The sequence below is a fragment of the Corallococcus sp. CA054B genome (assembly GCF_003611625.1).
Taxonomy (GTDB): domain Bacteria; phylum Myxococcota; class Myxococcia; order Myxococcales; family Myxococcaceae; genus Corallococcus; species Corallococcus coralloides.
In genome coordinates this window covers 1-57,671 of sequence record NZ_RAVY01000012.1, presented here as the reverse complement: position 1 = coordinate 57,671, position 57,671 = coordinate 1, and the positions used below count along the sequence as shown (strand labels likewise).

The window sequence follows — 57,671 nt, the reverse complement described above, 5'->3', positions numbered from 1 at the left end:
CAGGTCTCCGTGACTGCCTCCAATGTCCACCACGCGGGCGAAGGGGGAGAAGTCGACGTGCCGGGCCACCTGGCTGGCGACCATCTCGGACCAGTCCCCCATGGACCGGGCGAAGTGCTCCGCCTCGTCGGGGTTCTTGGCGAAGTGCTCCCAGATGTCGACTCCGAGCGCGGCCTGGATGGGCGAGCTCCCGGTGCGAATCGCCTCGGGGAGGTGTCCCCAGGGGAGCCAATGCGACGGGCTGCTCTGGATGATGGCCAGCTCCTTCAAGGAGCCCGGGACGTTCGAGCACAGGCCCTCTCCCATGGGGGTCAGGGCGAAGGTCCGCTCGGCGAAGGCCACGAAGAGGCCCGTGGCGAGGCCGGCGCGCATCAGCCGAAACAAGGCTTCCGGGTGGACACCCAGCTCCGCCGCGAGCGAATCGCTGTCGCGGGCCCCTCCTGAGAGCAGGTCCGCGAGTCCCAGGCGGGCCACGGTGCCAATGACCTGGGTGCGCCAGTAGCTGGTGATGGCCAGGTGGAGCTGCTGCGTGGGGGACGGACTGTCGCCAAGTGTGTTTTCCATGGCGCGAGTCTAACGCCGTGATCCCCGGAGTAGACTCTTTCCGTGGAAGGTGGATGCCAGGAAAGGTCGTGCGGAATGGCGGCACAATACGATGACATCGCCGTGAAGCTGTCGGACTGGGATGTCCTGCCCGTGCGTTCGGAGTACCTCGAAGGCCACACCTTCTTCAACGCGCTTGGCTCCGTGAAGGGACAGTCCGTCCTGGACGTGGCCTGTGGTGACGGGCTCTACACGCGGCAGCTCCAGGCGCGGGGCGCTCACCGGGTGGCTGGCGTGGACATCTCAGAGGAGATGATCCGCGTCGCCCGGCAACACGAAGCGGCCCAGCCCCTGGGAATCGAGTACCACGTGTCGGACGTGGCGGACATGGCGCCGCTGGGTGTCTTCGATTGCGTGACGGCCGTCTATCTCCTGCACTACGCGAGCTCGCCCGAACACTTGCTGCGCATGTGCCGGAACATCCACGCCCACCTGAAGCCCGGGGGACGCTTCGTCACGTACACGTTCAACCCTGGGTTCAGTGCGAAGGGCCCCAACAGCACCCGGTATGGCATCACGATGTTGGACTTCCCGGAGTCGCCCAGGGAAGGGCAGGGCATCTCCGCGGAGCTGCACGCGAAGACGCCCTTCACCATCCACTTCTCCCACTGGAGCCGTGACACCTACGAGCGCGCCCTTCGTGAAGCGGGCTTCCACCGACTCACCTGGATGCGCCCGGAATGCGCCCCCGAGGGCATCGCCCGGTACGGCCAGGAGTTCTGGCAGGACTACCTCGACAACCCGCACGCGGTCGCGCTGCGCTGCGAGCGGTGAGCCCACCTAGACTTCTTCGAATTTCATTCCTGTGGCGCCAATGCGCTCAAGTGCGTCGCGGATTTCCTCCCGGACGATCAACGCGATGGGCCAGCCCCAGGTGCGGAACACCTTCGCGTCACCTACCTGCGAAGCGTCAATCCGCATTCCCCAAACGTCTCGGTACTCTCCAACCTTCTCAGGACGCCCGTCCTCCGGCGTCCACATCAGGATTTCCTCGGAGGCCTTGTCGTCAATGCAGCGAATCAGCTTGGTTGCCACGAGGATGCGGAACTGCTCAGGCTGACCCGCGACCTCTACGGGAAAGAGCTGCACGTCATCGGGAGCAAGGTCCGCGAAGACGGATGCCACCTTGGCGTGGACTACCGGCGTTGAGCGGGCCGCTAGCGAGAAGTCGAGCGCTGTTCCGGGGAGATACAGCGGGAGCTTCAAGCGGCCCGGAGCGTCAACAGGAGTCCCGTCAGTAAACACCCATGGCTCACTCAACGCTCTGCCTTCAACGTCAGTAGGGGCGCCGAGCAGCCACCGGCCTGGACTGGTCATGTCGTCGCTCAGGTCGAAGTAACGCTTGGGCATGCGGACCATTGTGTCGCCCCTATGCTCCCGTCACCAGTCTGTTGAGGAGGGTGTCGGGAGCGGCGATGTCCTGCGCCAACTTGTCGAGTTCCGCTGTCAGCACTTCGCGGCACTGCTCCATCGTGCGGCAGTTTCGCGTTGCTGCGTCCAGGCGCCGGAAAATGCGTTGATGGTACGCCAATGGGTGGGGCCCCTTATGACCTTTGACGCGGACGATGTTCGCTGGGTCGTCCAGCGACATGCCCGCCCGGTCGAAAATCTCCTGAAACCGGGGTGACCACGGGCCTTCATTGTTCGTGGCCTTCCACCACTTGTTCGTGGCGATGTGGTGGTCGTGGCCCTCCGCGTCCACCGGGGCGGCAGCCGTGCCACCCATGGCCCGTGCCGTCATGGCCACTGCATTGGGGGCGAGTGCCACGGTGACGGCCTCGCCCGTCACCGCCACCGCTCCGACTTCGCCCACGGCGGCAAGGCGGAGACCCGCGCGGCCCCCAGCCGCCGCTGCCGCCTGGGCTGAACCGGGCAGCGTCGGCACCTTCGAGGCGAAGCCCGCAGCCGTGTTGCCGACGGCCACCGTCGCAAGCAGCGCGAAGGCTCGCGCCGCGTTCCGACCCATCACCTTGCCGTAGCGCTCACCTGCATCGCGTAGCTCGTCAAACGTGGTGGCCCGGTCCGCCTCTTCCACCAGCAGTTTGAAGCCCGCTATCAGCGTCCAGAAGGTGTCCACCCCGAGGTAGGCAATGGCTGTCGCCGTCATCACCGCAGCCAGTCCCTTGCTCACGGGTTCGGGCACCGACCAGAGGACCAGATAGAGGGTCATGGTCCACAGCGCAGCAGAGAGCGCCGCGTGCGGGTCGGCCATGCCTTTGAAGGCATCCAGCATCTCTTCCAGGACAACACCTTGAGCCATGGCCATGGCCAGCGCATAGCGCCCGTCTCCAGTGACGGTAGGGCTCTCCGCCAGCAAGCGCAGACAGTCGCCCTTGCGCCCGGTGCGCTCGCACCAACGCAGATATGCCCGCGTCAGCTCCACCTCCGTTGGCGGCATGTCGGAGGCCAGTGCAGCCCCCTCCAGTGGCGTCATCTGCCGGGTGCGCGGATCGAAGAGGTACGTGCCGCCTCGGGCGTCCACGCCCATCAGGCGCCGCGCGGCCTGCTGCGGATTGGCCGGGAGCCTCACGCCCCGCGCAAGCCTCGCCACGGCCGCTTTGAATTCGCGCCGCTCCACCTCCACCGGTTCGGCTTCGCCGCTTTGAGGCGTGAAGGCGATTGGCGGCCCCTGGCCTGTTTCCAAGCGCACCACGCGCCCTGAGGCACAGCCTGTCAGCCAAACCCACAGGAGTAGCGCGACAGCGCGATGTGCCCTCATCAGGTCCCCCAGTGGGAAAGAGCTTCATCCTCCAGGGCGAGGCAGGGCCACGACCAGAACCCATCGGATCGGGCCGCCCCGAGCGGGTGCTGACTGCTGCTCACCGATGCGTTACTTCGCCTTGATGAAGAACCGATGCTCCGACCACCAGTCGAAGTGACCGCGGCTGCGTGAGAAGGAGATGCTGCGGTCGGCATCGAGGACCTTCTCCCAGATGTCGCCGCCATCCTTCTTCTTGAGCGTGCCCGTCGGCTTCCCCAGGAGCTTCGTCGCCGTGAAGTCGTTCACGCCCGAGGGCAGCTTGAACGCGAGCGGGCCGTCGTAGTTCTTGCCCAGGTGCACTTCGTGGATCACGCCGTCGCGCCCGACGCTGACGGTGATGCCGCGCTTCGTGTCCTTCAGCTTCCCCTGGGCCTTGGGCAGCTTCGTCGGCAGCTTCAGCTTCTTCAAATCCGCCGCCAGCTTCGCGTCGCTCACATGCCTGCCGAGCAGCGACACCAGCCCGCGCGGCAAGGGCGCGAGCTTCTTCACGCCCTCGCTCACGACGGGCGCGGGCGTGGCTTCGCGCTGATAGGTCCGCACGTTGAACTTCGCGGGCTTCGGCGCCTGGACCACCTCCTTCTCGAGCCACGCGCGCAGGGCCTCGCGCTCGTCGCCCTCATCGAGATCGTCCAGGCGTGTCTTCCCCTTGCCCAGCGCGAGCAGGAACGCTTCGAGGCTGGGCGCGACGAGCTTCAGCGCGTCCGACTCCGAATCGAACAGCACCACGGGCGCCGGCTTCACCGCCGAGACGAGCGCGAGCAGCGAACCGTCCGGCAGCGAGAGGAAGCACCACGCGTCGCGCAGCCCGCCCGGCATCTTCGGTGAAACCAGCTCGAAGGTTCCGAACGCGCCGTGCTCCTGCTTCGCGACCCACTTCGCGAAGCGCGCGAGCAACGGCGGAACGGCCTGTCCCTTGGGCGCCTTCAGCTTGACGAAATACCTGCTCATGGAATGCCCGCTGTCCTCAGCGGCCCTGGAACTTGGGCGGGCGGCGCTCGGCGAAGGCGGAGAAGGCCTCCGTCAAATCCAGCGACTGGAGGAACGCCGAGTTCCACACCGCCACGTAGCGCAGCCCGTCCGCGATGGACTTGTCCGCGCAGTACTCCATCACCTGCTTGGCGCCCTGGACCACGAGTGGCGGGTTGTCCGCGATGCGCCTCGCCGTCGCCCGCGCCTCCGCGAGCAGGGCCTCGGGGGAGGGGAAGACCTCGTTGACCAGCCCCATGCGCAGCGCACGCGCCGCGTCCACGTCGCCGCCGGTGTAGGCCAGCTCTCGCGTGTTCCCCTCGCCGATGATGCGCGGCAGCCGCTGGAGCGCGCCCAGGTCCGCGACGATGCCGACCTTCACCTCGCGCAGGGAGAACTTCGCCTCCTGCGAGCAGTACCGGAAGTCACACGCGGCGATGAGGTCCATGCCTCCGCCAATGCACCAGCCATGCACCGCGGCGATGACGGGCTTCTTGCACCGGGCCATCCCTTCCGTGGCCTGCTGCATCTCCCCAATCAGCTTGAGCAGCCGGCTGCGCTCCAGCGCCAGGTTGCTCTCGCCGGTGAGCAGCGGCCCCAGGGACTCCATCATCCCCATCAGGTCCAGGCCGTAGGTGAAGTTCTGGCCTTCACCTCGCACCAGCAGCACGCGCACGTCGTCGTCGGCGTCCAGCGCGCGGAGCGCTTCCGGCATCTCCCGCCAGAAGTCGGGGCCCATGGCGTTGCCCTTGCCCGGGCCCGTGAGCACCAGTTCGGCGATGCCGTCGGCCTTCTCGATGCGCAATGACTTGTACGTGACGTCCATCCGTTGCCTCCCAGGGAAGTGAGCGGATGGCACTTGAGCAGATGCCGCTCAGGTGGGCCAGAACCGGTGGCACTCCGCGCTCCATTCGGAATGGCGGGTGCGGCCGGACGTCCAGGTCTTGTAGCGGTAGTCGTGGCGGCTGCGCTTCTGGAAGTAGAACGACCAGCGCCCCGACTCCCGCACCCCGAACACGGTGCCGAACTGGATCAGCTCGTCCTGGTCCACCTTCCAGAACGACCGGAAGGCATGGGTGCCCACGTGGTACCAGGATGCGCCGCTCACGCCGCGCTCGTATTCGAGTTGGGCGGTGCCCGCCGTGCTCAGCATGCCGGGCATGTAGTCATGCATCGACGCGGAGGCCGACGACTGCTGGCTGCCGCCCATGACCTTCCGGGCGGCGTTGAAGCGGGCCTCCATGACCTGGACCTTCGCCTGGTACCTCGCCGCGTCGTTGGGCGCGTTCGCTCCCGCCGAGTTCGCGTTCAGGTGGTACACCGTCGGCGAGGCCGGGTCGCCGGTGACGAAGATGGAGCACCCCTGAAGCGCGGCGGTGACGAAGTAGTTCGCGTGCGAGCCCAGCCGCACGCAGTGGGTGCTGTCGAAGCCCCAGTGCAGGTAGTAGATGTCGAAGGACTGCGCCACCACGGGGCCACCCACCTCCAGGGACAGCAGGTTGTGGTCCCCGTTGAAGATGATGCCGGTGCCCGGTTCGGTGATGGGGTTCGTGTTCTCCGACAGGTCGACGGCCTCGTGCAGCGCCCCGCTGAGCACACAGCCCTGCGTGTCGTAGACCGTGGCCTCCAGTCCGTGCGGGTCCAGGTTGCGCTCGTGCATCAGGCGCTTCAACCCGACGAGCGACTTCTGCTGGGACGGAGGTGGTGCGACCCTGAGGGCCGGGAAGACGGCCTGCTTCGAGGCCTTCTTCACCAGGTCCTGCGGCTTGTAGAGGGGGACGAGCGCCAGGGGCCAATCTCCGGGTTGGGGGCCGCGGGAGCATATCGCCCGCGGGGCTGTTTCAGGGCACGTCCATGGCCGTCGGGTCCGCCTTCCAGCGCTGGAGCTGTTCCTTGGAGGGAAAGCCCGTCACGCGGTAGCGCTCCGGGTACACGCCCAGCTCGGGCATCAGCAGCGTTCCGGCGTCGCGCACCACGAGGTCCCAGCGGACCGCGGCCACCGGGGGCGCGTCCGGGCCCAGCGCCGCGTCCACGAAGAGGATGACGTCCGCTCGCGGGAGCAGCGACTCACCTTCATTGGACCAGACGGTCTGACCGAAGAAGCGTCCCCGGTCGTCCTTGGCTGGAACCAGGCTGGCGACGAAGACCTCGCCGTGCTCCTGTTGTTGCCGGAGCCGCTCGGTCTGGTCCTGGTAGCCGCGCACCCGGCTGGTGAACGCGAGCTTCTCCAGGATGCTCCGCGCCGGGCTCTTGGGTCCGGGGAGGAAGGGCTTCCATCCGTCGGCGGTGAGGCGCAGTGCGCTCCCGTCCACGGGGCGCGGTGCCTGGACGCCCTCCAGCGCGGCCTCCGCCAGCGTGAGCAGGCCCGTGGCGTCGTCGGCGCCGGTGATGAGCACCGTGTCCCGGTTGGGGACGACCACCACCGGATCGCCCTTCACCTCGCAGCCGCGCACCACGTCGTCCAGCAGCAGCCGTGAGGCACCGTAGCTGTCGTTCGTGAAGATGGCGCAGACGCCCAGGGTCAGGTGCCGGAGCGGCGCGGCCTCCATCCGCCGCAGGTTGGTCATCGCGTCGGCGCGGGCCTGCTCGTAGGAGATGCCCCAGCGCGCCAGCTCCTCCGTGGGCACGTAGCGCATGGCGTCCGGGGTGTCCTGGACGAGCGCCTCCGCCAGCACCTCGCCCACCGGCCGCCAGGACACCGGCGCGGACTCACCGGCCTGCTGGGAGAACGCCTCGAAGGTGTCGCGGGCACGCACCACGAGCCTCAGCAGGGGACGCGCCTGCTCGTAGGTGGACGGGGCCTCTGGGAGCACGCCCGCCCGCCCCAACCGTGCGAGCACCTCGCCGCGCCGCTCGGGCGGGGTGTCCTGGTACTCGCGGTAGAAGTTCGCGAGGTTGAGGGTCATCCCCAGACCGCCGTCCGGGGTGTAGCGCTGGATGAGGAACTGCTCCGGGTCGTACCTCAGCTCGCCCGTGGGGTCCGCGGCGCGGAGGGCCGCCAGGGCCTGCTGGGCGTATTCATCCCGGTCGCTCGCCTCCAGGGACAGCGTTTCATGAACGGCTGGCGTTCCATTGGCGAAGACCAGCGCGGCGACGAGCACCAGGGCCGACACACCGAAGCCGGCCACCTTCCACTGCGTGTTGCGTGACATGGGCCCGGCACACTAGCACCGGCCCTGAGGCGCCAGCTCAGAGCTCGTTGAAGACGAGCAGGCCCCGGGAGGTGTCCACGACGTACACGTGGCCGTCTCCGGGAACGCGGATGCCAATGGCGCCTTCAAGCAGGTCATCGCCCCGGTGGAGGTCGGACTCACGGAACGTGTTGAAGTAAGCGACTTCGCGCGGCTGAGGGGGAACGGAGACGTCCAGCACGCGCAGTCCTTCCTGGTAGTAAGCGATGTAGAGCCGCTTGCCCCTGAGGATCATGTTGTGGATGGAGGTCTGCGGCCGCAGCTTGTAGCGCCCCATGAGCTGGATGTTGGTGGGGTCCGTGACGTCCAGCACGCGCAGGTGGGCGCCCTGGTACTCGCCGCCCTCGAACGCGACGGTCTTCCCCGCGAAGGTGCCCACCGCGCTCGCGTGACTGGTCGCGTAGCTGTTGTCACTCTCGAACGTGTAGTGGCCCAGCTCCTGTGGGCTCAGCGGGTCCTTCACGTCGTAGACGACGTAGCCCGCGCTGAAGTGGTTGACGTAGAGCCGGTCCTGATAGGCGAAGGAGTCATGCGCCGAGGGAAACATGGACGTCGTGTCCGCGGCGGTGAAGCGGTTGAGCAGGACGGGCTCAAGCGGCGCGGAGATGTCGAAGACCAGCGTCTCTCCGGTGGGGGCGGGACCCGGTGACACGGCGTAGAGCCGGCTACCCTCCACGAACATCGTGTGGACATCGATGGGGCCACGGCCGGGCACGCTGCGAACGAAGGTCGGGGCTGCGGGGTCGGTGATGTCGAAGACGATGACGCCCGAACTCTTGCTGGCGACGTAGAGCGCGTCGTCCTTGGCCCAGGCCGCGTTCCAGTACGAGTCTCCCGGCAGGGTGATCCGCTTCGTGATGACGGGATGGCTCGGGTCACGGACGTCGACCACCGCGAGCCCTCCCGGGGCCTGCGTGAGCGGGTCGTCAATGGAGACGACGTAGGCGTGGCCCCGGTGGACATACACATCCACCGGGCGCACCGTCTGGACATGGGTCTCGGAGAGGAGCCGCAGCCCTCCCGAGGATTCGGACTCGCCCCGTGCCCAGGTCATCCGCGCGGCTTCGAAGGTGCCCGAGGTGGCGACCTTGCCATCGGTGCAGCGGGCGAAGCACCCCGTCACCAGCCCGGGCCCGGTGACGCCGCAGCCCGCGAAGACCAGGTTCCGGACGGTATTCCGGAAGGGGTACTGCGCGGAGAAGCGGAAGCCTCCCTGGAGCTGCTGCCGCGTGACTGGAGCGCTCCGCATCGTCGGGAGGGAGTTCATGGTCGCGGTGCCGCCATCCGCGGGGACCCGGATGCCAGCGAAGTCCGCGAGGCCCGAGGCGTGGCGCATGTCCACCTGGTAGATGCCATGCGGCTCCAGGGTGGCGAGCGAGGCGGTGTCACACTTCGACAGGTCGAAGAGGGAAGGGTCGTCGCAGTCGACGACGGTCCCCGGGGGCGGTGTGAAAGCGCAGGGGGCGTACTCGCCCCGGTCGACCCAGTCCGTCGGGTCGACCAGGGGCGTATAGGTCCCGTCCCAGGGTTCCACGGGAGGAGGGGGCCGCGGGGGCTCGGACGTGTCCGAGCAGGAGGACGACAGCAGGGCACAACCGAGGATGACTGCACGCAAGGCAGGGGACTCGAGGGCCATGCCCGGGAGTGTATAGCGTTGCGCAGGGTGAAAGGGATTCGCTCCCTGCTTTCGTGGCCCGAGCGTTCAGTGGGCACTCCGGCGTCAATCCGTCATCAGCACCATCAGCACCCGCGTCAGGGACTGTGCCTCGGCGTGGTTCGGGTTCAGCCGCAATGCCTCGTCAACCATTACCTGGGATTCTCCCAGCCGGCCCTCCTCCTTGAGGTGCGCGGCGTAGGCGTAGAAGGCGTCCGCCGAAGCGGGCTCCTTCGCGATGCGGTCCAGCAGGGGCTTCTCTTCTTCGTCGGGCGGCAGGAAGGCCGAATCGGGAGGGCAGGGGTCGCCGTACTGCCCCTTGATGGTCTTGGAGTACGCCCCCGGCGCGAAGGCCTTCACCGCCTTCATGAGCTTCTTGATGTCCGTGTCGCCGCCCTTGGGGCACAGGCCGAGGACGGCGATGTACAGCCCCTTGTTGAGGCCGGGATACTCATCCGACTTCGACACGCCCGGGAACCCGGTGGTCGACAGCCGGACCCAGAGCACCTGGGGCTTCAGCTTGTCGAGCGCGGCCTGGGCCTCGGCCTCGGTCTTCCCACCGCCGACAATGACGATGTCATAGGTCCGCGGCTTGGGCTCCTTGGCCAAAGCCGTGAAGGGAAGACAGACGCCGAGGAGGAACAGGAGTCGTGCGGTCATCCCACGACTCTAGTTCAAACGCTCAGGCCTTCACCGTCTCGAGGATGCTGGCCCCGCTCCGGGTGGGGATGATGCGCTCCACCTTCCACGCGGTCGCGGTGAACAGCGCCTGGAACTCGTCCCGGGTGCGCTCGCGCCCGTCGGCGAGCACCAGCATGTTGAGGTCCATCAGGTGGGTGGGGTCGGGATTCCGGTTGTCCGGAATCACCATCTCCAGCACGAAGAGCCGTGCCCCGGAAGGAGCCGCCTCATGGATCCTGCGCAGGATGTTGAGGGAGGCGTCATCCTCCCAATCATGGAGGATGTGTTTGAGCAGATAGGCATCGGCCGCGGGAATGCCGGGCTCGAAGAAGCTCCCGGCCACCACGTCCACCCGGCTGGCGAGTCCCCGGGACTCCAGCGCCGTCTTCGCGCCCTCGGTGACCCGAGGCAGGTCGAAGAGGATGCCCCGGCAGGAGGGATGGGCGCGCAGCACCTGCGAGAGCAGGTCGCCGTGGCTGCCGCCAATGTCCGCCACCCGGGCGAAGGGGGCGAAGTCGATGTGGTGCGTCAGCTCGCTGCCCACCAGGCCGGAGAGGTTGCCCATGGCCCGGGCGAAGTGCTCCCCTTCGTCGGGATGCCGGGCGAAGTACTCCCAGATGTCAGAGCCGAGGGCGGCCTGCACGGGCGCCCTGCCGGTGCGAACCGCCTCCGAAAGGAGCCCCCAGGGCAACCAGTGGGACTTGTCGCTCTGCATGATGGCCACCGCCCTCAGCGAGCCTGGGACGTCCGAGCGCAGCCCTTCGCCCATGGGAGTCAGGGCAAAGGTCCGCTCGGAGGGGGAGGCGAAGAGGCCGGCGGTGATGCCGCCGCGCATCAGCCGGAACAGGGCGCCTGGGTGGACGCCCAGCTCCGCCGCCAGCGAATCACTGTCGCGCGGGCCACCCACGAGCAGGTCCGCGATCCCCAGGCGGGCCACCGTGCCGATGACCTGGGTGATCCAATGGCCATTGATTGCCGCGAACAGCTGCTGCGTGGGAGACGGAGTCTCGCTGGGCATGGTTTTCATGCCGCGATCCTATCCCTCCCGTGGATTGACGTCTGCATTTGACCAGGAGTACGACCCGAGGATGACCTCACCGACCGTCCATCCTGCGCAGCTCATCGTCGACCTGGGTTTTGGTTTCATCGTCTCTGGCGCGCTGGCGACGGCCGCGGAGCTGGGCGTCGCGGACCACCTGGAGCAGGGGCCCAAGAGCGCGGCCCGGCTCGCGGAAGACGTGGGCGCGGATGCGGCGTCGCTGTACCGGGTGCTGCGGCTGCTCGCGAGCGCTGGGGTGTTCTCCGAGGATGGCGACGGAAACTTCGCCCTCACCCCCGCCTCCGAGCTGCTGCGCACCCAGGCCCCCGGCTCCCTGCGCAGCGCGGTGTTGATGCTCACGCAGGACATCTTCTGGGCACCGGCTGGCGCGCTTACGCAGACGGTGCGGACGGGGACGAACGCCTTCGAGCGCATCTTCGGCAAGCCCTTCTTCGACCACCTCGCGAGCAACGCCACGGCGGGCGCCACCTTCCACCGGGGCATGTCCAGCCTGTCGGACCTGGAGAACGGCCCCATTGCCCGCAGCTATGACTTCAGCGGCTGCCGGCAGGTCGTGGACGTGGGCGGAGGCCACGGCGGCTTCCTTATTGAAGTGCTCCGCTCCACACCGTCGGTCCGGGGCGTGCTCTTCGACCACCCGCACGTCCTGGACGAGGCCCGCATCGCCTTGGAGGGGCTCTCCGAGCGCTGCGAGCTGGTGGCAGGGGACTTCTTCCAGGCGGTGCCTTCCGGCGCGGACGCGTATGTCCTCAAGCGCATCCTCCACGACTGGAGTGATGCGGTGTGCGTGGACATCCTCCGCCACTGCCGCCGCGCGATGGCGGAGGGCGGCCGGGTGCTGGTCGTGGACACGGTCATTCCACCCGGGAGCGCGCCGCACGGGGGCAAGGTGCTCGACGTGATGATGCTGGCCTCGCTCCCGGGCCGGGAGCGCACCGAGGAGGACTTCCGCAAGCTCTTCGCCCAGGCGGGTCTGCGGCTGTCGCGCGTCATCCCCACTCCGGCCGCGCTCAGCATCACGGAGGCCGTGGCGGTGTAGGGCGCCGGGCCTGCAAGCCTGTCTGTTGATGCGCTTCAGCGAACCTACTGCGGGTGTGAGCGCAATCGTCGATATTGCAAGTCATTCTCGATATCCTCTGGTTCAAAGACAATCCGGTCTTGGGAGGACATCGCCATGCGCAGAACCGCTCTTCGTACCGCTCTTGCCGTCGCCACCGTCGCGGGCATCGCCATCTCATCCACTGCCGCGCTCGCCGAGCCCGCCGAGTCCGCCGAGTTCGCGATCGACTGGGAGTCGGGCCTGACGTTCTACAGCAGCGATTACGTGACGCCCTTGGCGAACTTCCCGGCCCCTGACGGCGAGTGCCATGCGTTCCCAGCCACCGCCGGCCTCCTGGTAGGGTGGAGCCACTTCGAGCATGTGATCGCCTACCGGACGGCGGACTGTAGCGGCTATGCGTTCGGGCTCGGCACGCTGCGGTCGTTCCAGCCGGGCGAGTTCGCGAGCTTCACCGCCTACTGAGGCTCCACGGCGGATGGGCGCCTCTTCCGGGGCGCCCCTCCTCCGCGGCACGTCAACGCAGCAGCCGCGCGCAGATGGGCAGGTGGTCGGAGGGCTCCTGCTCCGAGGGCAGGGGCGTCCGCTCGTCCAGCGCTGACAAGGGGTCCGGCCGGGCTCGCAGCGCGGCGGAGTGGAAGAGGAAGTCGATGGTCTTGGGGATGCCGTTCGCGTTGCAGGTCGGCTGATGCCGCCCCTCGTAGGCATCCCGCAGTCCGGCCGCTTCGAATGCCTGGACCAGCGGCTCTCCGGGCCGGGCATTGAAGTCGCCGCACACGATCCACAGGGCCTCTGGATCCTTCCGGACCAGCTCGTCGATCAGCTCGGTGGCCTGCTGCATGCCCTGGTGCTGCTCCACCGGCCTGTCGGGGCGGTCCCACCGCAGGTGCGTGCATGCCACGCGAAGCCGCGCTCCGCCGACGTCGAAGTCCACGACCAGCGCCAGATGCCCGGAGATGCGTCCGTCCTCCAGCCGGTCCTGGAAGTAGTGGGCCCGGTGGCCCGGACTCCGCTCCCATCGGTGGAAGACGGCGCAGCCATCGGGGCGGCCTTGCCCCTTCTGGGCCATCACCCCCGTGTAGCCGTGCGGCGCGAGGCCCTCCTGGAGCGCGGCGAAGCTGTCGGGCTCCACCTCCTGGAGGCAGACGATGTCCGCGTCCAGGCCCACGATTCGTTGAACCAGCGGTGCGTGTCGGCTTCGCGGCCGGAGCAGGTCCGCGGGCGTGTGCGGGAACCACTCGGGCTTGACGTAGGCATCCGCCAGGATGTTGTACGACGCGATTCGCAGGTCCACCGTCATGCCGTCCATGCTGCCACGAGCGGCGGACGCTCGCGCCCGGACGTGAATCTTGCGAGGCTCGGGGAGCCCCCTAGGCTTCGCCGACCATGTCCACCCTGTCCCCGCTGCTGGAGCAGTTCAAGGTCCACCTCGAAGGTGAGAAGGGCGCGTCGCCGCACACGGTGCGCAACTACCTCATCGACCTGAAGGACTATGAGCGCTACCTCGTGGAGCGGATGAAGCTGTCGCTGCTCGCGGGCACGCACGCGGCCATCCGTGGCTACCTGGGCACGCTCTCGGTGGACCACGCGCCCACGAGCCGCGCGCGGCGGCTGGCGAGCATCAAGTCCTTCTACAAGTACCTGGTGCGGCAGAAGCTCTTGTCCGCCAGTCCGGCCAAGCTGGTGAAGAGCCCCAAGCTGCCGAAGTCGCTGCCCAAGGTGCTGCCGGTGGAGGAGGTGTTCGCCATCCTCGACATGCCAGACGTGGACACGGTGCTGGGGCTTCGCGACAAGGCCATCCTGGAGATGCTCTACGGCGGCGGTCTGCGCATCAGCGAACTCTGCGGCCTGGACCTCCTGGGCGTGGACCGGAGCAGCCGCATCGTCCGGGTGATGGGCAAGGGCAGCAAGGAGCGGCTGGTGCCGCTCAACGTGAAGGCCATCCGCGCGCTGGAGGCCTACCTCGCGAGGCGCGGCGAGCTGCTGGCCGAGCTTCGCGAGGGCCAGGATCCGGACGCGCTCTTCCTCAACTTCAAGGGCGGCCGGCTGACGGCCCGCAGCATCGCGCGGCACCTGGACGCGTACGTGCTGAAGCTGGCCCTGGCGCGCAAGGTGAGCCCGCACGCGATGCGCCACTCGTTCGCCACGCACCTGTTGGGCGGCGGCGCGGACATCCGCAGCATCCAGGAGCTGCTGGGCCACGCGAGCCTCTCCACCACCCAGAAGTACACCCACGTGACTTTCGAACAGTTGCAGGAAGTCTATGACTCCGCCCACCCGCGGGCGTGAGCAGGTGGGTTCGATAGCAAACGGCCGTTGAACCCATCCGAATGACGGGAGTCCGGCGATCGCGACGCCGGCCTACGGTTTCGGCATCCGGCGCTCTTCGCCTGGGAGACCGGACAACGGCAACCTCGACCATCGCCGACCTCGTCTTCGGCTCGAGTTCGCAGCTGCGCGCGCTGGCGGAGGTCTACGCGGCCTACGATGGCGAAGCGCACTTCATCCAGGACTTCATCGCCGCGTGGACCAAGGTGATGAACCTGGACCGCTTCGATCTGCCGGGGAAGAAGACCATCTGAGCGGCGGGTGATGCATCGGGGCGCCGCCGGCCTGCTCTCCCTGTTTCATGGGGCCAGGCCGGAGGCGTGATGTCGGCGTGTCCGTTGGATTCCGGGTGACGTAGAGTGCCCGCGCGATGGACACCCCCTTCGACGGGGACTCCGCGAACCCCCCGCGGCCCCCGGATGGGTGGGCACGCCTGAAGGACTGAAACATGAGCGACACCGCCCCGACCGCGGGCCTGGACCGGAGTGCCTCCTCTCGCGCGTCGTCGGTAGCACGGTGGGTGACCGCGGTGCTCGGCCTGGGCGTGATCCTGCTGGTGCTGCGCGGGAGCTCCCTGCCGGCGCCGGTGCCCGCCTCCGCGCCCGGGGAGCGCTTCTCCGCGGAGCGCGCCCGGGAATACCTGCGCTTCATTGGAGCCGAACCCCACGCCCTCGGAACGCCCAGGCACGCGGAGGTTCGCGACTACCTGCAAGCGCGCCTGCGCGACGTGGGCGCGGAGGTCCAGGTCCAACGCGAGCCCGTCTTCGCGCCCGCACAGGGCATCCCCCGGCCCGCCGCGAACGTGGAGAACGTCGTGGGCCGGCTTCGCGCGAAGGACGGCGCGAAGGGCACGACCGTGATGCTGGTGGCCCACTACGACTCCGTGCCCACGGGGCCGGGCGCGTCCGACAACGGCGCCGCCGTCGCCTCCATCCTGGAGGTCGCGCGGGCGCTCCAGCAGGGGCCGGCGCTCGCGGGCGACGTGCTGTTCCTGTTCACGGACGCCGAGGAGCAGCACCTGCTGGGCAGCACGGCCTTCGTGGCCTCCCACCCCTGGGCCCGCGAATCGGGCGTGGTCCTCAACGTGGACGCGCGCGGCAACGCGGGGCCGCTCCTGATGTTCGAGGTCTCCCCCGGCGGCGGCTGGCTCGTGCGCAGGCTCGCCGAGGAGGCCCCCGACGTTGGCGCCGGTTCGCTCTTCACGGCCGTGTATCAGCGGATGAAGAACGCCACGGACTTCACGGCGCTGCGGCAGGGCGGCTGGCAGGGGCTGAACTTCGCCAACGTGGAGGGCACGCAGGCCTACCACTCGCGCAAGGAGACCGTGGATGCCGTCTCCGACGGGCTCCTTCAGCAGCAGGGCGACACGCTGCTCGCGCTCACCCGGCGCATCTCCCGCGAGCCGTCCGTGCCGGAGGGCGAGGAACTCATCTACTTCAACGCAGGCCCGCTGCGCGTCCACTACCCCCGGTCCTGGGCCATGCCGCTGGCGGTCCTCTGGGGCGGCCTGTTCGTGTTCGCCATCTTCCGGGCGCGCCAGCGAAAGCAGCTGCGCCTGTGGGCCGTGCTGCGGGAGTCATTGGTGCTGTTGCTCGTGGGCTTCCTGGCCAGCAGCCTCGCGCGGCTCGCGTGGCCGCTGCTGAAGGCCCTCCAGCCCGGCTTCCGCGCCCTCAGCCGCTCGGAGACGCAGGACAACGCGCGCTTCATCCTCGCGGTGGTGCTGTGGGTGATGGCGGCGATGGGCGTCGGGCTGTACCTGCGCCGGCGCGCGCCGGTGATGGAGCTGGCGGCGGGCGGCTGCGTGCCGTGGGCGGTGATCTGCATCGCGGTGAGCATCGTCTTGCCGGGCGCGAGCGCGCTGTTCCTCTGGCCCTTCGCGGGCATGGTCCTGCTGCTCTTGTGGCTGGGAGGCCGGGGGACGGAGCCGCTCCCCCAGTGGCACGTGCCGCTGTGGGGACTGGCGGCGCTGCCGCTCCTGCTGCTGCTGCCCGGCGTGCTGGCCACGTTCTACACGGTGCTGCCGCTGGAGCGGGCCGCGGTGCCTTCCGACCTGCTGATGCTCGGCATCTGTCTGCTCGCGCCCGGCTGGCTGTGGTTGGCGGGCCGGGGGCTGCCGTGGGCATCGGGTGGGGCCGCGCTGCTGGGCCTGGGGCTGCTGGTGTCGCTCGCCGTCGGTCAGCGCTTCGACGCGCGAAGCCCGCGCCCCACGGGCCTGCTGTACCTGGTGGACGCGGACGCGAAGACGGCGCGCTGGGTGTCCTCGGATCCCGTGCTCAACGACTGGACGCGCGCGTACCTGGGCGGCGACCCGAAGCGGGAGGCCATGGACGCGCTGCCGGAGGTGAAGGGGCCGTTCTGGAACGCGCCGGCACCGGCGCCCGGGGAGGACATGCGGGGCCCCACGGTCGAGACGCGGCTGGAGGCAGGGGCGGGCGGGCACCGGAAGGTGTCGCTCCACATCACCCCATCCCGCCCGGACGCGGCCTTCGTGGACGTGCAGGTGCTGCCCGGGGACGCGGTGGTGTCGGCACGGCTCGCGGGCCAGCAGGCCCCGGGCGACACGTTGCGGACTCGCAACGCGGCCCAGGGCGTGCTGTTTCGCTACTGGGTACCGTCCAGCGGAGGCTTCGAACTGGAACTGGAATTGACGGCCGGCGGCAGCCCCACCGTGAGGGTGGGGGAGCACACCTACGCGGTGCCTGCGTCGGTGACGCAGGGGCTGCCCGCGCGCCCGGAGGACAGCATGCCGGTGCCCTTCGGAGAGGGCCTGGACGAAGGCACGCGAGTGACGCGGACGCTGCGGCTGGATGCCGCGGCGACGCAGGTTTCGCCCGGCCCCATGCCCTGACGGCCCTGGAACAATTTCGTGTCTCCGTAATGACTGACACGCTCCGGGTGTGGTGGGCGTGGCACGTCTGGGAATGCACGCAGATCGATGAGTGCGGCGGCCTGGTGGATGCCGGGCCGCCGGGGTCTCAATGGCAGACACTTCTCGCTAGCCCGCCATGAGTCCCCGGGGCACCGTGGGCTCGAGCGCGGCGTGGAGGCGGAGCGCGGCGTCCCCCACCTCCTTCCTCCAGGCCATCCGCCAGGGGCGCCGCAAGGGGCCGGACGCGAGCCGCTTCACGACGAGGTCTCCCTTGCCCAGGTGCGGGGTGGAGATCCACTCGGAGAGCACCGCGACGCCCAGGCCCGCGCGGGCCACGTCGAGGATGGCCTCCGTGAGCGGCAGCCGCTCCACGCGGAGCCGGGGCCGTTCGCGGCCGAAGACCTGCGTCATGAACCAGTGTGACTCCGCCGCGGGCGTCTGCCCTGTGAGGAGTGTGTTCTCGCGGAGGTCCTCGCGGGTGAGCGCCCGGCGGGACGCCAAGGGGTGTGACGCGGCCACCACGAAGATGATCTCGTCCGAGAAGAGTGGCCGTGTCTCCAGCCCGGCGCGGGGGACGGTCGACGTCGTGAGCAGCGCCACGTCCAGCTCTCCGGCCACCAGGGCGGGGACGGGGTCCTGGGTGTGCTCCACCGCCAGGGACAGGTGAAGGCCCGGCAGGCTCTTGCGCAGCGTCACCAGCGCGGACGGCAGCCAGTGGTAGGCGGTGTAGCACTCGCACACGAGGCGCAGGCGGATGGACGGGGCCACTGGCGCGCGCACGCGGTGCTCCAGGTCGCCCAGCTCCACCAGGAGCCGCGTGGCGCCCGCGACGAGCTCCTGTCCCGCGGGCGTGGGGATGAGCCCGCGCGGAGTCCGGTCGAAGAGCCGCGTGCCCAGCCGCTCCTCCGCCGCGAGCAGCGCGCGGCTCACCGCCGGCTGCGTGAGGTGCAGCGCGGCCGCGGCCCGGGCGGTGGTTCCGGCGGCGGCCAGGGCCAGCACCACGCGCAGGTCGCGCACGTCGAGGCGAGGGGAGGGCAGGGCGATGTCGTCCATGCATCGAGCCTATGCCAACGATGCGTTGGACGCATCCCGCCTGGAAGCGGAGAGTGGCGCTCGCCTTCTCGCGAAGGCCCACGTTCGGCGTCCTGGAGGACATCCCATGCAGCTCTACTTCTCCCCCCTGTCTTATTCGGTCGCGACCCGCGTCTGCCTGTACGAGGCGGGCACGGAGGCGACGTACATCGAAGTCGACTCGAAGACGAAGCGCACGCTCGATGGGAGCAACTACCTGGACGTGCATCCGCTCGGGCTCGTCCCCGCGCTGCGCACCGATGACGGAGACGTGCTCACGGAGAACGCCGCCATCCTGCAATACCTGGCCGGGGCGCTGCCTCGGGCGGAGCTCGCGCCGACCGACAACCGGGGGCGCGTACGGCTCCAGCAGTGGCTGTCCTTCATCGGGACCGAGCTGCACAAGGCGACCTTCTCCCCGCTCCTCGACGCGTCGTCGACCGAGGGCGTCAGGAGTTATGCCCTGGAGAAGGGGACCGCCCGGCTCGCCTACCTGGAGAAGCACCTCACCGGACGCGAGTTCCTGCTGGAGCGCTTCAGCGTCGCGGACGCGTACCTGGTGACGGTGCTCGGCTGGAGCGTGGCGACGCCCATCGACCTGAAGAAGTGGCCCGCGCTCAGCGCCTACTTCGCGCGCCTGCAGCAGCGGCCCAGCGTCGCGAAGGCCTTCTCCGAGGAGCGGCAGCTCTACATGGCCCAGCTCGAGAAGCGCAAACCGGGGCCGTGACGGCGGCGGCGCGGACAGCAACTCCCTCCACCTCCTCCCGAGGCGATGGAGGAGGGGAGGGAGCCTTCAACCTTCGGCGGAGTGTCCGTCAGGCCAGGGGCTGGTTGCTGGAAGGGCCGTTCTTCAGCTCCTTGCGCACCGCCTCGGCGACGCGCTCGCGGACCATGCTCGCCATGCGCTCGCGGAGGTCCTCGCCCACGCGCTCGCGGATGGCGGACACGAGGGTCTCCGTGTCGACCGGGCTGGGGCCCTGCGCCGGGTAGCCGCCCATGTGCTGCTCACCGAACCCGCCCCGCATCGTGTGGCCCATCCCGCCCATGGCGCCCATCGACTCGCGGAGCGCGTCACCCAGCCGGTCGCGCAGCGCCTCGTGCAGGTGCTCGCGGAGGTTGCTGGACAGCCGCTCGTGGAGCGCGTCGACCAGGCGCCCGCGGAGCGCCTCGGCGATGCGCTCGGGGTCCATCATCCCCACGCCCTGCGGCTGGAAGCCCATCACGCCCTGGGTGCGCTCGGCCATCCGGGTGCGCAGCTCGTCGCCCAGCCGCTCGCGCAGCGCGTCGCGCACGCGCTCACGCAGGCCGCTCTGGACGCGGTCGCGGAGGGTGTCCGCCACGCGGTCGCGGAGGGTGTCCGCGAGGCGCTCCGGGTCGATCTGCCCCATCTGCACCCGGCGCTCGGACAGCGCGGAGCGCAGCATGTCCGTCAGCCGCTCCTTCAGCGCCTCGCGGATGCGCTCGCGCACGACGATGTGGATGCGCTCGGACACGTTGTCGGCGAGCCGGCTGCGGAGGGTGTCGGCGATGCGCTCGGGGTCCATCCCGAAGCCCTCCATGCCCATCCGCCGCTCCATCATCGCGGAGCGCAGCGCCTCGCCCAGCCGCTCGCGCATGGCGTCGCGCACGCGCTCGCGCACGACGTTGCCCAACCGGTCGCGCAGGGCGTCCTCCAGCTTGATGCGCACGCGCTCGGCGATGCGCTGCGGGTCGAAGTGCCCGTGGCCCTGCTGCATGCTCATCCAGTTCTCGGCCAGGGCGGTGCGCAGCGCCTCGCCCAGCCGCTCGCGGAGCACCTCGCGGGCGCGCTCGTGCACGCCGCTCACGATGCGCTCATGGATGACGTCGGTGAGGCGGTGGTGGATGGCCTCGGCGATCGGCTCCGTGTCGAACGACATCCCGCCGCCCATCCCTTCCCCCTGCGACATGTTCATCATGCGCTCACGCAACGCACCGCGAATCGCGTCGCTGACACGCTCGCGGATCTCCGAGCCGATCCGTTCCTCCAGGCCGGACACGACGCGCTCGTTCACGGCGTCGACGATCCGAGCCTTCAGGGCTTCGGCGAACATCTGCTGCCCCTGCATGGAGAACTGTTCCTGGTTCATTCAGCTGCCTCGTGGGTACCGCGGGTAGTACGGCGGGCGCGGAAGGTTCGGCCCGCCGCGCGAGGCGAATGGATAGGGCCAGAGGCCCGGCGCGAATACGGGGCCCGGGTCTTGCGCGAGAGTTGGCTCACGCGCTCCAGGCCGTGCTCGCGGGGAGGGCAGGCGTGCGCATCAGCCACTGGTGAACTGTGCGGCCTCCCGGCCATGCAGGCATTGGCTTCATCCCCGTGGAAGTCCTGGGGGTTGCGCGGCGTTCGTTGCCGGAATGAGTAAGTCCTCGCGGTGCGATAAGGCACGCCCGGCCGTATGGCTGGGGGCGCTCCTGATGAGCGGGCTCCTGACCGGGTGCCCGATCATGCCGAGCTATACCGACGCGGAGGGGCCTCGCTACAGCGGGGACTACCGGCCCGTGCAACCCACCGCCGTGGAGCCCCCCTCCTCGGTCACCGTGGTGACGTACAACCTCGCGTTCGCCGAGCAGGTGACCGAGGCGGTCGCCTCCCTGTCGAGCCCTCCGCTCTCCAACGCGGACGTCATCGCGATGCAGGAGATGGACGCTCCCGCGGTGGAGCGGATCGCCCGGGAGCTGGGGCTGTCCTACGTCTACTACCCCGCCTCCGTGGCCAAGGACGGTGACGACTTCGGCAACGCCGTGCTGAGCCGGTGGCCCATCACCGCGGACCAGAAGATCAACCTTCCCCACGACGACCCGTATCACCAGCAACACCGCATCGGGGTGGCCGCGACGGTGGACGTCCAGGGGACCCCCCTCCAGGTGGTCTCCGTGCACGGCGCGACCCCCATCGTCGGGCTGGGCGCGCGGCTGGACCAGGCGGAGACCGTCATCCACGCGGTCGAAGGCGCGGCGCCTTCGCAGGTCATCGCCGGTGACTTCAACACCTCCGATCCGGGGAGCCTGACGCAGACCGTGAAGCTGTTCTCGCAGTGGGGCTTCCAGTGGGCCTCCGAAGGGGTGGGGGACACCGTGGACTCCGTCATCGGCGGCCTGCCGCTGGACTCCGTCTTCGCCCGGGGACTCACTCCGGTGGAGCGCGGCGTGGACAAGCGTCCCTCCGGGAGCGACCACCAGCCGGTCTGGGTGCGCTTCGCATGGCCGCGATGATGCCGAGGCCTTTCATGCGGGCCCTGTGGATGGGGGCGCTGCTCCTGTGTGCTCCCGGCTGTCTGAGCGGCGCGCGGAACCTGGGCGCGGCGACGACCCCGGTGGGGACGACCGAGGTCGGCGTCTCCGTGAACACGATTGCCTTCGAGCGCGGCCGGGAGCGGGCCTACCTCCCCAACCCCGAGCTCACCTTCCGCAAGGGGGCTGGCGAGAACTGGGACTGGGGTGGCCGCCTCACCTTGCTGGGCCTGGAACTCGGGACCCGGCATCGGCTGATGGAGCGCTCACCCTGGACCGTGTCCGTCGCCCCGAGCGCGGGCGTCTGGTACGTGCCCGTCACCAACAACTCCACGGAGCCCGTCAACTTCCGCCTGGGAGCCCAGACGCTGGTCGACTACCGGCTCAATGCACGGTGGACCCTGACGGGGGGCGCCTCGCTGATGGGGGCCTTCGCGGGTCCGCTCACCGTCTTCCAGGGAAGGCTCGCCGGCTCTCACCTGATGGTCGCGCCGGGCGGGTCGCTGGGCGTGGCGTACCGGCTCAATCCCTCGCTCGAGCTGCGGGCGGAGGGCGGCATCGAGCTCCCGTTCGACGTGAGGGACGGCCGCCGTCAGCCGACCGGTTACGCCGGACTGACGCTCCGCTGGGGACGCACCTCCCGTCGCTGAGGTGGAGTCCGCGCGCTCGGCCCTCTTTGGCTGGGGTGCAGCGCGCAAGGTGACAGCGGTCCATGGCCCCGGGACGGGTGGCTGGAGGGAGTGGAGGCACCAGCTTGCGCCCACTCTTTTCGCACCCGTTGGAGGGGGCCCCATGTCCTTGCGCCGCTGGCCGGATCCATTCGCCATCTGTCTTTGTCTCGGGCTGGGCTGGGTGTTGCTGGCGGGGGCCCGGGCTCCGGAGCCCGCCTCGCGGGCCCTGCCCGGGGGCTTCACGTCCGAGCTCGTGGTGGGCGGCCTGCACTACCCCACGACGTTCGCGCACCTGCCGGATGGGCGCATCCTCGTCGCGGAGAAGGCGGGAGTGGTGCGGCTGGTCAAGGACGGCGTCCTGTTGCCCACGCCCTTCCTCGACCTCAGCGCGCGGGTGAACAACCACCATGACCGGGGCCTGCTGGGGCTCGCGGTGGACCCGGCCTTCGCGCAGAACGGCTACGTCTACCTGCTCTACACCTACGACGACGATGCCACCGACGACGCCGGGCCCAAGACGTCGCGCCTGGCGCGCTACACGGCCGTGGGGGACACGGCCTCGCCCGCCAGCGAGTCGGTGCTGCTGGGCTCCGTGGTGGCCGGCTCCTGCAAGGACCATCCTCCCGGCTCCGACTGCATCCCCGCGGACAGCGCCTCTCACTCCGTGGGCAACATCCGGTTCGCGCCGGATGGCACCCTCTTCGTGTCGCTGGGGGATGGGGCCCGCTTCGACGCGGTGGATGACGACGCGCTGCGGGCGCAGGACCTGGACTCGCTGGCGGGCAAGCTGCTGCGCGTGACGCGCACCGGAGAGGGCGTGCCGTCCAATCCGTTCTGGAATGGGAATGGCCAGACCAACCGCTCGAAGGTGTGGGCGCTGGGGCTGCGCAATCCGTACCGCTTCAACCTGCGGCCGGGCACTGCCACGCCCTACGTGGGTGACGTCGGCTGGAACGACCACGAGGAGCTCAACGTCGCGACCCCGGGCGCGAACTTCGGCTGGCCCTGCTACGAGGGCCCGGGTCGCCAGCGCGGCTATGAGCCCAAGGCCGTGTGCCAGGCGCTGTATGCCCGGGGCCCGAGCGCGGTGCGGCCGCCGCTGTACTCCTATCCGCATGCCGAGGGCCAGACGGTCACGGGCGGCGCCTTCATCCAGGACCCGGCGTTCCCGGCGCAGTGGAGGGGCGCCTACTTCTTCGCGGACTACACCCAGCAGTGGATCCGCGCGCTGCGGGTGGATGCCAATGATCAGCTCGTGCCGGACAGCGTGATGCTCTTCGCCACGGAGGCAGGCGGCGTCGTCGACCTGAGCAGCGGGCCGGGCTCCCAGCTCCACGTCGTGGACATCCTCGCGGGAGAGCTGCGCCGCATCCGCTATCCGGGCACCAACACGCCGCCGGTCGCGGTGGCCTCGGCGACGCCGCGCGAAGGTGGGCCGCCCCTGCGGGTGTTCTTCTCCAGCGCCGGCTCCCGCGACATGGATGGCGACGCGCTCCAGTACGTGTGGGACTTCGGTGACGGCAACTCCGTGTCGGGCGTGGCGAACCCGGAGCACCTGTACGAGCTGCGCGGCCTCCACGTGGCCCGGCTGACCGTCAGTGATGGACATGGCGGCAGCAGCACGGCCTCCGTGCGCATCTCCGTGGGGAACCTGTCGCCGGTGGTGTCCATCCACTCGCCGTCGGAGGCGTATCGCTTCAAGGTGGGGGACGTGGTGACGTTCGCGGGCTCGGCGAGCGACCCGGAGGACGGCGCCATCCCCGCCGACCGGATGGCGTGGACGCTCACGCTGGTGCACTGCACGCCGGGCGCGTGCCACTCCCATCCCTACGGCGAGGGCCAGGGCCCCAGCGGGTCCTTCACCGTCCCGGACCATGGCGACGACGTGCGCTTCGCACTGACGCTGACCGCGACGGACTCCGCGGGGCTGACGGGCAGCCGGATGGTGACGCTGTTGCCCCTGAAGGTGCAGGTGACGCTGGAGACGTCGCCTCCCGGGCTGGAGCTGGTGTTCGACGGGACGGCCAGCCCGTCACCGCTGGTGCGCTCCGTGGTCGCGGGCTCCTCGCACGCGCTCTTCGCGCCGTCGCCCCAGGGGCCCCATGGCTTCGTCGGCTGGTCCGACGGCGGGCCCGCGGAGCACACCCTTCAGGTGGGCACGGAGGACGTGGGCCTCACGGCCACCTTCGAACCCGTCGCGCCCGCGGAGTGCCCGGCGGGGCAGTACCGCGCGGAGTACTTCACCAACCGGGAGCTGGCGGGCGTCCCGGTGGTGGTGCGCTGCGAGGGGGCACCGCTCATGAACTCCTGGTGGGCGGGCAACCCCGTGGAGGGCGTGGGCGCGGATGACTTCTCCGTGCGCTGGACGGGGCGGTTCTACTTCGCGACGGGCCTGTACTTCTTCATGGCCCAGGCGGATGACGGCATCCGGGTCTTCGTGGATGGCAGCCGCATCATCAACGGTTGGAAGGACCAGTCCTCCACCAGCTACGCGCAGGCGCGCTGGATGCGCGCTGGTGAGCACACGGTCGTCGTCGAGTACTACGAGCACGGCGGTGACGCCGTGGCCGGGCTCAGGTGGTTCCGGTAGTCCGGCGAAAGCGCTCGTGATTGCGCCGCCGCCGGAATAGAGGAGGCGCATGCCCGAGAAGAACGATGTCATCCGGACCGCCACCTGTGCCTGTGGACAGGTGGAGCTCGAGGGGCGGGGGCCGCCCATCATCCATGTCGAGTGCTTCTGCGACGACTGCCAGGAGGGGGGGCGCCGGATCGAGGCCCTTCCGAACGCGCCGTCGCCTCGCGGCCCCCTGGGCGGCACGGACTTCCTCCTCTACCGGAAGGATCGCCTCCGTGTCTCCCGAGGTGAGGCGCTCCTGTCGGGCTTCAAGCTCAAGGACACTTCAGAGACGAGGCGGCTCGTCGCGACGTGCTGCAACTCGGGGATGTACATGGACATGGGCCCGGGGCCGCACTGGTACTCGGTCTACGGGAACCGGTTCACCGGTGAGCTGCCCCCGTTGGAGCTGCGCACCTGCACCCGGTTCAAGCCCGCGGGCGTGGAGCTCCCCAACGATGTTCCGAACCATCCGAGCTTCCTGTCGGTCCGGTTCATGACGAAGCTCTTCCTCGCGTGGATCCCCATGCTGCTGAAGCGCTGAGCAGGCGGCCCCCTCAACCCAGATACGCGGCGATCTCGAACCATCCTTCGTCGATCACCTCGACGGAGACTGTCCGCGTGGCCGGGTCCACCTGCATGCGCACGAAGTCCGCGCCGTCCACCCGCTTCAGGTTGGCGTAGAACGTGAGGCCCCGCGCATCCCGTCGCGGGGCCTCCCAGGCCGCCAGGCCGCGCGCTCCAATGATGCCGCTGCGGATCACCTCCGGCCCCGGCTGGTCCTCCGTGAGGAAGCCCAGGGCCTCCTCCGTGCGGATCACCTTGGCTCCGGTCGTCAGCTCCACGAGCTTCATCAGCTCCTCGAAGCCCGCATCCGAATCCAGCGCCACCCGGGAGGCGCGCAGCGCTTCAGTGAGGTCGTGCTCGATGGTCATGGTGCGGCCTCCCGACGGCCGCGGCGGCGGCGGCGCGTCCACGGTCCCAGCGTCTTCCGTTCCACCGTCGGTGGGGACCGTGTCCACGACCGTGAAGCCCCGCTCCGGGACGCCGTGCTGAATGACAGAAGAGCAAGGCATGGAGAGAGAGGACTGTAATTGAATCAAGGTCAGCGCTCCAGGGGGACGCGCTGGCGGCCCAGGCGGGCGACGAGCGCCTCATAGCCGGCGTAGGACAGGGGCAGGAGCAGGGCGAAGAGAAGGGTGAGGGACGGCAGGGCGGGATGGGCCAGGGGATCCCTCACATGTGAGGCCATGGCGCGCAGGAGGCGGGCCGGCTCCGAGAGCACGTCCCAGCTGTTCCAGCGCTCCACGCGGCCCAGGTAGATGCCATAGCCACACAGGCCGGACGTGATGGCGACGAAGGCCCACGCCGCCGTGCGGCCCCAGCGCTCTTCCAGCCACCGCTTCCAGATGTCCAATGACAGCAGGCCCAGCAGCCACCCGGTGGCGGCGAACAGGGCCAGGAGCGCGGCGTCGAACCAGAGCGGAACCACGGGCCGCTGCTTCAGGTGGATGAAGTCGGTGACGAGATAGGGCGCGTTGGGAAACAGCGCGAGCCAGCCGAACGCCAGCGGGGCCAGCAGCCATGGACGGCCCAGGCCTCGGACCATGAGCCCGCGTGCGACGAGGGCCAGGGTGTACGGCGCCCAGGCCAGGAACAGGTTCCACGACAGGAAGGCGAAGCTGGCGCGCTCGCTCCAGTCGAGCCGCAGGGCCAGCAGGTCCACCGCGAGGATGCTGCACAGGATCGCGGGCAGCAGTCCGTGGCGGCTCGGGATGGAGGCGAAGGAGGAGTGCGGTCGGGACATGGTGGCGTGTGGCGACACAGCCGCGCACCGTGGCGGAATGGCCACGGTGCAACGGCTCCGGGAAGGGCGTGGAGACCCGGAGCGCCGTCAATGGAGCCCTTGGGCCTGGCCTTGAGCAATGCGCGGGCCAGTCAATGACCGGCGGCCCCGGCTGCGGCGCGAAGCGATTCCGGGCGAGACTGGTGGCCCCCGTTTCCTCCTGCCCAGGTGAGTCATGGTCCACGCTCCTGTCCTGCTCGCGGCGCTCGTGCTCGCGGGCGCCGCTCCCGTCCCGGATGAAGCCGCGCTGTGGAAGGCCATCTTCTCGCTGGAGCAGCCCGTCCCCGCGACCCGGGCCAGCGCGGAGGCCGCGCTGCTCTCGGGAGGCGCCACGGCCTACGGCGTCCTGTCGAAGGTCGCGCGGGTGGGAGGGATGGCGCAGGCCCTGGCCGCCACGGGCCCGGTCACGTCCTGTGGCCTCATCGCCGAGCAACGTTTTCTGGGGAAGCGGTCCGAGCACGGCTCCTTGTCCGCGCGGGCGGCGGACCTGCTGGGGCGGATGCTGGCGGAGGACGCGGCCCTCCGTCAGCGGGCGCAGCGCTCCGAGGATCCCTTCGACCGGGCCCTGGCGCTGGCGGCGTCGGCGCGAGCCCCCGCGACGCAGCCCGAGGCGCTGGCGGCCATGCGGTTGGAGCCGGTGCCGAAGTTGCGGCTGTGGGCGACCTCGTTCGCGGAGTGCTTCACGCGCCAGGCCGAGAAGCGCGAAGACGGCTCCGCGGAGGCGCTGGGCGCGGCGGCGAGCGAGCTGGCGGAGCTGGCCGATGCGGTGCGGGAGCCCCTGCGGTGCGTCGAACCCGCCGAGCTGGAGCCGGTGCTCGTGGACGAGCTGATCAAGGGCCTGGCCACGTCCGCGGGGTGGGCCGGATCCCTGGAGGCCATGACGGTCTACGTGCGGCGCGAGAACGGTGAACGGGTGGAGCTGAGCCCCGCTTGCGCGATGGCGGCCTATGAAGCGGCCGCGGCGAAGGGGACGTATGACGACGGGTTGCTGAAGCCCCTCGCCACGGACCTGCAGGGGGACTGGAAGTTGCGGCAGGTCGCGGGACAGCGCCTCGCGCGCGACCTCGGTCATCTGAAGGAAGCGCAGCGCAATCGCCTGGCCGCGGAGCTGGTGAACGCGGGCCACGACGTGCCATGGAAGGTGACCTTCGACCGCAGGAGGCTCGCCTGGAGCCGGGTCGAGCTGGAGGCCGCGGTGCGGCAGGGCAATCCGGAGGCCCGGGCCACCATCAACAAGCTCCTCCAGTGCCGCCACGACACCGATCAGCGGGATGTCGCGCTGCTGGGCTACCTGAGGACGAAGGCCGCGGCGGACAAGGCCTATGAGCTCGCGCGGCAGTGTCCCGAGGGGAAAGCGGCGGCCGTCGCGGCGCTGATACGGATGAAGGATCCCCGGGCCCTGGGGCTCCTGCCCCAGGCGATGGAGGACTGGGGCTTTGATCAAGAGGCGCTGAAGCGTGCCCTCCTGGAGGGCTACACCCCGAAGCTGGGGGAGCTCCTGAAGGCGCTGGCGGCCAAGGGGAGCCCCCAGGCCCAATCCGCGGTGCAGTTGTTGACGGCCGCGAGCGTGATGAAGCCGTAGCGGTGTTCCGCCCGCGGAAGTGACCGGGGAAGGCTTGCGCCTGTCCCGGTCGCCCCCGGCGCTCAGCAGTCGAGGTCGTACTCCTTGACGTCATCGTTCGGCGCGATGACCTTGACGGTGCTGGTGCCGTCGAACGTCGCGGTGAACGTCCCTTCGCTCGTCTCCACCTGCACCATGCCCGCCGTGGGACACTCATGGCGGCAGCGCTGGTAGCCAGACACGGTCGTCGTCGAGCTGAGGCCGCCCTTCGCTCCCTGCGACGTACTGTCCATCGTGATGCACCCGCTGCCCGCCTCCCAGGTGACCGTGCTCTGGGCCGTTCGCGAGTCGAAGCGATTCGGCGAGAAGCTGTTGGAGGTGACGGTCACCTTGCGCTGGTTGCCATCAGGCGGGGCGCCGGCGATCTGCAGGGAGAGGTTGTAGGGCTCTCCGTTGATGGTGAGATTGCTGGAGTTGGCCGTGGCGGCGAGCTGCCCCTGGTTGTCGGAGAGCACCACCTCCACGTTGCCCGAGATTTGCGTGAGCGAGACCTCCGCCGTGCAGTCGTTGAAGGTGTAGTTCACCGTCCCGCCTGTCGCGGTCGCGGTGGCACAGCCGGAGGGGGTGAAGGCGGTGGAGGCATTCGCCGCGAGCTGGGTGGCCGCGGTGGCCGGGTCGACGGCCATGGCCTGCACCGTGCCGATGGCGTAGTACCAATAGCTGTAGACAGGGTCGACCCAGGCATAGGTCCAGGCCGCGTCATACGCCCCGTAGTACGGATCGTAATAGACGTCGTCGTAGTAGTACGGGTCGTAGGTACTGGTGCAGCCCATGCCTGCGCCCAGCGACAGGAACAACAGCGCCGCTTTCATCCGTTTCATCCGCCGCCCCCTTGCGTGCGTTCTTCTGACCGGACCCAAGGTGGGACCCGGTGGGGGGTGGGTGTACTGACCCGCGGACCGGTACGACTGCGAGGTGCCGGTCCGCTGGCTCACCTGTCAGTCCCGGCTCCGGAGAGCACTGCCTGCCTTGCGAAGGGCGTTGAACAGCCTTTCGCGGTCCAGCCGCGCCCGGGCGAAAGCCTTTGGCACGAAGAAATCCTGGAGGGATGCGTCCGTGGCGTCGAAGTCCCCCGAGGCGAAGTGATGCCTTGCCGTCACCCGGGCCTGCACGTCGTGGTCATCCGCGATGAGCGCCTCGGCCTTCAGCACGCCGCCGACCCGGAGCGCCGCGTCGTTGCCGTGCCCCCAGACGACCTGGGCCTCCAGGTCCTGGCCCACGATCAGCTCCCCATCCGTGTCCACGCCACTGGCGCGCAGCGAGCCACCCACCACGAGCAGGCCTTCAGGCCCTGCGTTGCTCAGCACGCCCTCCACCGTGAGGTTCCCTGTCACCAGCAGGGGCCGTTCCACATGGACGTCGCCCTTCACCACCAGGTCCCCACGCACGAAGCGCGGGCGCTTGGAGAGGGAAGGCGCCTTCGCTCCGGTCGGGAGCACCTCCCGGGCGAGCTCCACCAGGGCCATGGCCGTCCAGGGAGTCATGCCTTGCACCGCCGCCGCGAGCGCGTCCCATGACGTGGCACCTTCCAGCGCGAGCTGATCCAGGACCTGCTCGACGGAGTCCACGTCCTTGTCTTCGTAGTACCAGGCCTGGAGCAACGCCTTCCGCTTGCGAGCCAGCGCGTCCAGCATTGGCTGCATGTCCAGCGCCCCTTTCCTTCCCGAGGGTGCCCTGGCGCCCATGAGCCGGGCGAGGTGCGGGTTGCCGTGCTCCAGCGCCTCCTTCACGGGCGTCTGCCCCGCCGCGTTCTTGCGAGTCGCATCCGCTCCGGCCTGGAGCAGGACCTCGATGACGGGCCCGCGCTCCTTGACGCGCGCGTGCTGGTGCAGCGGCGTCCAGTCCTTGCCCGCGTTGGGGTTGGCGCCCGCGTCGATGAGCGCTTGCGCCACGTCCGCCTGTCGCGCGTTGCAGAGCGCCGTGCGGCCCGCGTTGTCGAGCGCGTCCACGGGAACGCCGCCCTTCGCCAGCAGGGCGATGCAGGCCGTGCTTCCGTGCTCGGCCGCCGCGTGCAGGGGCGTGGCCTTCGCTGAATCGGTCGCGTTCACGGGAGCGCCCAGCCGCAGGAGTTCCCTCACCAGCGATGCGTCGTCCACCATCGCGGCCAGGTGGAGGACACCGCGCTTGCTCTTGTCCCGGACCTCCAGGTTGGCGCCCAGTGCGACCAGGGCCAGCACCCGGCCCGTGCGCCAGTCCCCTTCGAAGCCAGGGCCGAAGAAGGGCGACGCGTCGAGCCCCGCCGCCTGTAGGAGCCCATCGTCCAGGGCCTTGGCCTTGGGCGCCGGAGGACGCGGCGCGGGCTTCTGCTTCCGGAGCCACGCGTGGAAGCCTTCGTCGGAGAAGGCACCCTCCAGCCCCTGGAAGGCGAACGGATCCTCGTTGCCCTCGTCGTCGAGGGCGCGCGGATCAGGAGCCGCTTCCACCCGGGCGAGCAGCTTCCGGTAGCCCTGTGCCGGGGAGCCCCGCCGCAGCGCGTGCCACGCTTCCAGCCCCCGGCGTGCGCGGGCGTGGTCCTCGAGGTCTCGCAGGGCTTCGGCCTCCACCAGCGCGGCCTCCGCCTGTTCGAGCTGTGCGTCCGTCGGCTCGCGCCGCAGCAGGTCGTCGGCCCACTGGCTCAGAGCCAGCGCGCGCGCCTTCTGCCCGGTCGACAGCTCTCCGCCGGGCTTCGTCCCGCGGGTCAGCTCGAGGACGCGGTCGCGAACCCGCCAATGCTCGGCCTTCACCTCGCGCTCCCAGCGGTCGGGCTCCCCCCGCCGCGTCGGCTCCAGGGCCCAGTTGAGCGAGTGCAGCGCCAGCAGGTGCGCTGGGTCCGCCTCCACGATTTCGCGCAGGAGCGGGATGGCCTGGTCCAACTGGGGCGGCATCTCATCCAGCAGCGCGTCCGCCTTCTTCATCAGCGCGGCGGTGTCGGGCTTCCGGGTCGTCTTGGCGCGTGGCATGGCAGGGGACCTTGCCAGGAGGCCCCATGGGTTGCCCGGGCAAACAGCGGCGCCACACGACAAGGCCCCGGATGCTCGCGGGCCATCCGGGCGGCAAGCCGTGGCCCAGGGCGGACCGCAACGGCCAGCCGACCCACGACGCCACGCCTCGGGGCGCCAGCGGCCTGTATTCGACCCGGCGCTCGGGAGGGACGGCGGTGCTCAGGGGCTCCAGCGAGCCCGGCGCACCAGCCATGAGCTGCCGCCGCGACCGTCGCGCACCACGGCCCAGAACGTCACCTCCTGGGCCGCCGCGCCTTCCGCCGGCTTCCACTCCACGCGGTGGCGCCCCTGCTGGCCACCGAAGTCCGCGCCGCCCGTCTCCGACAGGTTGAACTCCCCCAGCGTGGTGTACCAGGCGATCTCCCACGCCTCCTTGAGGTTCACGGCCTGCAACCGCAGGCCCGGGACCACGTAGGCCTCCTCCCGGTCCGACACGTCCTCGGACGTCATCACGAAGGGCCCGGGGCCGCTCAGCTCCAGGGGCTCACCTTCCGGCCAGGGCACGTCGTCCACCCGCAGGCCCGGAAGCACGGGCTGCACGTTGGCCGTCATGCCCTCCACCACGGGGCACCAGAAGACCATCAGCTTCTGCGCGTAGACCTCTTCATCGCCCGCGGACACCCTCAGGACGAGCGGCATGCGGATGCCTCCCAGCCCCTGGTAGGCGTCCTCCGCCAGCACGCGCTCCAGCAGGAGCTTGTCCTGCGAGACCCGGGCCGCGCCGGGACGGATGGGGAGCGTCAGCTCGCCCGCGACGGTGGTGCCCTCCGCGAGCAGGGCGCGGTCCGCCTCGTTCGCGCAGATGCGGTCGTCCTGATCCGCGCAGGCCCACAGCTGGTACTGGATGGGGCGTCCCCCGCCGGCGGGGTCCACCAGCAGCGCGCGGTACGTCACCTCCGCCGCCAGCTCGTCGAAGGCCTCCGGCGACAGTTCGCAGGTGGAGGCGAGCAGCTCGGGCTGTTCCGTGGACACGCCGAGCACGCGCAGGTCGTGCACGCTCGACGGCTTGTCCTCGGGTTCGACGCAGGCGAGCGCCGTCAGCGCCAGCAGCAGCAGGCTTCCGGTGTTGAGCAGGGCCTTCATGTCAGAAGCTTCCTTTCACGCCCACCACGGGGAGGATGGGGATGCCGGGCACCTCGTACTCGCGGCGCTGCCGGTAGTCGTTGAAGGTGAACTCGACGTTCTCCGCGTTGTAGAGGTTCTGCACGTCGATGTAGGCCCCCAGCGTCCAGCTCTGGAACTGCCAGCTCTTGTCCAGTCGCACGTCGAGCTGGTGGAACCCCCCCATGCGCGCCGAGGCGTAGGGACCGTACATGCCGCTGAAGCGGTTCCTGTCCACCTGGTACTGGTCGAACGTGTGGTTGAGCGGCGTCGTGGGGCGGCCGGTGGTGTAGCGGAAGCGTCCGCCCAGCTCCCAGCCGTTGCCCAGCACGTAGCTGCTCACCAGCGTGAGGATGTGCGTCTGGTCGAAGGGGCTGAGGCCATACGCCGTATCGTCGCCGGTGGGACCGAAGCCGCCACGGCCTTCGGGGATGGGGCCCGCGCGCCCGTCGAGCGACTTGCTGAAGGTGTACGACAACCAGCCGGACCACTTGTCCGTCGCGGACGCGCGCTGCTTCTTCACCATCACCTCCACGCCCAGCGCGCGGCCGATGCCGTCATTGGAGTACGGCACCTGGAGCACGCTTCCGCCCGGCAGCGGGACGAGCTGGCCGGGCGCCACGATGTTGCTGAAGCGGCGGTTGAAGAAGCCCGTCACGTCGACGTTGAACACGTCGGTCAGCCGGTGCTCCACGCCGAGGCTGCTCTGGAACGCGCGCTGATAGGCGAGGTCCGGGTTGCCGTACGGCAGGGGGATGAAGCGGAACGTCTCACCCGGCTGGCTGTAGAGGCCGAGCGAGCCCTTGAGCTGGGTGCGCTCGGTGGCGTTGAAGGCCACCCACAGGCGGGGATCCAACGCCACGTTCCGGGCGTCGCCCGCGCGCTGGTAGTTGGCGCGCACGCCGGGGGTGAAGGTGAACCTGCCCACCTTCAGGTCCGCCTCCACGAAGAGCGCGCCGTCGAAGGAGCCGAGGCCGATGTGCTCCACCAACAGCTCGCCCACGGACTCGGCGCCAGGGAAGGCCACGTACTCGAAGTTCTCCGGGGCGGGGAACTCCACGTCGAAGGACTGGTGCTCGTAGACGAGGTCCAGGCCGGTGCGCACGGTGACGTTGGAGGACAGCTCCACGCCCAGCACCTCGCGCGCGCCCACCGTGTAGCCCACGCCGTCCTGCTTCGCGGCGCCGAAGCTGAAGCTGGTGCCGTCGTAGCCCACGTACGGCGTGAAGACGGACGTGAGCGCGCCCTTGCGGTACGTCCAGTCGCCCTTGATGCGGTGGAAGAGGGTGTGCGTGTCCACCGTCAGGTCGCGCTCGGTCTCCGGGCCACCGGTCACCAGGCGGAGCTGGTCGTCACTGCCGAAGGCCATGACGTAGCCGGTGCTGCGCGCGCCGCCCGCCAGGGCCTGGGCCTCCTCCTCCGAGCGGGCCCCCCGCTTCGCCCCGAAGTCCACGCGCAGCTGGTAGTCCCAGTATTTGGGGACCACGGACAGGGTGCTGCCCTCGCTCTTGGGGAGGACGGCGGGGAGGATCGTGTCGATGTACGAGCGCCGCGCGGCGGCGGCCACGCTGATGCCGTCCGTCACGGGTGCTTCCAGGAAGAAGCCCGCGTCCAGCAGGTCCACCTTCACCGAGCCATGGAACGTGTCGGCGGCGCCCTTGCGCGTGCCGACCTCCACGATGCCGCCCACCGCGCGGCCGTACTGGCTGCCGTAGCCGCCCGGGAAGAAGTCGAGCTGGTCGATGAACTCGGCGTTCACCACCGAGGGGCCGCCGAGCAGGTGGAAGAGGAGGGGGATGCCGACCCCGTCCATCATCGTCGCCGTCTGGCCGGGGTTGGAGCCGCGCACCAGCAGCTGGCCGGAGATGAAGGGCGCACGCGCCACGCCCGGCAGGGTCTGGATGACGCGGATGGGGTCGCCGAAGGTGCCCGGCGTGCGCTGCGCCTCCTGGCGCGTGATGGTCCGGCGCACGACCTCCTTCTTCGGCCGGTCGGAGCGCACGACGGTCTCCAGCGCGCCGCCGGTGGGGGCGAGGAAGAAGTTCACCTCCGTCGTCTCGTCCTCCTGGAGCTGCTCCTTCGTCTGGTAGAGCTGGTAGCCGGACGCCACCACGCGCACCGCGCACTCGCCAGGGGCCACGTCGAGGCTGAAGCGGCCGTCCTCGTCGGAGAGGGCCTCGGGCGCCTCCGGGTCGTCACCGCAGCGCACGGTGGCGCCCGCCACGCGCGAGCGGCTGCCGCGCGAAATCAGCTGGCCCTTGAGCGTGGCCTTCCGCGCCACCGGGGCCTGCTCCGGTCCAGGGGCCTCCTCCGGAGGGGCGTTGAGGGTGAAGTGGTAGATGTATTCCACCTGCACCGGCGCGGGCACGCCGTCCACCTCCGCGGGCGAGAAGCGGAACTGGCGCACCGCCGCGATGGCCGCCTCGTCGAAGCCATGGCCCGCGGGCTCCGTGGGCAACACGTCCGACACGGAGCCGTCCGCGGCGATGGTGATGATGAGGCGCACGGAGGCGGTGATCCCCTCGGCGAGCGCTTCGGGAGGGTAGGGGGCCTCCACCTGCTGGAGCAGCTCCGGAGGCCTGGTGATGACCGGCTGGGCCTGCGCGGGCGGGGCCGCTTCCGCGGGCGGCGCGCCGTCCTGCGGTGCCTGTGCCAGCGCCGGGGTTCCCAGCAGGAGCGAGGCCGCGGCGAGCGCGCTTCGGGCGTTCAGGTTGGGGAACATGGGGCGCGGAGCATACGGGCATGCGGCCCCGGGTTCGACGCCCCATTGCACTCTTCCGGACGGAGGGTCTCTGTCCCGTTTGACTGGAGGTCCGGCAAGGGGGTCAACACCTATCAATGACCCTGCGCTCTCCAATCCACTCCCACGCAAGGCGGCTGGCTGCCCTCTTTGCGTTGACGCCATTGATTGCCTTTGGGGCCTCCGAGCAGGACGCCGCGGCGGCGTCACCGGATCCCACGGATCGCATCATTGTCCGCTACCGCGACCAGGCGAAGGCCCGGAAGACCCCCGCTGGCGCACAGGTGGCCAGCCGCCGGGTCACCGATGCGGCCCGCCAACGGGGCCTGACCGCCCATCCGCTGCGCACCGACGGACGGGGCGCCCAGGTGTGGGCCCTGGACCGGAAGATGACGTATGCCGAGGTCCTGGCGCTGACGAAGCAGATCGCCGAGGCCGACCCGGAGGTGGAGTACGCCGAGCCGGACTTCATCCTGCGGCCGACGCTGGTCCCGAACGATCCGTACTATCCCTTTCAGCCGGACCTCCACCCCACCACGCCGGGCATCAACGCCCCCGCCGCGTGGGACCGCACCAGTGGGACTGGCGTGGTGGTGGCGGTGGCGGACACGGGGTACCGCCCTCACGCCGACCTGGCCGCCAACCTCCTGGGAGGGTACGACTTCGTCACGCTGCCTTTCTTCGGTGGGGCCGTCTCTCCCAATGACGGCGACGGACGCGACAGCGATGCACGGGATCCGGGCGACTGGTGTGTCAGCAACCCCAACGCTCAGACCAGCTCGTGGCACGGGACGCACGTGGCCGGCACCATTGGCGCGGTCACGAACAATGGCCTGGGGGTCGCGGGCATCGCCCATGGCGCGAAAATCCTGCCGGTGCGTGTGCTCGGGATGTGCGGCGGCTACACGTCTGACATCGCGGACGGCATCGCCTGGGCGGCAGGCGCTCCGATCTCCGGGGTGCCCAACAACGTGTCGCCCGCGCGAGTGATCAATCTGTCACTGGGGGGCCTGGGCGCCTGTCATTTCACCTACGCCAATGCCATCAAGAGCGCTCGGGACCGGGGAGCGGTCGTGATCGTCTCCGCGGGCAACGACAACGTGGACGCCGCCAATACCATGCCGGCCAACTGCCCGGGGGTGGTCGCCGTTGCCTCCGTGAACGCATCGGGCACCCGGTCCTCGTTCTCGAACCACGGTCCGGTGGTGGCGCTCGCGGCGCCCGGAGAGCAGATCCTGTCGACGTACAACACGGGAACCACCACTCCGGCGAGCGACGCGTATGCCTACAGCTCCGGCACCTCGATGGCCGCGCCGCACGTCGCGGGCGTGGCGGCGCTGATGTTGTCGGCCAACCCGTCGCTGGCCGTCGACGCGGTGACCTCGCTGCTGCGCTCTTCGTCCAGGCCCTTCCCCGGCGGTTGCACGGGGTGCGGCATCGGACTCGTTGACGCCAGCGCCGCCGTGAATGCCGCCATCGCCTACGGCGGGACCAACGCCATCGACCAGTCGACCTTCTTCGTGCAGCAGCTCTACTACGACGTGCTCCGGCGCAAGCCCGACACGGGAGGTTTGAACTTCTACGTGGGGCTCTTGAACGGGTGCAATGGCGACTCGACGTGCCTGGCCTCCACCCGGGCCAGCATCGCGCTCGGTGTCTTCCAATCGCAGGAGAGCCAGGCGCTGTACCCGAACCTCAATCCGGCGACGTCACCCAACTACAACGACGCCTTCGTGACCCGGATCTACCAGCTATTCCTCCAGCGCAACTTCGACCCCGAAGGGGGAGTCGCCTGGTACCAGTACCTGAACGCGACGAATGACTACATCGGCGTGATGGGCACCTTCATCACGTCCCCGGAGTACCGCAAGCGCTTCGGCAACCCCTGAGCGTCCTCCCGGGAGCGTCCACCGCGTGGCGCCGTGGGCGCTCCGGGGCTTTCAGCACTCAGGTCTTCCGCTTCACCTTCGCCACCTTCTTCGCGCCGGTCGTGCGTCCCGCCTTCGGCGCGGCCTTCTTCGCCGCGGTCTTCGGCTTCGCGGTCTTTTTCGCTGCCACCTTGCGCGCTGCCTTCTTCGCTCCCGCGGTCCCTGCCTTCGGTGTGCGCTTGCTCGGTGCTCTTGGGGCCGGCGCCTGCTCCAGGGCGGGCACTCGAGGTTCGGCGGGCAGGCCCGGGCCGGCGTCGTAGGCGGTCGTCCGCCACGCCATGCCCTTTCGCAGGTGCTCCCCCCACGCCGGGTGCGTCAGCTGGATGTCCAGGAAGGGGCCGGACCGCTTCACCTTCGACACGAAGGCCTGCGCGTTCGCGTTCATCCACTGGCCGGTGAAGGCCTTGCGCCCCCCTGCCTCCCGCACGAGCGCCGCGTCCTTCAGGTGCGGGTACTTGCTGAACCCGGCGTCCTCCGCCTTCTCGATGGGGTCGTAGAGCAACATCAATGCGAACACGGCGTGAGGCGCGGGCTTCCCGGCGTCAGGGTGCACGCGCGCCACTGACAGGCGGAGGGTCTGTCGGGCCACTCCGAGGACGCGGACTGCGTAGAGATCAGACATCCCACGAGGATACCGCGTGCACCGGGGGCCGTGTTGCCCCCGGCGTGTGGAGAGGATGCGGGCGCTCTATGAGAGGTCCACGGGAGCCCCTGGGCGGTGATGAACACGTCGCCATGCTTGAATTGTAAAAGCTTGTCTCCGCATTCTTGCCGGGATCGACTTGCATTCCAGGTGGCCAGGGGAGCAACGTGAATGCTTCACCCCGATGGGAGGCATCAGATGCGCAAGCTTTTGCGGTTCCTGCTGGCCACCTCCGCCGTCCTCACACTCGCCCCAATCGCCTCAGCCCGTGCGGAATCATGTGAGACCGCATGTACCTGTGCGACTTCCTGCGGCACGCCCTGCACCCATGATCAGGGCGGGTGGATCACGTGTGACCGGTGGGGAGGAGACTGCATCGGCCGCTGCTTCAAGCCCGAACCCACACCTTCGGTGGCCACCCGCGACGAAGCGCCGCGGGACGAAGCATCCGGCCAGGTCTGCAGTGAGGAGCACCCGGAACAGGAAGGCTCCGCCTCCATCGAGAGCTGAGCCCCGCAACGCCTCAACGCCCGGCGCAAGGCATTGCGCCGGGCCGCGAGCACCTCTCAATTCCGCTGGGAAACAGGCCGAGCCCAGAGCACATCCCAGGTCCATTCCGGGAAGGTCTGCCTGGGCGTGGTGATCCGCCCCCGCACCTGGGTGGCGGCGACCTGGGCGCCCTGCCGTCGCGCCTCGTCGAACAGCTGGGTGCGCAGGTCGTGCCCATCCACGTAGCTCGCGAACAGCAGGCCTGACTCCCCCACGGGCTCGGGTGGGGAGAGGGCGGGCTCGGCAGGCTGGAGCCCCCAGGCCTCCAGGACGTCCGGATACACCTCGTCCAGATCCACCAGTTCGACACGGACGCCCCGGGCCCCACAGGGACAATCCCAGCCAAGGCCGCGCTCCAGCATGCCCGACGCAAGCGTCCGTCCTCGCGCGGGTGCGCCGCACAGGCCACACGACACCGGCGCCACGTCGCCCACCCGTTGGCCCTGTTCATCGAAGAAGAGATGGAGCACTTCCGTGGGTTCGGTCTTCATGGGGGCACAATCAGAGCATGGGGGAGAAAGGCTTCTTGAGGGTCAGCGTGAGCCCCATCTCCCGGCCATGCGGGAGGCGGCCCGACAGGTCCCGCCCGTCCTGGAAGGGGAGGCTGAAGCGGACGCCCACGGAGCCGTAGACGAAGCCGAGGAAGGGCGCCAGGTGGAGCGACGTCGTGGGCCGGTGGGCCGCCGTCCCCGTCTCGTGGGCCACGCCGGTCTCCAGCCCGAAGATCAGGAAGGTGCCCTGGACTCCGCCACACAGCCGCGCGTGTTCGCCGTCCATCCATTGCCCCTGTCCGAAGACGCCCACGGCGCCAGACCTGAAGGAGCCCATGCGGTTGTTGTGCATGGCCAGGTTGAGCGTGGACTCCAGGCCCACGCCCCAGGCGGTGTCCTCCTGGCGGCGGCTCATGCTCAGCAGCGGGCCCACCGTTAACCAGGGTTGCGGCGAGCCGTCGTCAGTCGACGCGCCTGGGACGACCAGGGCGAGCAGGGCAAGGGCGTTCATCGCGCCAGGATACGCGGGAGGCGCCCCACCGCCGGGCTCCCTCCAGACACTGTCCATGCAGGGGGATGCGTTACGCTCCTCCCCATGGCTCCCTCACCCTTCCAGGCGGAGTTCCGCGTTCTCACCGGTCTGGACTGGGTGCCGCTTCCGTTCCTGGAAGGGCTGGAGGCCGAAGCGGCGGACATGTACCCCCGTCACCCGCCCGTGACCTGTTGCAGCTTCCAGGGCGGATTCTTCATCGACGTGGGCGGCCAGCCCTTCAGTGCTGACGGCTCGGTGGACGAGTTCTGATGACGGGCGTGACGGCTAGCGGGGGATGAGGATCACGTCCTCATCCTGTTCCAGCCGGTACGTTCCGTCAGGCTGCCGGCAGCGCTCGGCATGCGCGCGGATTCGCGCATCGAGCCTTCCCGCCTCGTCCGGGTTCAGGGCCGCCAGCTGCGCGGCCGTGTAACACCCCTCCAGCACGAGGAAGCGGCAGAGCGTGTACATCTCCTCGAAGGTCTGCGCGGCGAACCCGCTCATCGTCGCGAGGGTCTCGTGGGGCAGGTGCTTCCGCTGGATTTCGGCGACGACCTCCTCGCTGAAATGCAGGGTGTCGGAGAACTCCCGGCACATCGCATGGGTCGGCCCCCGGGCCGCGGCCATCACAATCAGACAGCTTCCGCCGGGCCGCACGAAGCCGAGCAGTCTGTCAATGAAGCCGCCCCATTCGGAGACAGGGACGTGATACAGGACGTGTGAGCAGACGACCAGGTCGTATCTGTCATTGGAGGCGAACCGCTCCAGGGAGACCGGGAGGACCTTCGCCTTCTCATGATGGAAGCCGGAGCTCTGCTCGGGATGGGGTTCGAGCAGGGTGAGCGAGTCGAAATGCGGAGCGAGCCGTTCCGCGACCTTGCCCGCCCCCGCTCCGACATCCAGCAGGGTGGGGTGCTCCGGGAGCCCTGGGGACAGCCGCTCCGTGACGATCTGGTGGATGTTCGTCGGATGCCTTGCGGACGCCGCGAGAATGCGGAACGCCGTGGCGTACTCCTGCGGTGACATCGTGATGGCCATGATTCTCCCCGGTGTCGTGACGACTGCCGGGGAGACGCTACCATTCCGTCGCGGCTACCGGGCGGCCTTGCGAGGGCCGCCGACGAACTCCGCCAGATGCTTGCCGGTCAGCGTCGACTTCGCGGCGACCAGGTCCGCCGGGGTGCCTTCGAACACGATGCGTCCGCCGTCGTGGCCCGCGCCCGGCCCCAGGTCGATGAGCCAGTCCGCGTGCGCCATCACCGCTTGGTTGTGCTCGATCACGATGACGGACTTCCCGGAGTCAACCAGCCGGTCCAGCAGCCCGAGCAGCTGCTCCAGGTCGGCCAGGTGCAGACCGGTGGTCGGCTCATCGAGCACGTAGACGCCGCCTTCGTCCCCCATGTGCGTCGCGAGCTTGAGCCGCTGCCGCTCGCCACCCGACAGCGTGGTGAGCGGCTGGCCGAGCCGGAGGTAGCTGAGGCCCACGTCGGCCATGCGCTGAAGAATGGCGGACGCTGCCGGCGTCTGCGCCTTGCCTGAGCCGAAGAAGGCGACCGCATCCTTCACGGGCAGGTCGAGCACCTGGGCGATGTTGAGCCCGCCGAGCTTGTACTCCAGCACCGACGCCTGGAACCGCTTGCCTTCGCAGTCCTCGCAGACCGTGGTGACGCCGGCCATCATCGCCAGGTCGGTGTAGATGACGCCGGCGCCGTTGCAGGTCGGGCAGGCGCCCTCGGAGTTGGCGCTGAACAGGGCGGGCTTCACGCCGTTGGCCTTCGCGAACGCCTTGCGGATCGGCTCCAGCAGGTCGGTGTACGTCGCCGGGTTGCTCCGCCGCGAGCCGCGAATCGGAGCCTGGTCGATGGACACCACCCCGTCCCGGTTGCCCACCGAGCCGTGGATCAACGAGCTCTTGCCCGACCCGGCCACGCCGGTCACCACCACCAGCACGCCGAGCGGGATATCGACGTCGACCTTCTTCAGGTTGTGCGTGTTGGCGCCGCGCACCTTCAACACGCCCGTCGGCTTGCGCACGGACGGCTTCAGGGCAACCCGGTCGCTCAGGTGGCGTCCCGTGAGCGTGTCACTGGAGCGCAGCGCCTCGACGGTGCCTTCAAAGACGACTTCGCCACCAGCGGTGCCGGCTCCGGGGCCCAGGTCGACGACGTGGTCGGCGATGGCGATCATCTCCGGCTTGTGCTCGACCACGAGCACGGTGTTGCCCTTGTCGCGCAGCCGCAGCAGCAGCTCGTTCATCCGCTGGATGTCGTGCGGGTGCAGTCCGACCGTCGGCTCGTCGAAGACGTAGGTCACGTCGGTGAGCGAGGACCCGAGGTGGCGGATCATCTTGGTGCGCTGCGCCTCACCGCCCGACAGCGTGCCGGCAGGGCGGTCGAGGCTGAGGTAGCCCAGGCCGATCTCCACGAACGAGTCGAGCGTGTGCCGCAGCGACGCCAGCAGCGGGGCGACGGACGGCGCGTCCAGGCCGCGCACCCACTCCGCCAGGTCGCTGATCTGCATCGCGCAGGCGTCGGCGATGTTGATGCCCTTGATCTTGGAGGACCGGGCGGCCGCGCTGAGCCGGGTGCCCTTGCATTCGGGGCAGGAGGTGAACGTGACCGCGCGCTCCACGAACGCACGGATGTGCGGCTGCATGGCGTCCACGTCCTTGGACAGGAACGACTTCTGGATCCGCGGGATGAGTCCCTCGTAGGTGAGGTTCATCTTCTCGACCTTGATCTTGGTCGGTTCCTTGTGGAGGAAGTCCTGAAGCTCCTGCTTGGTGTACTTGCGGATCGGCTTGTCCGGGTCGAGGAAGCCCGAGGCCCCGAAGATGCGCACGAGCCAGCCGTCCACGTTGTAGCCGGGGATGGTGAGGGCGCCCTCGTTGAGTGACTTGCTGTCGTCGTACAGCTGGGTCAGGTCGATGTCGCTGACCTGCCCCATGCCCTCGCACTTCGGACACATGCCGCCGGTGACGTTGAAGACCTTCTTCTCGGTCTTGCTGCCCTCGCCCTTCTCGACGGTCATCTCGCCGGTGGCGCGGACCGACGGGACGTTGAAGGAGAAGGCGTTGGACGAACCGATGTACGGCTTGCCCAGGCGGCTGAACAGCACGCGCAGCATCGCGTTGGCGTCCGTCGCCGTGCCGACCGTCGAGCGGGAGTTCGCGCCCATGCGCTCCTGGTCGACGATGATGGCAGTGGTGAGTCCTTCCAGGACGTCGACCTCGGGCCGGCCCAGCGTGGGCATGAAGCCCTGCACGAACGCGCTGTAGGTCTCGTTGATCAACCGCTGCGACTCCGCGGCGATGGTGCCGAAGACGAGCGACGACTTGCCGGAGCCGGAGACGCCGGTGAACACGGTGAGCCGCCGCTTGGGCAGCTCCACGCTGACGTCCTTCAGGTTGTTCTCGCGGGCGCCCTGGACGCGGATGAGGTCATGGCTGTCCGCGGGATTCGAACGGCGCTGAGCGGCGGTCTTGTCGGAGGAGGTCATGGGTCCATTTTCTCCAGCAGTTGTTCGAGGCGGTCGTGCGGGGAGACCGTAGTCGAGCCGACCCTATCTGTCCGCCACTGCGAGGACGAAGCGCGCGTAGCCCAGCTCCGCTGCGTTCTTCATCAGCTCCAGGTTCACCCACGCGACGATGTCCGCGAAGGGCCTTCCCTCCATGGGCCAGCGGGTGCGCGTCGACGCGTGCAGCTCGGAGTCATCCAGTCCCATGACGGCGCTCCGCCATTGATCGTGCAGGCGCGCGATCCAGGCCTGCACGCCCTCGGCGGTTCCGGGCCAGTGCACGTCTTCTCGCTTCAGCGAGCCGGTACCGAACGAGTGGTCGTGCACCATCGACCACCAGAAGCCCATGTGCCACGTCAGCCAGGCGATGGACGCGGGGCCGATGTCATAGCCCTCCGACTCCGGCCACTCCGCGCGCCAGACGCCGTCCGTGCCTTGCTCCACGTGCAGGCCCTTCCGCGCGGGCCGCAGGAGGCACTCCCGCGTCGTGAGCCCGTTGAGATGGTATTGGGTGAGCGCCCAGGCCGTGTCGAGCTGCGTCAACAAAACGCTTCGAAGGCCGCTGTTCTCGTGAGGATCCATCCAGAGAGTCTTTCATGTTCGTGACCCTCCTGGTTCTTGTGTTCACTATCCAGCATTGCTAAGCCGAGCCCGCTTTTCGCTCTGCTGTTTGGGGATGGGGACCCGGAAATGACGCAGCCGTCGCGCACGCTCACGCCCGTTGAAACTCTTGCTTCCTTGATGGGCGTCGCGCCCGCTGAACTCGAACGCAAATCAGGAATCCTGCTCGGAAACCTGGGCATGGATTCGCTCACGGCGACTCGCGTGCGCGGCTCGCTTTCGCCCATGCCGTCGTATCAGGTGCTCTATGGCCTGACCGTGGCGCAGGCGGCGGCGCTCATTCCAAGACATGAAGAATCCGCGTCTTCGAATCTGAGAAACAGGGACGGATCCTCCAGCACGGATGAAGCCTTCGAGCTCACGCCGATGCAGGTGTCCTATGTGATTGGCGCCAGCCAGGACTGTCCCTGTCAGGTCTATTCCGAGTTCGACATCACCGACCTGGACGTCGCCTGTTTCCAGGAGGCGGTCCGACTGGTCGTGGCGCGGCATCCCATGCTGCACGCGGTCATCGTGGAGGGCACCCGGCAGCGCGTCCTCCCGGAAGCCGAGCGACGCGAGCCGGTGCGGCTGGAGGCGCTCCCGGTGGTGGACCTGGAGCAGCGGCGCCAGGAGTGCATGACGGCGTTCCGTTCCCGGACGAACCTGCACTGGGACCTCCAGTTGAGCCGCGTGGACGCGCGCACCGTCCGCGTCCACCTGCTGCTCGACATGCTCTTCATGGACGCCACCAGCGCCATGATCCTCTGCCGCGAGGTCTCCCGGCGCTATGGCGAACTCCTGCGGCAGGACGTCCCGTCCGTGCCCGAGTCGGACGCGCTCGCGTTCAGGGACTACTGCGACCAGCTGGGGACGAAGCAGGTCTCAGCGGCGTCGCTCGACTACTGGACGGCGCGGCTGGACGCGATTCCCCCGCCGCCGCAGCTGCCGCGCCGCAAGGGTGGGAGTGGGCAGGGCGTGGACTTCCAGCGTGAATCCATCGCGCTGGGCACCGAGCGCTGGAACGCGCTCAAGGCCCACGCGAGCGCGCTGCAGGTGACCTCCAACGCGCTCCTGCTGGCCGTCTTCTCGGAGGTGCTGGGGCTCTATGCCGAGGAGCCGGACTTCACGGTCACCGTCACCATGTCGGAGCGGCCGGTGTCGCTCGGAAACGACTTCACCGGCACCGTCGGCGAGTTCACCAACGTCCTGCTGTGTCCCATCACGGGCCGGTACACAGGCCTCGCGGAGCGGGCGCTCGCCATCCACCGCGAGCTGAGCCAGGGGCTCGAGCACGGCGACCTCAGCGGGTTGGAGGGCGTCCGCATGCTGCGCAAGCACCGCACGGATCCGCACCTGAGCTTCCCCATCGTCTTCACGTCCTTCCTCGGCATCATCGACTCGCCCGTGGACTTCGCGGGCTGCCAGACGGGCCTCCACTTCCAGCAGACCCAGACGCCGCAGATCACCCTGGACCACCAGGTCTACGAGCTGGACGGCGAGCTGCGCATCAACTGGGACTACGACAGCCAGGTCCATGACCGCGAGCAGATGCGCGACATGCTGGCCTGCTTCCGGCACCAGCTGGAGCGCGTGGCCCAGGGCGACCTGAGCCCGTCGGTGCTGCCCCCCGACGTGCTGGCGCTGCGCGTGGGCGCGAACCAGACGCACGTGGACTTCGACGCCCGGCTGCCGCGCCTGCTGCACGGCCAGGTGCTGCGCGCCGCGGAGGCGACGCCCGGGGCCCTGGCGGTCATCGACCAGGACGTCCGGCTGACCTACGCGGAGCTGATGGCGCTGGTGCGCGCCGCCGCCGTGCGCTTGCAGGACGCGGGCGTGGGCCGGGGCTCCTGCGTGGCCATCGTGATGGAGAAGGGGTGGGAGCAGGTCGTCGCGACGACGGCCATCCTGCTGACCGGCGCGTTCTACCTGCCGCTCAACCCGAGCCACCCCGATGATCGCCTGCGGAGCATCCTCACCGTGGCGGACTGTGACATCGCGCTGGTGCAGGACAAGTGCGTGTCGGAGGACCGCCACTGGCATCGCGCTCAAGGCGGCTCGGACGCCATCCTCACGCTGAGCGTGGACCTGTCGCTGGCGGCCCGGGAGGCCGGGCGCGTGCCTACGCCCGTGGCGGTGGATCCGGAGGACCTGGCCTACGTCATCTTCACGTCCGGTTCGACGGGGGCTCCCAAGGGCGTGGAGATTTCGCACGGCCCCGCCGTCAACACGTGCCTGGACATCAACGCGCGCTTCGGGCTGGGGGCGCGGACGGTCACCTTCGCCATCTCCTCGCTCAGCTTCGACCTGTCCGTCTGGGACATCTTCGGGACGCTGGGGGCCGGGGGCACGGTGGTGGTCTGCAAGCCGGACGGGACGCGGGATCCGGACTACTGGTGGCAGCAGCTGCACCAGCACCAGGTGACGGTCTGGAACACCGTCCCCACCTCCTTCGAGATGCTGATCGCCGCGCGTCCGCCGGGCGCGGCGCTGCCCTTGAAGGTCGCGATGCTCAGCGGCGACGCCATCAGCATGACGATGGCGGACCACGCGCTGTCCCAGTTCCCGGACCTCCACCTCGTGGCCCTGGGCGGCGCGACGGAGGCCTCCATCTGGTCCAACTTCCACGTCATCACCCGGCAGTCGCGCGAGCTGGGGACGGAGCTGGTTCCCTACGGACGGCCCCTGTCGAACCAGACGATGCACGTGCTGGACGCGCGGTTCGGCTACCGGCCGGCGGGCGTCGTCGGAGACATCTACATCGGCGGTGTGGGCCTGGCGCGCGGCTACTTCCGCGACCCGGAGCTCACGGCCAGCAAGTTCCTCAGTGAGACTCCGTTCGGGAGGCTCTACGCGACGGGCGACCTGGGCCGCTACCTGCCCAACGGCGAGATTGAGATTGTCGGCCGCAAGGACTCGCAGGTGAAGGTGGGCGGCCACCGCGTCGAGCTGGCGGAGATCGAGCACTGCGCGGAGCGGCTGCCGTCGGTGCAGCGGGCCGCCGTCGTGCACCTGCCTGGGGAGGGCGGCCGGCTCGTCGGCTTCGTGACCGTGCGGGAGCCGGGGACGGATGCGCAGGCGCTGGAGGAAGCGCTGCGGCAGCACGCGGAGAAGTACCTTCCGGACTACATGGTCCCGCAGCGCTGGCGCGTCCTCGAAACGCTCCCGCTGACGGCCAACAGCAAGGTGGACACGCGCACGCTGCGGCAGCTGGCGATGGCCTCCCAGGCGCGCACCCAGGACAGCGAGCCGGTGGAGGGCAACAGCGAGGTCGCGCTCATCCTGCAACTCGCCGCGCAGGTGCTGGGCGTGCCGGCCAATGCGCTCTCCGCCACGCAGAACCTGGCGGAGCAGGGCCTGTCGTCGCTGTTCGCCGTGCGGCTCGTGAACCTGCTGTCGGCGGCCTGGAACACGCGCCTCTCCTACACGCTGGTCTTCAACCACCCGAGCGCGGTGAAGCTCGCCGCGTACCGGGCCGGGCGCGTGGCGCCGCGGGCCTCCGTGCGGCGCGAGGCCTCGGCGGTGGACGCGGCGGAGCCCATCGCCATCGTGGGCCGTGCGTGCCGGCTGCCCGGAGACGTGCTGTCTCCGGATGACCTGTGGGAGATGTTGCTGGGCGGGACGGACTGCGTGGCGGAGGTCCCCGCGTCGCGCTTCGACATCGACGAAATCTACGACGCCAACCCGGAGGCGGTGGGCCGCAGCTACACGCGGCGCGGCGCCTTCATGAGCGAAGTGGAGAGCTTCGATCACGACTTCTTCGGCATCCCGGTCGCGGAGGCTCGCGCCATGGATCCGCAGCAGCGCATGCTGCTGGAGGTCACCTACGAGGCCTTCCACGCCGCGGGCTACGACAAGGACCGCCTGCGCGGCTCCTCCACGGGCGTGTTCATCGGGCAGATGAACTACGACTGGATGACGGACTTCGGTCACGTCACCGACTACGCGGGCACGGGCTCCGCGCCGTCCATCTCCTCCAACCGCATCTCCTTCGCGCTGGACCTCGCCGGCCCGAGCATGACCGTGGACACGGCCTGTTCGTCGTCGCTGGTCGCGGTGGATGCGGCCATCACCAAGCTGCGCTCGGGCGCGTGTCGCATGGCCGTGGCCGGCGGCGCCAACATGATCCTGAGCGCCACGCCCTATGTGATGACCTGTCAGGCGCGCATGCTGTCCGTGGACAGCCGCTGCGCGACCTTCGACAGCGCCGCCAACGGCATCGCACGCGGTGAAGGCGTGGGCGCCGTCGTGCTCAAGCGCCTGAGCGACGCGCTGGCGGACGGGGACCCGGTGCTGGCGGTGATCCGCGGCTCGGCGGTGAACCAGGACGGACGGAGTGCTTCGCTGACGGCGCCCAATGGCCTGGCGCAGGAAGCGGTCATCCGCCAGGCACTGGACGTGGCGGGGCTGGAGGGGCGCGACGTGGACTACGTCGAGTGCCACGGCACCGGCACGTCGCTGGGCGACCCGATCGAAGTCGAAGCGCTGAAGAACGTCCTCGGTGAGCGGCGTGAGAAGCCGGTGGTGCTGGGGGCCATCAAGAGCAACATCGGTCATCTGGAGGGCGCCGCCGGTGTGGTGGGCCTCATCAAGGCCCTGGAGGTGCTGCGTCGCCGGGAAGCGCCCGGCAACGTGCACTTCAAGTCGCTGAACCCGAAGATCGACCTGGAGGGCTTCGCGGCCGTCATCCCCACCCGGCCGACGGCGCTGGGTACGACGGGGGTCCCCCTGGTGGCGAGCGTCTCCTCGTTCGGCTACGGCGGCACCAACGCCCACGTGGTGCTCGAGTCCTACGTGGCGCCCTCGATGAGCCAGGAGCCGCCGCCCGCGGACGCGCTCTGGCTGTTCACGGGGCAGGGCTCCCTGGTGCCGGGAGCGGCGAAGGGGCTGTACGGGGCCAACGCCGTCTTCAAGGAGGCGCTGGACCGCTACGCGGCATTCCTGGAGTCGAAGGTGGAGGTGCCGCTGCTGAAGCTGCTGCTCTCCGACGACAAGGACATGGCGGCGCAGGTGCAGGAGACGCAGTACGCGCAGCCGGCCATCGTCGCGCTCCAACTGGCGCAGGCGGCCATGTGGCGGGCGCGCGGCATGCGCCCCGCGACGGTGCTGGGCCACTCGGTCGGTGAGTTCGCGGCGGCGGCGGTGGCGGGGGTGATGAGCGCGGAGCAGGCGCTGGAGCTGGCCGCGATGCGGGGCCGACTCATGGCGGCGTGCCCGCGCGGAGGCATGGCGGCGGTGCGGGCCCCGGTGGATCAGGTCCAGCCGTTGCTGCCGCCCGAGCTGGTGGTGGCGGCGGAGAACGAGCGGGCGACGACGGTGGTGGCAGGCCCGAAGGACGCTCTGCACCGCTTCGTCACGGAGGTGCTGGGCGTCGGGCACACGATGCTGGCGGTGTCGCACGCGTTCCACTCGCCGATGATGGCGCCCGCGGCGGACGCGTTCCGCCAGCGGTTGGAAGGGGTGGAGCTGCGCGAACCGCAAGGCGTGCGGTTCATCTCCACGCTGACAGGCACGGCGGAGACGTCGCGGCTGTGCACGGCGGAGTACTGGGCGGAGCAGCTGCTGAAGCCGGTGCTGTTCCTTCGTGCGGTGGAGACGGCGTGGGCGCAAGGGCCGGCGAAGACGGTCGTGGAGCTGGGGCCGGGCTCCACGTTGCTCCAGTTGGCGAAGCGGAGCATGGGCGAAGCGGGGCCGCGCTGGGTGACATCGAGTCAGGCGACCCGTTGGCGCCCGGGGCCTCGGCTGTTCCGGAACGTGCCGCTGGGCTGGAACAAGCCGGTGTCGAAGTTCGCCTCGCCCAAGGCCGCTCCCGCCGTGGAGCAGGCCACACCCGCCACCTGCGTCTACGAAACCACGTGGATGCCCCTGCCTCCCTCGACGAAGGTCGCCCCGAAGGCCGGCGCGCACCTGCTGTTGACGTGTGAGGCATTGGCTGAAGCGCTCCCCGACGGATGGCAGTCGGTGGTGGCGAAGGACGAGGCGGAGTGGCTGCCGCGGGTATCGGGCCAGCGCTGGGCGACAGTGGCCCTCTGGGGGCATGGCACCGAGGAGGATGTGGCGCTGGGGCTTCGGCTGCTCCAGACGGCCCAGGCCGACCGGTGGGTGTTCGTGACCGGTGCGGGCAGTGAGGACGACGCGGGCCTGTGGGGCCTGGCGCGGGTGTCCCGGCTGGAGCGGCCGGACCTGCGGGTGCGCTGCATCGAGCAGGCGGATGGCCCGCTGGCGAAGGTGCTCTCGCTGGCTTCGAGCGATGACGCGGAGGACGAGCTGTCGGTGGACGCGGCCGGCGTGGTGCGGGTTCCCCGGCTGCGTCGCTGCGCGGGCCTGGAGGGCACCGGGAAGCTGCCGGTGCGTCCGGACGCGACGTACGTCATCAGCGGAGGGCAGGGAGCGCTGGGCAGGGTGGTGGCCCGGCTGCTGGTGGATCGCGGGGCGACGCACGTGCTGCTGCTGTCACGCACGGCGGGAGCAACGCTTTCGCCAGAGCTGGAAGCGCTGCGCGCGAAGGCGCGGGTGGAGTGCGTGGCGTGCGACGTGTCCCGTGCGGAGAGCGTGCGCGAGGCGAAGGCCTGGTTGGAGACGTCGGACTGGCCCTCCGTGGGCGGAGTCGTCCACGCAGCGGGTGTGCTGAGTGACGGGACGCTGCCGAACCAGTCCGCGGAGAAGCTGCGGCTGGCCTACGGAGCGAAGGTGCACGGGGCGCGGAACCTGCGGGACGCGTTCAGCCCACCGGACTTCCTGGTGCTCTTCTCCTCGACGGCGGCGGCCCTGGGCTCCGCGGGGCAGGGCAGCTACGCGGCGGCGAACGCGACGCTGGACGCGCTGGCGCGCAAGTGGTCGTCAGCGGGCGAGCCCGTGCTGTCGGTGCAGTGGGGCGCGTGGTCCGACGGCGGCATGGCGGCGCGGCACGAGGCGTTCAAGCGGGCGGAGGCCGAGGGACTGGGCAGCATCCGCGACTCGCTGGGCACGGCCGTGTTGGAGCGGTTGCTGGCCACGGGCAAGCGGGGAACGGTGTGCGTCTCGCCCATCGACTGGAGCCGGCTCACCCTGAAGGGCCCTCGCTTCGAACTGCTGGCGGGGCCTGGTGGCTCGACGAAGCGGCAGACCTGGAGCCGTCTGGCGTTGCAGCAGCTGGTCCGCGACTGCGTCCTCCAGTTCATTCCGTCCAACTCGGTGGAGGTCAACCGCTCCTTCATGGAAGCGGGCTTCTCCTCGCTGGACCTGGTGCAGTTCCGCCGTCAGCTGCTGGCACGTCTTCCGGACACGGTGGAGCTGCCGGTCCACTTCGCCTTCAACTACCCCACCGAGGAGGACGTCACCCAGCACCTGTTCGAACAGCTCCAGGCCCGGTCCGCATCCACGGCGGACACCGAGGGCATGTGGACGCTGTTGAACGGCCGCACCCAGGGCCCGCCGCTCTTCCTCGTCGGCGGCGTCATGGGCACGGCGGAGAAGACCTTCGGGTCCCTGGCCGCCGCGCTGTCGGTGCCGGTCTACGCCGCCATGCCGGGCATTCCGGCGGTCATCGACCCGGCGGTGACGAGCCTGGAAGGGATCGCCGCGGAGCTGCGCCTGTCCATGGAGCGCACCGCGCCGGGTGAGGCCTACTCCGTCGGAGGCCTGTCCTTTGGCGCGGCCGTCGCGTTCGAAATGGGCCTGCAGCTGGAGCGCGAAGGCAAGCTCGCCCGGGTCGTGATGCTGGACCCCCGGCACATGCCGCCGTTCGTCGCGCCGGAAGGCCCCGCGCCCTTCGAGCTGCTGGTGCAGCACTACACGCCGTCGGACGTGGTCCGCTCGCCGGTGCTCGTCTTCCAGTGCGCGATTCCGCCGTGGGAGCGCCAGTCGGAGATGATGCGTGAGGCGTCGCGCTCCTTCCAGGATGACGCTGGCGCGCTGGAGCGCTGCCGCGCGATGTGCCCGGGGATGGAGCTCATCCGGAGCGACGGGCACCACTTCAACCTCCTCAACAAGCACGTCGAACCCATCGCCGCCCGCATCGAGCGCGACCTCCTGGCCCCACCCGCCAGGGAGCAGGGCACGGAGGCCATCGCCATCGTGGGCCGAGCGTGCCGCCTGCCCGGGGGCGTCCGTTCGCCGGACGACCTGTGGGCCATGCTGCTCGCCGGCAAGGACTGCGTCACCGACATCCCGGCGTCGCGCTTCGACATCGACGAGGTGTTCGATGCCAACCCGGACGTGGCGGGCCGCAGCTACACCCGGCGCGGCGCCTTCATGAACGAGGTGGAGGGCTTCGACCACGACTTCTTCGGCATCTCCATGTCCGAAGCGCGGGCCATGGACCCGCAACAGCGCCTGTTGCTGGAGGTCGCCTACGAGGCCTTCCACGACGCGGGCTACGACAAGAAGCGGCTGAAGGGCTCGCCGACGAGCGTGCACATCGGTCTGGCGAACGACGACTGGACCACGATGGGCCGCGACCATGAGGCCCACAGTCCGCACTTCGGCGCGGGCGTCTCCGGGTCCATTGCCTCCAATCGCATCTCGTACCTGCTGGGCCTCACGGGTCCCAGCATGACGCTGGACACCGCCTGCTCGTCGTCGCTGGTGGCGGTGGACCTGGCGGTGGAGAAGCTGCGCAACGGCATCAGCTCCCTGGCGCTGGTCGGCGGCGTCAACGTGATGCTGCACCACCGCATGTTCGTGAGCGCCTGTGCCACCAAGGCCCTGTCACCCGCGGGCCGCTGCGCGACCTTCGACGCGGCCGCGGATGGCTACTGCCGTGGCGAAGGCGTGGGCGCCATCGTGCTCAAGCGCCTGAGCGATGCCGTGGCGGACGGCGATGAGGTGCTGGCCGTCATTCGCGGCACGGCGGTCAACCAGGACGGGCGCAGCGCTTCGCTGACGGCGCCCAACGGCCTGGCGCAGGAGGCGGTCATCCGGCAGGCGCTGAAGGTCGCGGGCCTGGAAGGGCGCGACGTGGACTACGTCGAATGCCACGGCACCGGCACGTCGCTGGGCGACCCCATCGAGGTCGGCGCGCTCAAGAGCGTGCTGGGAGACCGGCGCGAGAAGCCGGTGGTCCTGGGCGCCATCAAGAGCAACATCGGCCACCTGGAAGGCGCGGCCGGAGTGGTGGGCCTCATCAAGGCGATGGAGGTGGTGCGCCGCCGGGAAGCGCCCGGCAACGTGCACTTCCAGTCGCTGAATCCGAAGATCGACCTGAACGGCTTCCCCGCCGTGATCCCGACGTGCGCGACTCCGCTGGCGACAGGGGAGGACATACGGCCGCTCGTGGCGGGTGTGTCGTCGTTCGGCTTCGGTGGGACGAATGCCCACGTGGTGCTGGCGTCGTACGGGAAGTCCGGCGCGGTGGCGGAGCGGCGTGCGCGCGTGGAGTACGCGCCGCGCTTCCTGCCGTGGCGGCGGCTGCCGCATCCGTTCCTGAGCCGAAAGGAGGAGGACAGCTTCGTGGCGGTGCTCGCGGGAGAGCAGGCGGAGCGCTGGAAAGACCACCGCATCGCGGAGCAGGTGCTGGTGCCCGCCGCGAGCCACCTGACGCTGCTGGGCGGCGCCGCGCTGATGAAGCAGGGGCGCGACGCCTCCCGCTCCGTGGGCGTGGAGGTCCAGGACGTGGTGATGCCCCGTCCGCTGGTGGTGGGCGGAGCCAGCATCGTCCGCTGTGTCGCCAATGGCAGCCAGTGGAGCGTGCAGGAGGAGCGGGCCGGGAGCCGTGAGCTCGTGGCGAGCTGCAGGGCCACGCGCCTCCTGGGGAGTGCCGAGGTCGCTCGGGCGGACGTGGAGGTCGAAGCCGTACGGAGCCGGTGTGCTCCGGCGGACGTGGAGGCGCTGTATGGCCTGCTGCTTCGCCAGGGCGTGCAGTTCGGACGCGGCTACCGCAACCTGACGCAGCTGCACCTGGGCGAGGCAGAGGCCCTCGCGCGGGTCGAGGTGGAGCACGCGTCCGTGATGGACCGGGGCCTGACGCTGGTCCACCCGGCGACGCTGGACGCGGGCATCCAACTGCTGGGCCTGTGGGGAATGAAGACCTGCGGGGTCTGCCTGCCCTTCAACGTCCAGAGCGCCCGGCTGTTCGTCGTGGAGGAGCAGCCGCGCGAGCTGTGGGCCTACGCCCGCGTGACCGCGAGCAGCGCGAGGAGCGTGGAAGGAACGGTGACGCTCTTCAGTGACACCGGCGAGGTGTACGCGGTCCTGGAGGGCCTGACGTGCCGGCAGGCCAGCGTGGACACGCGAGTCCAGGAGAGTGTCTTCGAGACGGAGTGGGTGACGTCGGCTGCGACGCCACGGCTGCTTCCGACTCAGGACGGCGCGCACCTGTTGGTGGTGCGCGAGGCCATCGAGGGACCGCTGCCCTCCGGCTGGCAGGCCCTGGTGGTGAAGGACGAGGCGGAATGGCTGCCGGTGGTGTCGGGCCAGCGCTGGACGACGGTGGCGCTCTGGAGCCATGGCGCGGAGGAGGACGTGGCGTTGGGGCTACGGCTGCTCCAGACGGCCCAGACCGAGCGCTGGGTGTTCCTGACGGAAGCGGGCAGCGACGGCGACGCCGGACTGTGGGGCCTGGCCAGGACGGTGCGCCTGGAGCGCCCGGAGGTGCGGCTGCGCTGCATCGAGCACGCGGGGAGCGCGCTGGCGAAGCTGCTCACGCTGGCGACGAGCGAAGAAGTGGAGGACGAGCTGTCGGTGGACGGGGCGGGAGGGGTGCGAGTCCCCCGCCTGCGGCGCTGCGCGGATGTCGGGAGTGCCGAGAAGCTGTCGGTGCGCCCGGACGCGACGTACGTCATCAGCGGAGGGCAGGGGGCACTGGGGACAGTGGCGGCCCGGCTGCTGGTGGAGCGCGGAGCCACGCACGTGCTGCTGCTGTCGCGCACGGCGGGAGCAACGCTTTCGCCGGAGCTGGAAGCGCTGCGCGCGAAGGCACGGGTAGAGAGCGTGGCGTGCGACGTGTCCCGTGCGGAGAGCGTGCGCGAGGCGAAGGCCTGGCTTGAGGCTTCGGGCTGGCCCTCGGTGGGCGGAGTCGTCCACGCAGCGGGAGTGCTGAGCGACGCGACACTGCCGAACCAGTCCGTGGAGAAGCTGCGTCAGGCCTACGGGGCCAAGGTGCACGGAGCGAGGAACCTGCGGGAGGTCTTCACTCCGCAGGACTTCCTGGTGCTCTTCTCGTCGGCTGCATCGGTCTTCGGCTCCGTGGGGCAGGGCAGCTACGCGGCGGCGAACGCGACGCTGGACGCGCTGGCGCAGAAGTGGTCCTCGGCGGGCGAGCCGGTGCTGTCGGTGCAGTGGGGTGCCTGGTCCGAAGGCGGCATGGCGGCCCGGCACGAGGCCTACAAGCGCGCGGAGGCCGGAGGCTTCGGCAGCATCAGCGACGCGCTAGGCACGGCCGTGCTGGAGCAGTTGCTGGCCGCCGGCAAGCGAGGCGCGGTGTGCGTCTCGCCCATCGACTGGAGCCGGCTGCGGCTGGATCAGCCGCTGGTGTCCCGCTTCCGGACCAGGCGCGTCGAGACACAGGCCCCGAAGCGCTCGGACGCAAAGAGCGGCCCGACGATGGCGGAACTGGTCGCGCTGGTGCGTCGCGCGGCGGCGGAGTCGATGGGCCTGCCCGCGGGCGGTCAGGTCATCGACGACGAACCGCTGATGGCGCAGGGGCTGGACTCGCTGGGCGCGGTCGGACTGGCCCAGAGCCTCAGCCGCGAGCTGGGCCTGACGCTGGGCGCGGTGTTCGTGCTCAACCATCCGACGCTCGAAGAGATGGCCGCGGCGCTCGCCGCACGGCTGGAGAACACGACGTCGAGCACTCCGGCTCCGCGTCCTCGGATGCAGCGCTCCGAGGAGCCCATCGCCATCGTGGGCACCGCCTGCCGTCTGCCCGGCAACGTCCGCTCCCCGGACGAGTTGTGGGAGATGCTGCTCGCGGGACGGGACTGCGTGACGGAGATCCCGTCATCCCGCTTCGACATCGATGAGGTGTTCGACGCCAACCCGGACGTGGCGGGCTGCAGCTACACCCGGCGCGGCGCCTTCATGAGCGGGGTGGAGAGCTTCGACCTCGACTTCTTCGGCATCCCGGTCGCGGAGGCGCGGGCGATGGACCCGCATCAGCGCCTGTTGCTCGAAGTGGCCTACGAGGCCTTCCACGACGCGGGCTACGACAAGAAGCGCCTGCGAGGCTCCGCCACGGGCGTCTTCGTCGGGGTCGCCAACCAAGACTGGATGATCGTCTGCGGGGAGACCGAGGCGAAGAACCCCTTCTTCGGGGCCGGCGTGTCGTCCTCCATCATGTCCAACCGCATCTCGTACCTGCTGGGACTCACGGGGCCCAGCATGACGTTGGACACCGCCTGTTCGTCATCCCTGGTCGCGGTGGACCTGGCGGTGGAGAAGCTGCGCGGCGGCGTGTGCTCGACGGCGCTCGTGGGCGGCGTCAACGTGATGCTGCACCACCGCACCTTCGTGGGCTGCTGCTCCGCCAAGATGCTGTCCTCCGAGGGCCGCTGCGCCACCTTCGACGCCTCCGCGGATGGCTACTGCCGTGGCGAAGGCGTGGGCGCGGTCGTCCTCAAGCGCCTTAGTGACGCGCTGGCGGACGGCGACGAGGTGCTGGCGGTCATTCGCGGCACGGCGGTCAACCAGGATGGTCGCAGCACGTCCCTGACCGCGCCCAATGGCCTGGCGCAGGAGGCGGTCATCCGGCAGGCGCTGGACGTCGCGGGGCTGGAGGGACGCGACGTGGACTACGTCGAATGCCACGGCACCGGCACGTCGCTAGGCGACCCGATTGAAGTCGAAGCGCTCAAGACCGTCCTGGGGGAACGGCGCGAGAAGCCGGTGGTCCTGGGGGCCATCAAGAGCAACATCGGACACCTGGAAGGGGCCGCCGGTGTGGCCGGTCTCATCAAGGCGGTGGAGGTGGTGCGCCGCCGGGAAGCGCCCGGCAACGTGCACTTCCAATCGCTGAATCCGAAGATCGACCTGAACGGCTTCCCCGCGGTGATCCCGACGGCGCCGACGGCGTTGGGCAAGAAGGGGGACACGCGACCGCTCGTGGCGGGGGTGTCGTCCTTCGGCTTCGGAGGGACGAATGCCCACGTGGTGCTGGAGTCGTACGCTGGCGCGGTGGCGGAGCGGCGTGCGCGCATGGAGTACGCGCCGCGCTTCCTGCCGTGGCGGCGGCTGCCGCATCCGTTCCTGAGCCGAAAGGAGGACGGTGACTTCGTGGCCGTGCTCGCGGGGGAGCAGGCGGAGCGCTGGAAGGACCACCGCATCGCGGAGCAGGTGCTGGTGCCCGCCGCGAGCCACCTGACGCTGCTGGGCGGCGCCATGCTCCTGAAGCAGGGCGCGGACGGCATCAAGGCCCCTGGCGTCCAGGTGGAAGACGTCATCATGCCGCGTCCGCTCGTGGTGAGCGGTGGGGACACCCGGGTTCGTTGTGTCGAAAGCGGCGGCCAGTGGAGTGTGGAGGGCGGGCAGGGTGCCTTCCCGGAGAAGGTGGCGAGCTGCCGCTCCGCGCGGGTCCTGAACAGCATCGACCTGATGACGAGCGATGTGGACGTCGACGCCGTGCTCGAACGCTGCGCTCCGGAGGACGTGGGGGCGGTGTACGAGACGATGTCCCGGCTGGGAGCGAACTTCGGGCGCGGCTACCGCAACCTGACGCGGCTGCACCTGGGCGAAGAGGAGGCCATCGCGCGGATCGAGGTGGAGCACACCTCCGTGGTGGACCGGAGCCTGACGCTGTTGCATCCGGCGACGCTGGACGCGGGCATCCAGTTGCTGGGCCTGTGCGGCCTGAAGACCTGTGGCGTCTGCCTGCCGTTCAGCGTCCAGAGCGCCCGGCTGTTCTCCGTGGAGGAACAGCCGCGCAAGCTGTGGGCCTACGCCCGGGTGACGGAGCGCGGAGCCAGGAGCGTGGAGGGAACGGTGACGCTCTTCGGCGACACCGGTGAGGTGTACGCGGTCCTGGAGGGGCTGACGTGCCGGCAGGCGAACGTGGACACCCAGCTCCACGACAGCCTCTTCGAGACGGAGTGGACGCCCCAGGTGCCCGCGCCGAACCTGCTGCCCGTCAGGAGCGAGGGCACCGGGCTGTTGCTGTCGCGCGTGAAGATCGAGGGAGCGACGCCGCCGGGTTGGCAGGTGCTGGTGGCGGAGCACGAAGAGCAGTGGCTGCCGGTGGTGTCGGACCAGCGCTGGACGACGGTGGCGCTCTGGAGCCACGGCGCGGAGGAGGACGTGGCGCTGGGACTGAGGCTGCTCCAGACGGCCCAGACCGAGCGCTGGGTGTTCCTGACGGAAGCGGGCAGCGACGGCGACGCCGGACTGTGGGGCCTGGCCAGGACGGTGCGCCTGGAGCGCCCGGAGGTGCGGCTGCGCTG

At 69.7% G+C, this 57,671-nt stretch carries 40 protein-coding genes (1 of these 40 running past the window's edge); 15 read left to right on the top strand and 25 right to left on the bottom strand.

Annotation, left to right across the window (positions count from 1 at the left end):
- Positions 1 to 564: the 5' portion of a methyltransferase gene (locus tag D7V80_RS05300; protein WP_120587113.1), read on the bottom strand. The gene continues 462 nt to the left of window position 1, outside the view; 564 of the gene's 1,026 nt are visible here — the first part of the coding sequence; its start codon is at positions 562 to 564; the stop codon falls past the left edge of the window.
- Positions 565 to 639: 75 nt separating this feature from the next.
- Here D7V80_RS05300 and D7V80_RS05295 point away from each other — a divergent pair, with 75 nt between their 5' ends.
- The gene (locus D7V80_RS05295; protein ID WP_120587112.1) at positions 640 to 1,377 is read left to right on the top strand and encodes a class I SAM-dependent methyltransferase; all 738 of its coding nucleotides are present in this window, start codon (positions 640 to 642) and stop codon (positions 1,375 to 1,377) included.
- 6 nt (positions 1,378 to 1,383) lie between these two features.
- On the opposite strand, the gene D7V80_RS05290 is transcribed toward D7V80_RS05295, so the two are convergent.
- From D7V80_RS05290 to D7V80_RS05250, 9 genes are all read right to left on the bottom strand, one after another.
- Positions 1,384 to 1,953, bottom strand: coding sequence for an imm11 family protein (locus tag D7V80_RS05290; protein ID WP_120587138.1), 570 nt, complete (start codon positions 1,951 to 1,953; stop codon positions 1,384 to 1,386).
- A 19-nt stretch (positions 1,954 to 1,972) separates the two neighbouring features.
- Positions 1,973 to 3,256, bottom strand: a complete 1,284-nt coding sequence (locus D7V80_RS05285) for an AHH domain-containing protein (RefSeq protein ID WP_370452461.1) — start codon at positions 3,254 to 3,256, stop codon at positions 1,973 to 1,975.
- A gap of 177 nt (positions 3,257 to 3,433) precedes the next feature.
- The gene (locus D7V80_RS05280; RefSeq protein ID WP_120587110.1) at positions 3,434 to 4,312 is read right to left on the bottom strand and encodes an SMI1/KNR4 family protein; all 879 of its coding nucleotides are present in this window, start codon (positions 4,310 to 4,312) and stop codon (positions 3,434 to 3,436) included.
- A gap of 16 nt (positions 4,313 to 4,328) precedes the next feature.
- Positions 4,329 to 5,156: a crotonase/enoyl-CoA hydratase family protein gene (locus D7V80_RS05275; RefSeq protein ID WP_120587109.1), complete on the bottom strand. Its 828-nt coding sequence runs from the start codon at positions 5,154 to 5,156 to the stop codon at positions 4,329 to 4,331.
- A 48-nt stretch (positions 5,157 to 5,204) separates the two neighbouring features.
- The gene (locus tag D7V80_RS05270; protein ID WP_147446987.1) at positions 5,205 to 6,083 is read right to left on the bottom strand and encodes a hypothetical protein; all 879 of its coding nucleotides are present in this window, start codon (positions 6,081 to 6,083) and stop codon (positions 5,205 to 5,207) included.
- 88 nt (positions 6,084 to 6,171) lie between these two features.
- Complete coding sequence (locus tag D7V80_RS05265) at positions 6,172 to 7,482, bottom strand: hypothetical protein (RefSeq protein ID WP_120587107.1); 1,311 nt, start codon at positions 7,480 to 7,482, stop codon at positions 6,172 to 6,174.
- Between the two features lie 37 nt (positions 7,483 to 7,519).
- Positions 7,520 to 9,157: an LVIVD repeat-containing protein gene (locus D7V80_RS05260; protein WP_120587106.1), complete on the bottom strand. Its 1,638-nt coding sequence runs from the start codon at positions 9,155 to 9,157 to the stop codon at positions 7,520 to 7,522.
- 84 nt (positions 9,158 to 9,241) lie between these two features.
- Positions 9,242 to 9,835, bottom strand: a complete 594-nt coding sequence (locus tag D7V80_RS05255; RefSeq protein ID WP_120587105.1) for a hypothetical protein — start codon at positions 9,833 to 9,835, stop codon at positions 9,242 to 9,244.
- Positions 9,836 to 9,857: 22 nt separating this feature from the next.
- Positions 9,858 to 10,883, bottom strand: coding sequence for a methyltransferase (locus D7V80_RS05250; protein ID WP_120587104.1), 1,026 nt, complete (start codon positions 10,881 to 10,883; stop codon positions 9,858 to 9,860).
- Between the two features lie 61 nt (positions 10,884 to 10,944).
- On the opposite strand from D7V80_RS05250, the gene D7V80_RS05245 reads away from it, so the two are divergent.
- A complete protein-coding gene (locus tag D7V80_RS05245) occupies positions 10,945 to 11,955 on the top strand; it encodes a methyltransferase (protein WP_120587103.1) in 1,011 nt (336 codons plus the stop codon).
- Between the two features lie 135 nt (positions 11,956 to 12,090).
- Complete coding sequence (locus D7V80_RS05240; RefSeq protein WP_120587102.1) at positions 12,091 to 12,438, top strand: hypothetical protein; 348 nt, start codon at positions 12,091 to 12,093, stop codon at positions 12,436 to 12,438.
- A 52-nt stretch (positions 12,439 to 12,490) separates the two neighbouring features.
- Here D7V80_RS05240 and D7V80_RS05235 read toward each other — a convergent pair whose 3' ends face one another.
- Positions 12,491 to 13,282, bottom strand: a complete 792-nt coding sequence (locus D7V80_RS05235; protein WP_120587101.1) for an endonuclease/exonuclease/phosphatase family protein — start codon at positions 13,280 to 13,282, stop codon at positions 12,491 to 12,493.
- 77 nt (positions 13,283 to 13,359) lie between these two features.
- On the opposite strand from D7V80_RS05235, the gene D7V80_RS05230 reads away from it, so the two are divergent.
- The 3 genes from D7V80_RS05230 (at position 13,360) to D7V80_RS05220 (ending at position 17,149) form a co-directional block, all read left to right on the top strand.
- Complete coding sequence (locus D7V80_RS05230) at positions 13,360 to 14,262, top strand: tyrosine recombinase XerC (RefSeq protein ID WP_120587100.1); 903 nt, start codon at positions 13,360 to 13,362, stop codon at positions 14,260 to 14,262.
- A 41-nt stretch (positions 14,263 to 14,303) separates the two neighbouring features.
- Complete coding sequence (locus D7V80_RS05225) at positions 14,304 to 14,555, top strand: hypothetical protein (RefSeq protein WP_120587099.1); 252 nt, start codon at positions 14,304 to 14,306, stop codon at positions 14,553 to 14,555.
- A gap of 194 nt (positions 14,556 to 14,749) precedes the next feature.
- Positions 14,750 to 17,149, top strand: a complete 2,400-nt coding sequence (locus D7V80_RS05220; protein WP_120587098.1) for a M20/M25/M40 family metallo-hydrolase — start codon at positions 14,750 to 14,752, stop codon at positions 17,147 to 17,149.
- Positions 17,150 to 17,296: 147 nt separating this feature from the next.
- On the opposite strand, the gene D7V80_RS05215 is transcribed toward D7V80_RS05220, so the two are convergent.
- Positions 17,297 to 18,223, bottom strand: coding sequence for a LysR family transcriptional regulator (locus D7V80_RS05215; RefSeq protein WP_120587097.1), 927 nt, complete (start codon positions 18,221 to 18,223; stop codon positions 17,297 to 17,299).
- A gap of 106 nt (positions 18,224 to 18,329) precedes the next feature.
- Between D7V80_RS05215 and D7V80_RS05210 the strand changes: the two genes are divergently transcribed.
- Complete coding sequence (locus D7V80_RS05210; protein ID WP_120587096.1) at positions 18,330 to 18,968, top strand: glutathione binding-like protein; 639 nt, start codon at positions 18,330 to 18,332, stop codon at positions 18,966 to 18,968.
- An 88-nt stretch (positions 18,969 to 19,056) separates the two neighbouring features.
- Here D7V80_RS05210 and D7V80_RS05205 read toward each other — a convergent pair whose 3' ends face one another.
- On the bottom strand, positions 19,057 to 20,349 hold the full coding sequence (locus D7V80_RS05205; protein ID WP_120587095.1) for a hypothetical protein: 1,293 nt from the start codon (positions 20,347 to 20,349) through the stop codon (positions 19,057 to 19,059).
- Positions 20,350 to 20,704: 355 nt separating this feature from the next.
- Here D7V80_RS05205 and D7V80_RS05200 point away from each other — a divergent pair, with 355 nt between their 5' ends.
- The 4 genes from D7V80_RS05200 to D7V80_RS05185 all read left to right on the top strand — a co-directional run bounded on the left by D7V80_RS05200 (position 20,705) and on the right by D7V80_RS05185 (position 25,319).
- Entirely contained in the window at positions 20,705 to 21,472 is a 768-nt protein-coding gene (locus D7V80_RS05200; protein ID WP_233585150.1) for an endonuclease/exonuclease/phosphatase family protein, read from the top strand.
- A 14-nt stretch (positions 21,473 to 21,486) separates the two neighbouring features.
- Positions 21,487 to 22,140, top strand: a complete 654-nt coding sequence (locus D7V80_RS05195; RefSeq protein WP_233585149.1) for a hypothetical protein — start codon at positions 21,487 to 21,489, stop codon at positions 22,138 to 22,140.
- A 142-nt stretch (positions 22,141 to 22,282) separates the two neighbouring features.
- A complete protein-coding gene (locus tag D7V80_RS05190; protein ID WP_120587093.1) occupies positions 22,283 to 24,751 on the top strand; it encodes a PQQ-dependent sugar dehydrogenase in 2,469 nt (822 codons plus the stop codon).
- A gap of 49 nt (positions 24,752 to 24,800) precedes the next feature.
- Positions 24,801 to 25,319 (top strand): GFA family protein, encoded by a 519-nt coding sequence (locus D7V80_RS05185; RefSeq protein WP_120587092.1) that lies wholly within the window; start codon positions 24,801 to 24,803, stop codon positions 25,317 to 25,319.
- A 13-nt stretch (positions 25,320 to 25,332) separates the two neighbouring features.
- On the opposite strand, the gene D7V80_RS05180 is transcribed toward D7V80_RS05185, so the two are convergent.
- Positions 25,333 to 25,710, bottom strand: a complete 378-nt coding sequence (locus D7V80_RS05180) for a hypothetical protein (protein WP_120587136.1) — start codon at positions 25,708 to 25,710, stop codon at positions 25,333 to 25,335.
- Between the two features lie 170 nt (positions 25,711 to 25,880).
- Entirely contained in the window at positions 25,881 to 26,582 is a 702-nt protein-coding gene (locus D7V80_RS05175; RefSeq protein WP_120587135.1) for a DUF1361 domain-containing protein, read from the bottom strand.
- Between the two features lie 214 nt (positions 26,583 to 26,796).
- On the opposite strand from D7V80_RS05175, the gene D7V80_RS05170 reads away from it, so the two are divergent.
- Entirely contained in the window at positions 26,797 to 28,203 is a 1,407-nt protein-coding gene (locus D7V80_RS05170) for a hypothetical protein (protein WP_120587091.1), read from the top strand.
- 62 nt (positions 28,204 to 28,265) lie between these two features.
- Here the strand turns inward: D7V80_RS05170 and D7V80_RS05165 are convergent, their stop codons facing one another.
- The 4 genes from D7V80_RS05165 to D7V80_RS05150 all read right to left on the bottom strand — a co-directional run bounded on the left by D7V80_RS05165 (position 28,266) and on the right by D7V80_RS05150 (position 35,046).
- Positions 28,266 to 29,063, bottom strand: coding sequence for a hypothetical protein (locus tag D7V80_RS05165; protein ID WP_147446986.1), 798 nt, complete (start codon positions 29,061 to 29,063; stop codon positions 28,266 to 28,268).
- A 117-nt stretch (positions 29,064 to 29,180) separates the two neighbouring features.
- On the bottom strand, positions 29,181 to 31,181 hold the full coding sequence (locus D7V80_RS05160; RefSeq protein ID WP_233585148.1) for an ankyrin repeat domain-containing protein: 2,001 nt from the start codon (positions 31,179 to 31,181) through the stop codon (positions 29,181 to 29,183).
- Positions 31,182 to 31,382: 201 nt separating this feature from the next.
- On the bottom strand, positions 31,383 to 32,306 hold the full coding sequence (locus D7V80_RS05155; RefSeq protein WP_120587089.1) for a hypothetical protein: 924 nt from the start codon (positions 32,304 to 32,306) through the stop codon (positions 31,383 to 31,385).
- Between the two features lies 1 nt (position 32,307).
- A complete protein-coding gene (locus D7V80_RS05150) occupies positions 32,308 to 35,046 on the bottom strand; it encodes a TonB family protein (RefSeq protein ID WP_120587088.1) in 2,739 nt (912 codons plus the stop codon).
- Between the two features lie 173 nt (positions 35,047 to 35,219).
- On the opposite strand from D7V80_RS05150, the gene D7V80_RS05145 reads away from it, so the two are divergent.
- The gene (locus D7V80_RS05145; protein WP_199738386.1) at positions 35,220 to 36,953 is read left to right on the top strand and encodes a S8 family serine peptidase; all 1,734 of its coding nucleotides are present in this window, start codon (positions 35,220 to 35,222) and stop codon (positions 36,951 to 36,953) included.
- 58 nt (positions 36,954 to 37,011) lie between these two features.
- Here the strand turns inward: D7V80_RS05145 and D7V80_RS42150 are convergent, their stop codons facing one another.
- From D7V80_RS42150 to D7V80_RS05130, 3 genes are all read right to left on the bottom strand, one after another.
- Positions 37,012 to 37,509 (bottom strand): hypothetical protein, encoded by a 498-nt coding sequence (locus D7V80_RS42150; protein WP_199738384.1) that lies wholly within the window; start codon positions 37,507 to 37,509, stop codon positions 37,012 to 37,014.
- A gap of 692 nt (positions 37,510 to 38,201) precedes the next feature.
- Positions 38,202 to 38,675 (bottom strand): hypothetical protein, encoded by a 474-nt coding sequence (locus D7V80_RS05135; protein WP_120587086.1) that lies wholly within the window; start codon positions 38,673 to 38,675, stop codon positions 38,202 to 38,204.
- 10 nt (positions 38,676 to 38,685) lie between these two features.
- Positions 38,686 to 39,090 (bottom strand): hypothetical protein, encoded by a 405-nt coding sequence (locus D7V80_RS05130; RefSeq protein ID WP_233585147.1) that lies wholly within the window; start codon positions 39,088 to 39,090, stop codon positions 38,686 to 38,688.
- Positions 39,091 to 39,270: 180 nt separating this feature from the next.
- On the opposite strand from D7V80_RS05130, the gene D7V80_RS05125 reads away from it, so the two are divergent.
- Positions 39,271 to 39,477: a hypothetical protein gene (locus D7V80_RS05125; protein ID WP_120587084.1), complete on the top strand. Its 207-nt coding sequence runs from the start codon at positions 39,271 to 39,273 to the stop codon at positions 39,475 to 39,477.
- A 15-nt stretch (positions 39,478 to 39,492) separates the two neighbouring features.
- Here the strand turns inward: D7V80_RS05125 and D7V80_RS05120 are convergent, their stop codons facing one another.
- The 3 genes from D7V80_RS05120 to D7V80_RS05110 all read right to left on the bottom strand — a co-directional run bounded on the left by D7V80_RS05120 (position 39,493) and on the right by D7V80_RS05110 (position 43,266).
- On the bottom strand, positions 39,493 to 40,245 hold the full coding sequence (locus D7V80_RS05120) for a bifunctional 2-polyprenyl-6-hydroxyphenol methylase/3-demethylubiquinol 3-O-methyltransferase UbiG (RefSeq protein WP_120587083.1): 753 nt from the start codon (positions 40,243 to 40,245) through the stop codon (positions 39,493 to 39,495).
- A 54-nt stretch (positions 40,246 to 40,299) separates the two neighbouring features.
- Entirely contained in the window at positions 40,300 to 42,705 is a 2,406-nt protein-coding gene (locus tag D7V80_RS05115; protein WP_120587082.1) for an excinuclease ABC subunit UvrA, read from the bottom strand.
- A gap of 63 nt (positions 42,706 to 42,768) precedes the next feature.
- Entirely contained in the window at positions 42,769 to 43,266 is a 498-nt protein-coding gene (locus tag D7V80_RS05110) for a DinB family protein (RefSeq protein WP_304987059.1), read from the bottom strand.
- A gap of 258 nt (positions 43,267 to 43,524) precedes the next feature.
- Between D7V80_RS05110 and D7V80_RS42565 the strand changes: the two genes are divergently transcribed.
- Positions 43,525 to 57,671, top strand: a 14,147-nt coding sequence (locus D7V80_RS42565) for a non-ribosomal peptide synthetase/type I polyketide synthase (RefSeq protein WP_233585146.1), incomplete at its 3' end; no start/stop codon positions are given.

What these genes read in the sequence shown, in the direction of transcription:
- D7V80_RS05210 (WP_120587096.1), top strand. Translation starts at nt 18,330, where the DNA reads ATGCAGCTCTACTTCTCCCCCCTGTCTTATTCGGTCGCGACCCGCGTC.
- D7V80_RS05215 (WP_120587097.1), bottom strand. Translation starts at nt 18,223, where the DNA reads ATGGACGACATCGCCCTGCCCTCCCCTCGCCTCGACGTGCGCGACCTG.
- D7V80_RS05135 (WP_120587086.1), bottom strand. Translation starts at nt 38,675, where the DNA reads ATGAAGACCGAACCCACGGAAGTGCTCCATCTCTTCTTCGATGAACAG.
- D7V80_RS05275 (WP_120587109.1), bottom strand. Translation starts at nt 5,156, where the DNA reads ATGGACGTCACGTACAAGTCATTGCGCATCGAGAAGGCCGACGGCATC.
- D7V80_RS05280 (WP_120587110.1), bottom strand. Translation starts at nt 4,312, where the DNA reads ATGAGCAGGTATTTCGTCAAGCTGAAGGCGCCCAAGGGACAGGCCGTT.
- D7V80_RS05240 (WP_120587102.1), top strand. Translation starts at nt 12,091, where the DNA reads ATGCGCAGAACCGCTCTTCGTACCGCTCTTGCCGTCGCCACCGTCGCG.
- D7V80_RS05125 (WP_120587084.1), top strand. Translation starts at nt 39,271, where the DNA reads ATGGCTCCCTCACCCTTCCAGGCGGAGTTCCGCGTTCTCACCGGTCTG.
- D7V80_RS05170 (WP_120587091.1), top strand. Translation starts at nt 26,797, where the DNA reads ATGGTCCACGCTCCTGTCCTGCTCGCGGCGCTCGTGCTCGCGGGCGCC.
- D7V80_RS05185 (WP_120587092.1), top strand. Translation starts at nt 24,801, where the DNA reads ATGCCCGAGAAGAACGATGTCATCCGGACCGCCACCTGTGCCTGTGGA.
- D7V80_RS05295 (WP_120587112.1), top strand. Translation starts at nt 640, where the DNA reads ATGGCGGCACAATACGATGACATCGCCGTGAAGCTGTCGGACTGGGAT.
- D7V80_RS05245 (WP_120587103.1), top strand. Translation starts at nt 10,945, where the DNA reads ATGACCTCACCGACCGTCCATCCTGCGCAGCTCATCGTCGACCTGGGT.
- D7V80_RS05150 (WP_120587088.1), bottom strand. Translation starts at nt 35,046, where the DNA reads ATGTTCCCCAACCTGAACGCCCGAAGCGCGCTCGCCGCGGCCTCGCTC.
- D7V80_RS05205 (WP_120587095.1), bottom strand. Translation starts at nt 20,349, where the DNA reads ATGAACCAGGAACAGTTCTCCATGCAGGGGCAGCAGATGTTCGCCGAA.
- D7V80_RS05115 (WP_120587082.1), bottom strand. Translation starts at nt 42,705, where the DNA reads ATGACCTCCTCCGACAAGACCGCCGCTCAGCGCCGTTCGAATCCCGCG.
- D7V80_RS05130 (WP_233585147.1), bottom strand. Translation starts at nt 39,090, where the DNA reads ATGAGCCGCCGCCAGGAGGACACCGCCTGGGGCGTGGGCCTGGAGTCC.
- D7V80_RS05265 (WP_120587107.1), bottom strand. Translation starts at nt 7,482, where the DNA reads ATGTCACGCAACACGCAGTGGAAGGTGGCCGGCTTCGGTGTGTCGGCC.
- D7V80_RS05255 (WP_120587105.1), bottom strand. Translation starts at nt 9,835, where the DNA reads ATGACCGCACGACTCCTGTTCCTCCTCGGCGTCTGTCTTCCCTTCACG.
- D7V80_RS05250 (WP_120587104.1), bottom strand. Translation starts at nt 10,883, where the DNA reads ATGAAAACCATGCCCAGCGAGACTCCGTCTCCCACGCAGCAGCTGTTC.
- D7V80_RS05190 (WP_120587093.1), top strand. Translation starts at nt 22,283, where the DNA reads ATGTCCTTGCGCCGCTGGCCGGATCCATTCGCCATCTGTCTTTGTCTC.
- D7V80_RS05120 (WP_120587083.1), bottom strand. Translation starts at nt 40,245, where the DNA reads ATGGCCATCACGATGTCACCGCAGGAGTACGCCACGGCGTTCCGCATT.
- D7V80_RS05175 (WP_120587135.1), bottom strand. Translation starts at nt 26,582, where the DNA reads ATGTCCCGACCGCACTCCTCCTTCGCCTCCATCCCGAGCCGCCACGGA.
- D7V80_RS05230 (WP_120587100.1), top strand. Translation starts at nt 13,360, where the DNA reads ATGTCCACCCTGTCCCCGCTGCTGGAGCAGTTCAAGGTCCACCTCGAA.
- D7V80_RS05180 (WP_120587136.1), bottom strand. Translation starts at nt 25,710, where the DNA reads ATGACCATCGAGCACGACCTCACTGAAGCGCTGCGCGCCTCCCGGGTG.
- D7V80_RS05235 (WP_120587101.1), bottom strand. Translation starts at nt 13,282, where the DNA reads ATGGACGGCATGACGGTGGACCTGCGAATCGCGTCGTACAACATCCTG.
- D7V80_RS05155 (WP_120587089.1), bottom strand. Translation starts at nt 32,306, where the DNA reads ATGAAGGCCCTGCTCAACACCGGAAGCCTGCTGCTGCTGGCGCTGACG.
- D7V80_RS05200 (WP_233585150.1), top strand. Translation starts at nt 20,705, where the DNA reads ATGCCGAGCTATACCGACGCGGAGGGGCCTCGCTACAGCGGGGACTAC.
- D7V80_RS05160 (WP_233585148.1), bottom strand. Translation starts at nt 31,181, where the DNA reads ATGCCACGCGCCAAGACGACCCGGAAGCCCGACACCGCCGCGCTGATG.
- D7V80_RS05225 (WP_120587099.1), top strand. Translation starts at nt 14,304, where the DNA reads ATGACGGGAGTCCGGCGATCGCGACGCCGGCCTACGGTTTCGGCATCC.
- D7V80_RS05260 (WP_120587106.1), bottom strand. Translation starts at nt 9,157, where the DNA reads ATGGCCCTCGAGTCCCCTGCCTTGCGTGCAGTCATCCTCGGTTGTGCC.
- D7V80_RS05165 (WP_147446986.1), bottom strand. Translation starts at nt 29,063, where the DNA reads ATGAAACGGATGAAAGCGGCGCTGTTGTTCCTGTCGCTGGGCGCAGGC.
- D7V80_RS05220 (WP_120587098.1), top strand. Translation starts at nt 14,750, where the DNA reads ATGAGCGACACCGCCCCGACCGCGGGCCTGGACCGGAGTGCCTCCTCT.
- D7V80_RS05195 (WP_233585149.1), top strand. Translation starts at nt 21,487, where the DNA reads ATGCGGGCCCTGTGGATGGGGGCGCTGCTCCTGTGTGCTCCCGGCTGT.
- D7V80_RS05290 (WP_120587138.1), bottom strand. Translation starts at nt 1,953, where the DNA reads ATGCCCAAGCGTTACTTCGACCTGAGCGACGACATGACCAGTCCAGGC.